Origin of the sequence: Rhodococcus sp. C3V, assembly GCF_029269915.1 — a bacterium.
Taxonomy (GTDB): domain Bacteria; phylum Actinomycetota; class Actinomycetes; order Mycobacteriales; family Mycobacteriaceae; genus Rhodococcus_F; species Rhodococcus_F qingshengii.
In genome coordinates, this window is record NZ_JARJBE010000006.1 from 344935 (window position 1) to 391063 (window position 46129).

Genomic DNA, 46129 nt, shown 5'->3' on the forward strand with positions numbered 1-46129 from the left:
ACGATGCCGACGACCAGTGCTGCGAGTCCGTACAGGGCGGAACCGGCCTTCATCGAACTCCTTCTGTCACTTGGGTTCTGTGGGTTCTGTTGCCACTCGGACGGCGCGAGGCGCCGCAGGCGGCAGAGTCAACGAATCGTCTTCGGCCACCGCGAAACCGACTCCGTACAGTTGCGAGACGCTAGACATTCTCACGTAGGCGTCGCTGACGACGAATTTCCGCTGCAGTGCTCGCGTGTCTCCGATCGCCTCGACGAGGTACGGGGAGAAAACAGGTTGGTTGTCGACGAGCATCGCGCCGCCCGCCTGACGAATGGTCACCGTCGGCCCGATTCGCACGCCGCCGACGGCGATCGCCTCCGCTCCCCCAGCCCACAGGGCGTTTACGACGGTCTGCAGATCGCGATCGAGGACAACTGTCTTACCGCCGACACTCCGTTGCGACGCATCCGAGAGGTTCGGGCGTCCGGCCGGGTCCGTCAACGTCACCACCAGTCCCTCCCCGTGAACAGCTTCGGCTCCTGCGCCGGATTCGACCGCTCGCAGTTGGTCGAGGACGGCGCTGCCGCGTGCATCGCCTTCGAGCGCCACGCCGCGCGCGGCGTCGACGGCTCCGCCGAGTGAATCGCGGGACGCGGCCAGTGAATCGATTCGATCCTCCGCATCACGGACCTTCGCCACCAACTCGCTTCGAACCTCTTCGGTGCCGGTCACCTGCTTCGTCGCCTGAACAGCCGAGACCGTGACGATGAACCCGATCAACAGTGCGCCGAGGGCCAGCCACGGCCCCGTCTTCGAGGATCTGTTCTTGGTGTGCTCGTGCTGGCGTTCGAATGCAGTTGCCTCGTAGCCCGGGTCGAGATGTTCGGTCATGAGTGAGCGAAGCAGCGACGGTACCGGGTTACGACGGACGTCCTCCCCGGTCGACTTCATCGGGGCACGACCTCGTGGGTTCGCGCAACGTCAACGGCCTTGAGCACGTAGATCGCGGCAGTCCACACGTACAGGACGGTTCCCCAGATCAGGAAAGCGAAACCGAAGGCATGGGTGAACGGTCCGATGGCCCAGTCTCCGTGGCCGGCAAGAATCAACGGCAGAGCGAACATCAGTAGGAAGGTCGCAGCCTTGCCGAGATAAACCACCTCGGGCGGTGGCAGGCCACGCCTGCGGTAGATCGGCAGCGTCAACGCAAGCAGAAGATCACGGCCGATGAGTATCGCTGCGACCCACCAGGGAATGAAATCGCGGGCGACGAAGGTGACCAGTGTCGTCACGACGTACAGACGATCGACCAGCGGGTCGAGAAGCGCTCCCAGACGCGAGGTCTGTCCGAGCACTCTGGCCAGCTTGCCGTCGAGCCAGTCGGTGAACCCGCTGAGCATCAGCAGCGCCAATGCCCAGCCGTCCGAGTGCGTGACGAGCAGCAGGTAGGCGAACAGTGGCAGAGCGAGTAGACGCACGATACTGAGCACGTTGGGAACAGTGAGAATCCGGTCCGTGGGGATCGGTTCTTGTTCGCCAGAGTTCACTGCACACACCTCGCGTCGTTCGATTGCCGTGCGGCCAGCTTTCCACAGCACGACGGACTATTCCCCGAGGCGCCGTAGCCTGAACTGTCCCGAGCGTGTCGAGCTGCCCTTATCTCCAGGCGAACACCGGCTGCTCGAGCTTGTCGATGCGCGTGTGCCGTCCGTTCAGCACTTCGCGGAACTGATAGATGACGGCTCCGGTCGGCGCATGGATCAGGCTCGTTCGGAACGGCCATTGGATCACCGGGTTCGGTGACTCCTCGATGGTGACGAAGCGCGAGTCCACGTCGAGCTCGTCCGACGTGACGGCATACACCTGGGCCACCTCGTCGGGATTGGGTACCAGTCCCCCGATGTCCTCGCCCGACCACATGACGAACGGCCGGATCACGAATCCCGAACGAGTGACGTAGTCGTCGAGCCGGCCGATGATCTTCGACTCGGGAACGTCGACACCCAGCTCCTCGGAAAGTTCCCGAACCGCTGCCTGTTCGGACGACTCGCCCGGGTCGACGCTTCCGCCCGGCAACGCGAATTGACCGGGGTGGGCGCGCATCTTGCTCGGCCGCTTCGTCACCGGGAACACTGGTGTTCCGTCCGCAGTCCGCATGACGACGATGACCACCGACGCCGAGCGCCTTCCGTCCAATTCGACCGACCGAGGTTCGAAAGCGGCAAGTGAGGCGACCACGTGGTCCCGATTCAGTAAATCTCCGTTCACCATGGCTCGACAGTAGCGCCACGAGACTGAGACCCTCAGCCAGTCTGGTCCATTTTGGCCGCTTCGCCTGATTATCGGTCTGTATTCCTGTCATGCTGAACAGGCAGAATCCACCGTGCGGCATGGCGAGAAGAGAACCTCGATGGCTGAGCAGTCCCAGACCCCCACCCCGCAGACCGACCAGAGCGCGCCGGGCGCGTCGAATCGGGCCTCTCGCTTTGCTTCCGACACGCTGAGCGTCCTGCGGCGTGTGCCGTTCACCGCGAGCGTCGTGCTCACCATCACCGTCGTCGGGATCGCGACCGGCGCCCTGTGGAATCACGTCCGTACCTACTCGTGGTTCACCGACATCGCCTACGGAGTTCCTGCCTTGCAGGAAGGCAAGTGGTGGACTCTCGTCACGGGGTGGTTCTTCGGATTGACGCCGGGTCAGTATGTTTCGATCATCGTCGTTTTTGCCTTCGCGGTCGGCTGGTGCGAATGGCGCCTGGGAACCAAGAACGCGGCCATCGTCACGATCAGCGGTCAGTTGGCGGGCGAACTCGGTGCATCGCTCCTCCTCTGGGCGGGCAGCCACACCGACTGGGATTGGGCTCGCAACCTCGCCACCCACCGCGACGTCGGCGTGACTACCGCAATCATCGCCGCACTCGCCGCGACCACAGCAACACTCCGCTCGCCCTGGCGAATGCGAGTGCGCGCCATTCTGTGTGCGTACATTGCGATCGCGTTCCTCTTCGAAGGCCGCCTCGCCGACGTGCAGCACCTCATCGCGGTCGCGATATTCCTGCCGGTGGGCGAGAAGTTCTTCGGCGACGGAGAGCGCGGGTTCATCCCCCGAACGCGACGCGAGATCCGCCTGCTCGGATTCATCGGCCTGCTCCTGATCGGCGTGGTCGAGATCGCCGTCTGGCTGTTCCCCGGAAGCGGACCGTTCGGGCCGACGGAAGCCGAAACCGGTTCGGGCTGGACGGCATTGATCGACGTGGTCATCGTTGCCCTGATCGCGGACCAGTTGCGACGAGGTCGCCGCTGGGCCTGGTGGGTTGCCGTGGTGTTCGGTTCACTGACGGTTTTGGCCACCGCCCTCGTCCTCGTTTCGGTCATCTTCTTCGACTACGAGAGCGCCGGCGCCGTCACGGTCGGTACCGCGCTGCTCTGGCTTCTCGAACTCATCTTGTTGATCAAGGGCCGCCACGCTTTTCACGTACCGATGCGGCGCAAGATTCGAGGCGGGCCGTTGTCCGGGAACGATCCGCGCGCCGCCGCTCGGGACCTGCTCAAACGGCACGGCGGCGGAACCATGTCGTGGATGACGACGTGGGACGGCAACAGTTACTACTTCGGCGAGTCGGGTGAGAGCGTCGTTGCATTCCAACGGCATGTCGGTGTCGTCGTGGTCCTGGCCGATCCGATAGCGAACCCCGACCGACTCGCCGCAGCGGTGGACGAATTCACGACGATGTCCGAAGCCAACGGCCTCACTCCCTGCTTGTTCTCCGTGGGGAAGGAGACAGCCGACGCCGCCACCCGGCGTGGCTGGCGCACCGTTCAGGTCGCCGAAGACACGATCGTCGACCTACCAGAACTGCAGTTCACCGGTAAATCCTGGCAGGACATCCGCTCGGCGCTCAACAAGGCCAAGAAGGACGACATCACCTTCCGGATGACAACATTGGCCGACGAGCCGTTCTCCGTATTGGCTCAGGTGCGCGCCATCTCCGAGGAATGGGTGGGCGACAAGGGGCTACCCGAGATGGGGTTCACCCTCGGAAGCGTCGAGGAGGCGCTCGACCGCGACGTCCGGGTCGGCTTGGCCGTCGACCCGACCGGAAGCATTCACGGCGTCACCTCGTGGTTGCCGGTGTACGGCGAAGGCGGCGTGGTTCAGGGTTGGACACTCGATGTCATGCGTCGACGTCCCGACGGGTTCCGTCCGGTGGTCGAGTTCCTCATCGCATCGTCGGCCCTCGAGTTCAAAGAACAAGGTGCCCAATTCGTCTCACTGTCCGGAGCACCGCTCGCACGCAGCGACGACGGCGCCGACGCCGCATCGATGGACCGCCTGCTGGACATGCTCGGAGCCGCGATGGAACCGCTGTACGGCTTCCGGTCTCTTCACGCGTTCAAGAAGAAGTTCAAGCCGAGGTACGAACCCGTTTTCCTGTGTTTCCGCGACGAGGCCGACCTGCCTCGGATCGGAATCGCACTGACGCGTGCATACCTGCCCGACGCAACGGCTCCTCAGCTGATCAAGCTCGCCACCAGCAAGAGTTGACGCCGTGCGGTCCTGGTTCGAGCACACGGTCGTCGACACCGGCAGGCTCCCGCTGTTCTTCCTCCTACTCGCCTTTGTCCTGACGTTCCTGTTCATCCGCTTCAGCGTCCGGATGATCCGGGCCGAGGTCTCGTGGTGGCCAGGCAATGTCACGCCCGGTGGAATGCACATCCACCACATGGTTTTCGGTTTGATGATGATGCTCGTGTCCGGCTTCGCCTTCATCGCTCTGGCCGACTATCACACCCCGATCGCCAATTGTGTTCTCGCGTCGGTGTTCGGTATCGGCAGCGCGTTGGTCCTCGACGAGTACGCACTCGTGTTGCATCTGCGCGATGTCTACTGGGCCGAGGAAGGTCGCTCGTCCATCGACGCAGTGTTCGTTGCCATCGCGATCTCGTTCCTTTTCCTTCTCGGGGTCCACCCGATCGGGTTCGCGGGAGAGTTCGACCCGTACGAGGAGGACCGTAGCCTGGCGACGTTGATCGGCGTTGTCGTCGCGATCGTGATCCAACTCGGACTCGCCGTGATCACGTTGATGAAGGGCAAACTCTGGACCGGCTTGATCGGGCTGTTCTTCACCCCACTTCTGTTGATCGGAGCAATTCGGTTGAGTCGCCCGGGTGCGCCGTGGGCGCGCTCGCGTTACCGCGACAAGCCGGCGAAGATGAGCCGGGCAGTGGCCCGTGAACAGCGTTATCGCGAGCCGATGATCCACGCGAAGATCTACGTGCAGGAAACGGTGTCGGGAAGTTTCGGTTCCGCTCCCCCGCCCCCACCACCGCTCCCCGTCGTCGACACCACAACCCCCACGTCGAAGGTCGGATTGTCGCGGCGGCTCTCGGACAGAATTCGCTGGCGTCGAACTCGCCGACGACTACGAACAGTCCCCGTCTGGCGTCTCCCCGTGATCCTCGTCGTCCTGTCCGTCGTCACCGCGAACATCCTCGTCGGGATCGACGGAGATCTCGTCAGCGACAGCGACGTCGGTACCATTTCCGAGGGCGTGGACGCCGGGGCCACCGCGACGCTGCTCAGCGTCATCGCCGGCGGGATGATCACTCTCACCGGTCTGGTGTTCACCGCCATCACCCTCGCAATGCAGTTCGGCGCATCGCAGATTTCGGTGCGGGTGGTCCCGATGCTTGCGCAGCAGCGGGTGATGCGGTGGTCGATCGGCATGTTTCTGGCCACGTTCGTCTTCTCCTTGATCATTGCGCTCGATCTGGCGCTCGATTCGGAGAATTCCTCACCGACCATCTCCACGGCGATCGCACTGCTTCTGGCATTGGCCAGTGCGATCCTGTTCATCGCGTTGGTGGCGAAGGTCGGGTCGATTCTCAATTCCAGTCGGTTGCTGCGTTGGATAGCGGCCCAGGGCCGGAGCGCGACGATTCGTGCCTATCCGCTGTACGAGGACCTGCCCTCTGGCGCACCGAAACCCAGTCAGCCGCTCCCCCTACCCCAACCGCGCGAGTCCGAGAACTCCGAGAGCGCCGACGCACTGGTGATTCGCCTGCGCCACCTCTCACCAGACGGCCGGATTCTGCTGGCGATCGATCTCGCACGACTGCAGCGGTTGGCCGGCCGCTGGGACGTCTCGGTCGAAGTCGTCCCCAGCATCGGCGAGTTCGTCGCCCAGAACGCGCCCCTCTTCGAGGTACGCGGACCCTCGCTGAAGTTACGCCCGGACACCTTGATGTCGTGCTTGATCTTCGGTGACACGCACAGCCCGGTCGTCAGCCCCGGTGCAGCGCTGCAGTCGATCGTGGACATCGCGCTCAAGGCACTGTCACCCGCCATCAACGACCCGGGCCGAGCCGTCCAGGCTCTCGACCACATCGAAGATCTTCTGGTACTTCTCGCCCCGCGGGTCCGCTTCGACACATCAACCTCGGATCTCACGCTGATCAGAGGGCAGCAACGCACCTGGACCGATTACGTGTCCGTCGCCACCGACGAGATCCGGCACTTCAGTACCAATTCCGCGCAGGTCCAGCGCCGTCTACGCGCGGTATTCGCGACCTTGCTCGAAGCCTGCCCGCCGGACCAGCACCCTCCGCTACTCGAGCGCGTCGACGCACTCGATGCGCAATTGACCCGAGAATGGACCGGCGCACTCGACCTTCGGCTCGCGAGTGTGGCGGATCCGCAGGGATTGGGCTCCGAAGCCGGGGCGACCGGAAGAATTCACCCGCTGATCATCGGGTCTTCGGAACTTCCGGACGATCGTTCATCCGGGCAGGCCGAGTCGCGTTCCCAGCCAACTTAATTGACTCGCCAATCCAGCCGACCACACCTGGAAGCTGTGCCCTCCGTCGACCTCGGCGTACTGGACGTCCATCCCTGCGGCCTTTGCGGCTTCGTAGAGCGTTTGAAGACCTGGGCGGTAGTCGTTGTCCTGTTTGCCGACCACGAACACCCCGGCGCTGTCGGGGAACTTCTTCTCCCGGAGCAGATCCTGCGGATTCACTGCCACGAACGCGGCTTCATTGCCGCCGAACGCTGCATCGACCGTCTGCTTGCGATCGCCGAGTGTGGGTTCGATCTGACCGGACAGATCCAGGAACGTCGGATAGACCGCGGGGAAGTTCGTCGCCATCTGGAACGCGCAGGTGCCGCCGTAGGAAAGTCCCCCGATCGCCCACTTCCTCGGGTCGGGATCCACCTGGAGGTTCCCGCGCACCCAGTCGGGAACATCGCGCGAAAGGTACGTCGCGACGTTCCCGAGTTGGGAATCGACGCAGAGCGGATTCGCCAGTTCCGACCCGGTCCCGTCAGCAACGACGACAACGGGAGCCAAGCCCGAATGCGCAGCGGCGTAGGTGTCCATGGTCTGGACGAGACGTCCGCCCTGTAGCCAGTCCTCGGGCGCGCCTGGTTGGCCGGCTAGCAGGACCAACACGGGCAACTCCGGTCGTGGGTTGGTGAAATACGCGGGCGGTAGGTAGATCTCGGCGTCGCGGGCGCTGAATCCGGAGACCGTCCCCGCAATCGTGACCGTGCTGACCTTGCCCGCCGACGGCATGTCCGTGGGAGCCTTCCATTGCGAAACCGGTACCGCCCCGTCCTTGCCGTCGTCCAGGTCTGCGAGTGAAACCTTCTCCGCGTCCGAGAGTCCCAGCGCTGTTCCCAACGTCGGATACGACTGGAACTGCAGATTCACGTGAGCCGCGCTCGACACGACCACCAGGAGCACGGAGACCACGGTGAGCACGCGACCGTCGATCCGCGTCGCCGCAAATACCCGCGAAACACCCAGCAGCACGCCGAGAATGCCCAACCCGATCCACACGTAGACCGGACGGGCAATCGGATCGGGGAACGGGTGCCACACCTTCTCGATCAGCCAGTACAGCACGAGAGTGATCGCGATTGCCGCGACGATGCAGACCGGAATCGAGATCAGGACGTGACGCCTCGATCTCGAGAAGATCAGCCACAGAAGTGCCAGAATTCCGAGCACCGTCACCACGGGCGGAACCGGGCCCGTGACCAGCGACAGATCCGTGATCGTGTGCACGTCGTCTCCCGTCGCAGCCCTGTTTAGACAATATCCAAGAACAGGACATTTCGGAGCTGATGGCGTCAGATCACCGCGTTCGACGCCTGGGCACGTAGGTCTCGGGCCAGGTGATCCCGACGCTCGAGAACAAGCCTCCGCAGCGACGCGGGCGCCTCCGCATTGGCCTGGATCCAGGAATCGACAGCAGAGGTGTCTTCAGCTGCCGGGAAGAGTCCGTTCACCAACCGTCGGGCGATCTCGATGCTGCGTTCGGACCACCACTTCCCCAGGGACGAGAAGTACTCTGCCGCATATCCCTCGATCAACGACGGGTCCGTGCCCGAACGGAATCCGGCGATCGTCGCATCCAGGCGGTCGTTCGAGAGTGAGCCGTCAGTGGTCGCCGACGCCCAGGCAGCCGCCTTGGTCTCGGCATCGGGAATCGACGCCGCGGCGCGGACGTACGCCGTTCGACCCGCTGACGTGCTGTCCTTGCTCAGCTCACCATCGAAGTCGCTCACACTCGCATGGCCGGTCGCCGACAGGGCGATCCACAATGCCCACCGCAGATCAGGATCGAGAGCCAGTCCGACCGGCCCCGGGCAGGTGCCGTCGAGTATCGACCGCACCTCGTCGGCGCGAGCATCGTTGACCGCTGCAGCGGCCGACAGAGCCCGTGCCCATGCCAGCTGTCTTCCGGACTCCGGTTCGGCTTCGAACACCGCCTTCCAGGTCGTTTCCAACCAGCCTGCACTTACATTGGGCCGCAAGCTTTTCGGAACGTAGTGAAGAACCGCGTATTGGGCATCGGTCAGGATCGAGCTGAGAATCGCAAGATCTGTCTCCGCGGGAGCGAATCGTTCCACCATGTCGAGGTACCGGAACACCGAGAGCTGCGCATCACGCACCGAGTTCCACAGCGACGACCAGATCACCCCGCGCGCAAGCGGATCGCTCACGCGGTCCAGGGATGCCTCGACAGTGGACAGAGATTCCGCGTCCAATCGCACCTTGGCGTAGGTGAGGTCTTCGTCGTTGAGCAGTGTGAGTGCTCCGGGCGGAAGGTCGACCGACGTGCGTGATTCGGTGATGTCGAGTTCGACGCGTTCGGTGCGAACAAGGTCTCCGGACTCGTTGTAGTCGTAGATTCCGACTGCGAGCCGATGCGGCCTCGGGTCCGTCTGGACCAGGTCTGTTCCGTCGAGCGACAGCGTGGACACTCCGGTGGTCTGCAACCAGATTCGGGCCCATTCGCGCACATCACGTCCGGAAGTCTCCGCGAGCACGTCGAGCAGATCAACCAGCGTGGTGTTCCCGAAGGCGTGGGCCTTGAAGTACCGTCGTGCCGCTTCGAAGAACGCGTCACGGCCGACGAACGCCACGAGTTGCTTGAGGACACTGGCGCCCTTGGCGTAGGTGATTCCGTCGAAGTTCAGCTTCGCAGCTTCGAGATCGACGATGTCGGCGACGATAGGATGCGTGGTCGGCAGCTGATCTTGGAGGTACGCCCACGCCTTCCGCTTGATGGCAAATGCTACCCAGGCATCGGTGAAGCGAGTGGCTTCGGCGCTGACCAGCGATCCCATGAAATCGGCAAAAGATTCCTTGAGCCACAGGTCGTCCCACCAGACCATGGTCACGAGATCGCCGAACCACATGTGCGCCATTTCGTGCAGGATCGTGTTGGCGCGGCGCTGATGCTGCTCGTCGGTTGCGGAGCCGCGGAACACGTATGCCTCGGTGAAGGTCACCAGTCCCGGGTTCTCCATGGCGCCGAGGTTGTACTCGGGGACAAAGATCTGGTCGTACTTGCCGAACGGATACGGATAGTCGAAGTACTCGGCGTAGAAGTCCAACCCCTGACGGGTGATGTCGAAAACGTTGTCTGCATCGAGGTGTGGAGCCAACGACGCCCGGCACAGCGCACCCAACTCGACAGTGAGTTCGCCGCGACTCCACGACGACGCCACGCGGTGATACGGCCCGGCCGCGATCGCGGTGATGTAGGTCGAGATCGGCAGCGTCGGGGCGAAAGTGACGCGTTGTGCACCGTCCACGGAGAGAGTCTGGGTCGCGGGCTGATTCGACAGGACTTCCCAGCCGTCAGGTGCTGTCACCTCGAATGTGAAGGGCGCCTTGAGGTCCGGCTGCTCGAAGCAGGCGAAAACACGCCTGGCATCGGCGGGCTCGTATTGCGTGTACAGATACGTCTGATCGTCAGCGTCGTCGACAAATCGGTGCAGCCCTTCACCGGAACGGCTGTAGTTGCCGTGAGCTGCCACCCGAACGACGTTCGATCCGCCGAGTCCGCGCAGCACGATCCGGGATCCGTCGTACTCCACCGGAATCGACGCACCGTCGACGTCCACGGAATCGACTGCAGCACCGATGAAATCGAGCCACGTGGACTCCACCGAGGACGTCAGATCAATTGTCGTGACCGTCGAAAAGGTCTTCACGGCGGAGTCGACCGCCGATCGCAGATCCAACTCCACCCGGTAACCGGCGACGGAGATGGCTCGAGATCGTTCGGCGACTTCGCTTCGATTCAGGTTCGCAGTACTCACGCACTCGATCCTGCCAGGCCGCGCGCGGCGATGTGAGCCGCCGTGCGCCTATCCCTTGAACGCGCCCTGCCAGACGGTGTCGAACGGCGTGTGCGCCGAGACGCGGCCTTCGATGCCCGCCGTGACGAACTTCTTTGCCAGAGCGACGGCTTCTCCCACGTCGGCGCCTTTTGCCAGCTCCGCGGTCACTGCGGCGGCCAGCGTGCAACCGGCACCCGAGACGCGCTCTTCGCCGACCTTGGGGGCGGAGAGAACAGTCACGTCGGTCCCGTCGAACAACACGTCGACGGCGTCGCCACCGGCGAGTTCGACACCGCCCTTTGCGAGCACGTACTTGGGTCCGAGATCATGGATACGACGTGCGGCCTCGATGAGGTCGTCGACGGTTTCGATGCTGTCCATTCCGGCGAGGGTGCGTGCCTCGAACAGGTTGGGTGTGACGACGGTGGCGAGCGGGAGGATCGAATCACGAAGTGCTGTATCAGTATCGAGAGCCGCGCCGGGCTCCTGGCCCTTGCAGATCAGGACCGGGTCGAGGACGACGTGGCGCCAGGACTGCCGACGCAGGCCCTCTGCCACAACCTCGATGGTGGCGGGCGTGCCCAACATGCCGATCTTGACGACGTCCAGATCGTGAGCTGCCGTGGCAGCCTCGATCTGATCAGCGATCACGTCAGGAGCGATCGGTACGAAGCGATGACCCCAGTTGTTCTTGGGATCGAACGAGACGATACATGTGGTGGTCGCTACGCCGTAGACGTCCAATGCCTGGAACGTCTTCAGGTCGACCTGCAGGCCGGCACCGCCAGTCGCTTCGGACCCAGCGATGACATAGGCGAGGTCAACCACAGCACAATCTCCTTCTTCGGACTTTCGAAACGTGCGTGGATGGCCACGAACGCGGGACCCAGTTTATCAACCGTTCCGACGTCTGGTTTTCGGCTATGCGGGCACCGGAGTTCCCCACGCGACGTCGTTGTCCTCGTATCCGAACGGCGGACCGACGAACTCGCCGCCGCAGGTGATCAGCGCGAGGGTTTCGGGTCCGTCGAGGCTGTTCAATCGCTCGACCGGCAGCTCGCCGTCCTTGCTGTAGTGATCGACCGCATCGATACGGTAGTTCCAGGTCTGTCCCCCGGCGCCCGCCACGGTCACGACCGAGCCGATTTCCAGTGTCGAGAACTTCTTTCCGAAACCGTCACCCTGATAGATGTCGTTGATGTGTCCGGTGATCACCACAGTGCCCGCGCCGGAGCCGGGAAATGCCGAATCTGCCCACCATCCGATCTCACTGACATCCTCGGGCGGAATGAGCGAGCCGTCCGTCGTCGTCTTGATCGGCAGGATGTCAGCGGTGCTGTTGCCTGTGCGCAGCGTGGTCGGGACATCCGGACCGTCGACCACCGCGCGAATCTCTGGCGGCAAATCTTGTTGGCCGGTCGCGAGGACGCGGGTCGGCGAGTCACCGTCGTCGGAACATCCGCCGATCAAGAGCATTGTCGCCACTACTGCAGCGGCCCACGTTCGGCTGGCCGTGGATCCAGGTGCCGCTGTCACGGACGAGAAGTCGGGCCGGACGGAATCTGGGCAATTGGTACTCGGTTTCCTACGTCACGACCGGGAAGTGCGTCACCGGAATCCCCACCGTTCCCACCGGAACCGTCACCACCGCTGCCGTTTCCGCCACCGCTTCCATTCCCCCCGCCGCCGGGGCCGGGGCCGGGGCACTCACCTCCCGGATCGGTGGTGTCGCCTGCCAAGACAATCTTGACTGCCGAGAGGTTGACCGTCTGGTTCTGCGCGACTTGTCCAGGAGTTGTGACGTCGAATGCGAGCTTGGCACGTACGGGGATGACCGAACCGTCGTCAGCGTCGGTGACCGTTGACCCTGACCGGCCGAGATCTTGGGTCAACGTCATTCTGGAGATCAAATCCTGATCTCCGGTCAAGCCGGCGCCGTCGATCCGAAGGGTCCCTCGGACGGGACTTCCGTGGGCTCTGATCGTCACCGATGCGCGAAACTCGAGGATGTCTCCCGGCACTGTCCGCCACGCCTCGATCGAGTTGATTTTCGTTCCAGGCGATCCAGTCGAGATGTCGTACCAACCGTCGATCACGGCCGGATCGAGTGACATCGAATTTTCGTTGATTTCCGAGTTGCACGCGCGGGTGAGCGAAACGGAGGCAGCCGATCCCACTGCGGGGAGTGCTGTCGACACAACGGTCGCCAAGACGAAGGCCGTCGCGGTGATGCCCGCGGTACGCCTGCCGAAGATCGTCATTCTCTCGCTACCTTTTTCCGCGGACCGTAGCTTCCGGTCAATTCAGTCAAAATACCAGTACAGCTGGACAAATAGGTCGAATTCCGTGCCGAATTCCTCTTGTTTTCTGTGAACTTCGGTTACGAGCAATTTCTCCGCACACGCGTTCCGGCAAGGGGTACATCGGATCAACAGGGGTCAGAAGTTACATTTCGCCCGCACATCGGAGCAGATCGCACTGATTTCTCACCGCATTGGACAGGTATTTCCGTTTCATAGCGGTCAGCCGGTGGAACAACGATCACTACAACGAGCGTGCCGGGCACGTGTCCGGTCGCCCCCCACCGAATCAAGGGAAACCGTCATGTCGGATACAACATCAGTCAAGCAGGGTTTCGCGGTAGGAACATCGATCGGGGCAGCCGTCATCTTGGTGACGGTCGGCATCGTGCAGTTCTTCCAAGGACTCGCTGCCGTCGCCGAAAACGAAGTGTTCGTAGTCGGGATCGACTACGTCTATCAGTTCGACCTGACGACGTGGGGTTGGATCCATCTCGTGCTGGGCGCGCTCGTCGCTCTCGTCGGGCTTGCACTGTTCACCGGAGCGGCCTGGGCGCGGGTGTCGGCAGTGGTGATCTGCGCGATCTCGATCATCGCGAACTTCTTGTGGCTGCCGTACTACCCCTGGTGGTCGACTCTCATCATCGCGCTGAACATCGTCGTGATCTGGGCTGTGTCGACATGGAAGCCCACCCAGACGACGCACGCCGCTGCGCATGCACCGTCAACGCCGACTCGATCTGCTTGAGTTGAAAGTATGTGTAGGTGGATGGCGTATTCCGGAGAGCCGATACTGGCCCATGACTTGCTGTTCAGGCCACAGCACTCGCTGATCGACCAGAGCCTGCATTCTCAACTCGGGGCCACGACGACAAATGGCGACGGCTTCGGAATCGGCTGGTACGGGGAAGGCCCCCAACCGGCAGTTTTCAAGAGCATCGAACCCGCGTGGAACGACTCGAACCTGCGCGAAGTCACCTCCCAATTGCGCACCCCTCTGCTGTTCGCTCACATCCGCGCCTCGACGGGAACTGCAGTGCAGCGCAGCAACTGTCACCCGTTCCGGCACCGGCAATGGTTGTGGATGCACAACGGTTCACTACACGGATTCCACGACATGAAACGGGAATTGGTGACTGCCATTGATCCGTCGCTCTTTCTGGATCTCGAAGGATCGACGGACTCGGAAACCTTGTTCTTCCTCGCGCTGACGTTCGGCCTGACCGACGATCCGTTCGAAGGTGTCGCGAGGGCCGTCGGATTCGTCGAGCACACGGCCCGCTCGCAGGGAATCGACAATCCGGTTCAGATGACCGTCGCCACGTCGGATGGCATCTCCACCTGGATCTTTCGCTATTCCAGCGAGCACCAGTCGAGGTCGTTGTTCTTCTCCACCGAGATTTCCACGTTGCGCAAGCTCCATCCTGAGGTGGATGCCCTGCACCATCTGAGTGAGGAGACCCGAATCGTCGTCTCCGAGCCTCTACGTGACCTTCCCGGCGCCTGGAACGAGGTTCCCGAATCCGCCGCAGGCATCATCCGGCCCGGACGGGACGAGATGCGGAGCTTTGTGCCGATCCCACCAGCCTGATTGGGTCATACAACCAGGCATAGCTATGAAATAGCTTGCATTCGAAGCGCTTTCACGAAAACTGAGAAAACGGAAACTCGGCACACTAGTCACGCGAGAGGATGAGCCGGAACGCCAAGCGAGCCTTCTCCGTATCCGGAGTGCCACCAGTGAGCAAATCGTTGTAGATGAACGACTCACCCACGCGAACCAGCAGATATGCCATGTCCTCGACGGGCAGGTCTGGCCGAATCTGCTCCGGTATTTCAGCTTCGATCAGCCTTCGCACGGATTCGACCATCGTGCCCTGAATCGGCCCCAGTCCAGTTGTGAGTATGCACAACGCCTTTTGCGGTTCCCGAGTCAAATACGTCCGGAAGAATTCGGTCTCGATTGTCGCCCGTGCATGGTAGGTGAGGACGTCGACAACCCTTGACGCTCCGCTTCCACCGCACTCCTCGAGGCCCATTCGCCACGTTCGGCGCGCCAGCGAATCGAGCACGTCACCGGTAATTGTGTCGCGATTCCCTGCACGCCGGAACAAGGTGGTCCGATCCACCCCCAACTCGGTGGCCAAAGCATTCACATCGAGCGGTTTTCCGGCCGCGAACTGTCGTCGGGCGGCACTCAACGCTTCCGCGCGGATGTCACGTGTCTCGGCCATGGAGTGAATGTATCGCTGACGACGTGCTGGTCGGTAGCCGGAGGCGATCAGACGGCGCCATCGACGGCAATCGTTGCAACATTCATTGACTTTGTTGCAGGTGAGTGTTTATGGTTCCCCGGTACGTGATTCCAGTCACAACAGTTCAGTTGTTTACGGAGGAATGCGATGAACGATCACACGTGGACGACCCGACGATGAGCCCACTTCTGCAAGTACGAGACCTCACGGTTGACATTGGGACAGAATCGATTTCGAACAGACTCCTCGACCGAGTGAGCTTCGAGTTGGGGTCGGGCGAAATCACCGGCCTCGTAGGAGAGAGCGGGAGCGGAAAGACACTGACCGGACTCGCTCTGCTCGGTCTCTTGCCCCGTACGGCAACAACCAGCGGAAGCATCCGTTTGGAAGGACAGGAACTTGTGGGTCGGCCCGCCGCCGAGTTGAGGAAAATACGCGGTCGCGACGTCAGTATGGTCTTCCAGGACCCGAGTTCGGCTCTCAACCCCTCCGTCAGCATCGGTCGCCAGATCGTCGATGTGTTGAAGGCCCACCGCGACATCACGAAAGTCGATGCGGAGGACGTGGCTACAGATCTTCTCCACCAGGTCGGACTGGCCGACCCGAGCAGAACCTTGAAGTCGTACGGGTACGAGCTTTCCGGCGGGATGTGTCAGCGGGTGATGATCGCGATGGCCCTGGCATGCGGTCCGAAGTTGCTGATCGCGGACGAACCGACAACAGCGCTCGACGTCACCATCCAAGCTCAGATTGTCGATCTCCTTCGAGAACTGGCCGAACAGCGCGATCTTGCCGTGTTGTTGATCAGTCACGACCTCGCGGTTGTCGCCGAGGTCGCGGATCGAGTCATCACCATGTTTCGCGGCGAGATCGTCGACGTCGCGCCACGAGACGTGCTGCTTCGGCGGCCCGCGCATCCCTACACGTTCAGCCTTCTCGAGGCGGCACGCTCGACATTCGAAGAAGTCTCCTCCCAATCACCCAAGGCGCGAGGCGATTTCACCAGCAAAGCCCCTGCTGACGGCGTGGGTTGCCGATACGTCGCCCGGTGCAACTACTCCGAGGAGCTCTGCATATCCGATCATCCACTTCTGATCGGATCACCGGAATCGGCAACAAGATGTCACCGCAGCGACGAACTCGAGTTGCTCGGACTGGTGAGCTGATGAGCAACACCGACGTCATCGTCGACGTTCGGAATCTGGCAGTCGAGTACGGACGCGGACGCAGAGCTCTTCGCGCGGTCGACGACGTCAGCTTCTCCGTACAGAGGGGCGAAACCCTTGCGATAATCGGTGAATCAGGATCGGGAAAATCCTCGACGGCTCACGCTCTCGCGGGTCTGGTGGCTACGGCCGCAGGCTCCATCACTATGAATCTCGACGACCCGGCGTTCGGCAAGGGTGGATCTTCCCATCTCATTTTTCAAAACCCTACGTCGGCCTTGAACAATCGGATGTCCTCATGGGCTTGCGTAGCCGAGCCGATGGCGCCAGGGCGTCTGCGCATCCCACAGTCCTTGCGGCCGAAAGCCGTCGAGCTGTTGCGTCGGGTCGGTCTCGGCGCTGAGCTTGCCGACCGCCTCCCGACCCAGCTCTCCGGTGGCCAACGCCAACGCGTGACCATCGCTCGTGCACTTGCCTCCAAGGCGCCACTGATTCTCTGCGACGAACCTGTTGCCTCCCTGGATGTTTCGCTTCAGGAAGAGGTGTTGCAACTTCTTGCCGATCTCCGAGAAGAACATGACCTCACGTACATCTTCATTTCGCACGATTTGGGTTCGGTGGCACGGATCGCCGATCGCGTCGCGGTGATGTACCTCGGCCGAATCGTCGAGATCGGACCGGTTGCCACGGTCCTGAGGACTCCATCGCACCCCTACACGCAGGCGCTTCTCGCCGCGGCCCCGCACATCGAACTCGAGCGGCGCAGTCGTCGGAAAGCATTGGTGCGGGGCGAGTTACCCGACCCACGGAATCCACCCTCGGGCTGTCGATTCCGCACCCGCTGCCCGTTTGCGATGGATCGCTGTGCGTCGGAAGCGCCGTCACTTCGCGCGGCCTCGAATTCCGCACACGGCTCCGCCTGCCATCTATCGTCCCCGGCCACATCGACCGGAATCTCCAACCCGCCGCAGTAAATGCGTGCCGCGCCAGTCTCCCCCCTTCCGAGAAGACCAAAGCGAAAGTCCACCATATGAATCCGCGTCTGTCTTTGCGATCCCGATATCCGATCACACGCTTCCAGAATCATGGGAAAAGTGGCCCACGTGTGCTGGTAGCTGCGTTTGCACTTTCTGCTCTTGTGCTCAGCGGCTGTTCGAGCAGCGCCACCGGTACCGCCGGCGATACCGGACCTGCCGATCCCAACGCCGAACTCAAGGTCGCGACATCGCACGTGCCCGCCTCGCTCGACCCGTGTGCGGGAAACATCGGATACGACATCGACTACTTACAGTTGATGTATGCACCACTGATCGATGCGGAACCTGCCACCCAGAAGTTGCGGCCCGGAATCGCCAGCGAGTGGGGCTTCTCCGGACCGGACAACCTGACGTTCGAGATGACGTTGCAGAACGGCTTGACCTTCCACGACGGTACAGCTGTCGATGCAGCAGCCGTCAAGGCAAGCATGGAACACTGCTTGAGTCTCGGAATCGTTTCCGTCCCGACGATCAAGAGCATCGAAGCAACGTCCCCAGATCACGTCACGATCTCGTTGAGTTCACCTACCTCCGGTTTACCAGGCTGGCTCAACGGCAGATTGGGAATGGTGGTCTCCCCCACTGCGCTGGCAGCAGCAGGGGCAGACTTCGCCAACAAGCCTGTAGGCGCAGGGCCGTACACATTCACCAGCGCAGTCCCGAACAGTTCATACACATTCAGTCGATTCGACGATTACAAACCGGCAGGTCCACCCAGCCCCCAGCTCGCCAAGATCCAGATCCAGGTGATCTCCAATCCCACAGCGCTGACAAATGCCCTGACATCGAACGCTGCGGATTTTGCATACGGGCTCACACCGTCGAGTGCTCCGATCCTCGAACGGAATCCCAACCTGAACGTCAGTCACGACCCGAGACTCGGAGTTGCGCTCGTCGTGATCAACAACAAGAACCCTGTGGTTAACGACGTCCGGGTTCGTCTGGCGATGCAGTATGCGCTCGACCGCAAGGCAATTGCGCGAGCCGCGCTGGACAGCACGGAAGGAACTGCGGCGTTCGGTCAATATCCTCCCGGTTCGCAGTTCTACGACGAGGAAACCGAAGATGCATGGCCGTACGACCCGGAGAAGGCCAAATCGCTGCTAGCGGAGGCGGGGTATCCGAATGGGGTCACCGTGCGCGGACTAGCAGGCAACCTACCGCCGTACTCGACCAACGCTGTCCTTGTCGGAGAACAATGGGAGAAAGTCGGCATCAAGGTCGACTTCGTCGAAATGAGTGGACCTCAGGCGATTACGGAGTTCGTCGCACACAACAGCGCGGACGTCTTCAGCGTGGGATGGCCCACGCGAGCATCCGCACCGCTCAATTTCGAAGCCTCTCTGGGTTCGCGATCGTACTTCCGGCAGAATTCCGTCCCCAACGAGGAGTTGGAGAAGCTGATCGCACTGCTGAACAACACGTATGACGAAACCGCTCAGCTCGACATCGTCAAACAGATCAATCAAGTCGTGATCAAGTCCGCTGAGTACGTACCGTTGTACTTCACTCCCGACGTGGTCGCCTACACGAAGAACGTCCACGGGGCCGTTCCCGCACTGAACGGCTCCCCCAATCTGACGTACCTCTCGAAGTCATGACGACGACCGTTGTATCGCAAGAGAATTCGTTGGCCCCCGAGCCTGAGAGCGTTCCGACCCGAAACCCTCACCGATCGCCGGTGAATCCTTACATACGGATGATCGGCGTCCGGTTCGCACAGATAATTCCTACCGCGATTATCGCTAGTTTCATAACCTTTGCCCTTATCCGGATAATCCCCGGTGGACCAGCCGAGGCACTTCTCGGTCCGAACGGCAGCGATGAAGCCATCGCGGCACTCAACGAGCGCCTCGGATTGAATCAACCTCTGCTGGTCCAGTACTGGAACTGGGTGGTGTCGGCTCTGCACGGAGATCTGGGAACGTCGCTACAGAACAGCGCCCCCGTCGGCCCACAGATCCTTGCGCGCCTGCCGGCGAGCGCCGAGCTCGTTGTACTCGCACTGTTACTGTCCGCCGTCGTCGCCATACCGCTCGGTGTGTGGACCGCGACGCGGCAGGGACGACGCAGCGATGGTCTGACCCGCACGGTTTCGGGGATCGGACTCGCGGTACCGGACTTCTTCCTCGCTATCGTGCTGGTCGATGTCTTCGCCCTCGGTTTGGGAGTTCTACCGGTGCTCGGCTGGGTTCCTCTCGAGAACAGTGTGATCGACAACCTGAGCCATTTGGTCCTACCAGCAACGGCGCTCGCTGCCGGCGCAGCATCGATTGCGGTTCGGCAGACCAGGGCTGCGATGATCGAGACACTGTCAAGTGACTACGTACGAACTGCGCGTGCGATGGGTATCGACGAGCGGAAGATCGTGTGGCGCTACGCGCTACGAAACATCGTTCCCACGATTGTCACTGTCTATGGATTGCTCGCCGTGGCGATGCTGGGTGCGACGGTCATTCTCGAGCAGATCTTCGTGCTGCCGGGCCTCGGGAGCGCTCTCGTCATTGCGATCGACACGCGAGATTATCCGATGCTTCAAGGCATTGTGTTGCTGTTCGTCGTGATCGTGCTTCTCGTGAACATCCTGGTCGACGTCGTCAACAACATGATCAGCCCACAATTGAGGAAGGGAACGATCTCGTGAGCCAACTCGCGCTGACCACCGCAGGCGAGACCCGCTCCAAGTGGGCTCTCCCTCGACTGCACCCCGGATTATGGCTCAGCTACTGCTTTCTCGGAACGCTGATAGCGGCGTCCGTCTTGGCCTCGTTCGTGGCTCCGCACAGTCCGACCGATCAGAACCTGACCAACACGTTCGCCGGTCCGAGTGCACAGCACCTGCTTGGCACTGACGGCTTCGGTCGTGACGTGCTCAGTCGATTGATCTGGGGAGGACGCTCCGCCTTCTTCGGCGTCGCGATCGCTGTCGCTGTCAGTCTGCTGTTGGGAATTCCGTGGGGGTTGATCGCCGGATATTGGCCACGCTGGATCGGCGCGTCACTCCTCCGGGTGGCGGACGCATTGCTGGCATTCCCAGGTTTGGTTCTCGCAGTGGCTATTACCGGTGTTCTGGGGCCGAGCCTGATCACGTCGATGTCAGCGCTCGGAGTCGTCTATGCACCCACAATTGCAAGAATTCTGGCTGCCGGGGTCAGCGAAACGAGGAACCGAGACTTCGTTCTGAGCGCGCGACTCTCAGGATGCCCGCCGCACGTAGTGCTCCTGCGTCATCTTCTTCCGCACGCAATCGGGCCGGTTGTCGTTCAGGTGACCGTGCTCACCGGCCTGACTTTTCTCGCGCAGGCGGCACTCTCATTCCTGGGGTTGGGAATACAGCCCCCCACTCCGAGTTGGGGCGGTGACTTATCCGATGCGTACCTGCACATCTTGAGTGCACCACAACAGATTCTCCCCTCCGGCATTCTGATTTCATTGGTCGTCCTGGCCGTCTACCGAGTGGGTGATGCCGTCCGGGACCGCATGTATGTCAGAGGGAGATAGCCGGCGTAGAACAACCATCCGACTCGACTGTTCGAAGACCACACCACCAGCATGAAGGACTATCGATGACCTCGATCGCACCAGAAACCGCGCGCCGCGTCTTCCGTGGAGCCGAACCGATACACGGCATGATCTACTTCACCCCTTTCGGCGCGGAAGCATATGCCGCACTGGGCTTTACACACCCTCGAATGGGCTACTTCGCTTCGCGGTCTGCGCCCATGGGCGCAGTAGCGGCTGAAGTCACCATCGCTACGTTCTTCAACTTCAACCCCGAACTGGTACACGCGGTGCTGCCGGAAGCCTGGACAATCGCCACCCGCGAACAGATCCTCACCGCTCGACTCGACGCTGTCGACCGTTCGCTGCGCAAGGCCTGGGGAGAACATGTCGACGGCACCGAAGTTCGCGAAGCTGCCGAACTCGCACGTCGAGCCGCGGAACGCGCCTGCAACAGACCACAAGGGCGACCCCTGTTCGGTGGGCACGCATCATTGCCGTGGCCTGAGGAGCCTCATCTCGTGTTGTGGCATGCCCAATCCTTGCTCCGGGAGTTTCGCGGAGATTCTCATGTCGCACTTCTTCACGCCGAGGGACTCAACGGTGTCGAAGCGTTGGTAGTCCACGCCGCAACCGGTGATGTTCCTGCTGCTGCTCTGCAAATGAGCCGGGCATGGGGCAACGATCAGTGGGCGGAAGGCGTCGAAAGTGTGCGGGCGCGTGGATGGCTCGAAGACGGCCCCGAGCTTCACCTGAACGAGGTGGGTCGCGATCGCCGGAAGCGGGTTGAGCATCAGACCGATGTGCTGGGGTCGTACCCGTACGAGGCGATCGGAGAGACCGGATGCAGTCGACTGATCGAAATCTCGGAACGTCTCTCCGGTGAAGTGATCGATGCAGATCTCGGATTTCCGGCAGCACTGGCAGCACGTCGCCGATTGCGTGCGTGACAGCAGGTCGTGAGTGTCGAACGTGGCTGGTGGTGATACGACGAGGGTGTCACCACCAGCCCCTTCACACAATTATCGCCGAAGTCGGCTGCGCCCCCAATCTGCACAGTGAGAAGGCATCCGGACGAGACTGCCGTTGTGCCGAATTCTCCCGCGGGATGGGTCAAGATGGCTAGATGTGGAAACAGGCACTCGGGTTTGCTTTGTTCGGTGCGACCGTTGCCATCGTCACGGCGGCGCTGACACAGGGATCGGCACAGGCGTCCGCCACGATCACCCTCTTTTCGGGTGGCACCACAATCTCGGGCTTCGCGGGTGAATCGCAATGGACCTGGCCCATCGAGGCTGCGGTGATCGGCGCCCTTCTGGGCGCGCTGACCGGGTTCGTGCTCCGCCTCGCGGGCGTGCGAATCTCCGGAGGCCAGGACAATCGAATGGTTCCAACTGTGGTGGCAGGCCTCGCAGGCGTCGCGCTTGGGTTGACGCCCCTGTTGGTCTTGATCGGCATGGCATTCACCGGGTCGGTTGATATCGGATGGTCCCCGCTCCTGGTCTATGCCGTCAGCGGTCTCCTGGCGTATGGCATTTCGGTCGCCGCCGTGTTCGGAGTCCTTCGCGCTGCCGGGGATCGACTTACTGTTCGCACGACGCGAGCGGTGGCGGCGATGCTTCCGGTCGGGGCGTTGGCTGCGACGACTGTAGGTGTCGGTACTGCGTGGAGGCTGGGCTTTTCCACCACCACTCCCACCTGGATCGCGGTCGTACTGCTGGTCGTTCTCGTATTGGCCATGACGTTCGTTGCGGCCCGGGCGTGGGCTCTCCGGACTCAGCCTCAAGACATCCCCGAAGTCGCATAGTCGGTGGAACGGGGATCCAGCCCGCCACCGATCACCTACATATGCTTTGCCATTAGTCCTGCGTTCGTTCCGATCGCGTTCGTTCCGATCGCGGTAATGGTGGCGCGGTTCTGGATCTCGATGGAACTGTTCTTCACCCCCGCCTGATCACCCACTCGTCCGCGTATTGCGAAGCCCACCGCGCGCACGCGCAATGGCGCCCTTGTTGCGCAATGTGATCCCCTGCAGCAACGCAGCAAGTACCAGCACCAGCCAGCACGGCCGCACCGAGGCTCCCCACCATCGAAATCAGAGATGGCATATCAGAGCTGAAAGCGGTAAGGAAACCCCCTACTGCAGCACAAAGCATTGTCGGCGAGACGATCCGCGAAACGAATGGTCGTGGGATCACGGCCGTGATGACGCACAGGGCCACCGCCAATGAAGCACCAAGAAGTGCCCTCGTCCGAAGTAGTCGTGAATCGAGCGGTAACAATCGACGGAACTGAGCAGGCCGAGGTCTATTTCGAAATGGTGATCTCATAGATCGGCCACTGCGCCGTCGTGGATTCCAGAATCCCAGTGGCGACCGCCAATACAGCCCACACGATCCGGATACCAGTCGTACCACGAGGCAATGCCATCCCGCATGTCAATTTCTGGCAGAGATCAGATCAGATGCCATTTAATGCAACATTCGCCATACCACGGCGAAACGCATCTTCACCGTTTTTAGATTGACGCGTCACGATTTGAAGAACCGAATTACTTGGAATTCTCGGGAGAAACTACGCGGGTGAGGCTATCAACCCCGCCAAGCCGATCGTCCCGATTCCAGTGTTCTGTATGGACTAGGGCCCGCGGGGATTCGGGGACATGGGGAAGGCCGACCTACTTCTTCCGCCTGCCACATCCTGCGCAGTTCCCTTCCTACGATGACTTCAAAGATGCACCTGGTAACGAGCGCAAATCCTGGATCAAATCCGATGAGCTGCTGACTAAGCGAGGTACTGCACGGATCGCGACGTGGAACTTGTCGACGATACCGCTCAGATGATGACTTGACCGAGAGCCCGCGGTCCGGACGTGATCCACTTCACGGTATGTTGCTACTTATGGAATGGCGTGTACGCGACTTTAAGGGCATTTCTGCCTGTGAGCTGGACCTCGCACCGGGGACAACAACAATCCTGACTGGTACTAACAGCAGCGGCAAGACTTCGCTGCTACAGTCCCTTCTCCTTCTCCGCCAATCCGGTCAGGCACGAGACGGAATCGTGCTCAATGGCCCCTTGGTCCGGCTAGGGAAGGCGACCGATCTCGTGCGCGACGGAGCTGACCAGTCGACTGCAAAGTTCACGATTAGCGAAGAAGAACGCCAATTTGATTTTCAGATTTCGTCATCTGCGCCGAGCAGTCACGACGCGGCGGAAATAAACGACGCTGATCCGCTTAACTCGGAGATGCACTTAACCGACCTTTCGATACAACGACGAAACAATGCAAATCCAGCTTTACATTTTTCCAAGGATTACGTCACCAAGATAGACGCTGGTATAGTCATGGACTCCCTAGACGGCGCCTCCAATTACTCAATTCTACACCTGAAGACAGACGGCGTACGTCTCACTAGTGGCAAGTACGCCCGGACTTACGTTTCTTTCCGCGGTCTGCGATGCGTACAAATAACCAAGTTTTACCCGCAAGGCACCTTACGAAAGCAGTATACCAAGAGATTGCGCGAGCTAATTAAGGTGTATCTGGATTGGGCAGAAGATGGAAAACGCGTCATCGACACATCTCTAGAGTATCGTCATTCAATACAGTACGTGGTCAGTTCGCTCCATCATGATCTATCTCACCAGCTATCCAACCTGGCCCCCAACCGACGACACAAAGGTAAAAGGCCCCCAAAGGATACCCATCCTATCCACCATAATAGCAATGAAGAAAAGTTGGTTTCGGAACTTATCAGACTGAACGAAAGTCAAATAGAAGAACTAATATTCAATGCGGTAGAAGAACGGTGCAAGGTTCCGTCAGTATCCCTCAAATTTGGACCGTGGCGCTTCCCAAGCAGATTCTCTTCATGGTATTACGAAGAAAACATTGGCATCCTAGAGGCCGAGCTATTCGACATATACAAAGACGTCATTAACGAAATCGATGCATTTACAGAGTCTTGGCAAGACCTAAGCAGAAGGATCAACTATCTCGGACCGCTGCGTGATGAACCCCGGGTGGTTTGGAGTCAATGGAACTCTGTGACGCCCGGACTTCCCGTCGGCAGTCGCGGTGAACTGACTGCAAATTACTACGCAAAGAACAGAGAACGGATTGTTTCCGTCAAAAGCCCTCCGATCGGCCACACTAGCCAGAAGTTGCAGCAAACACTTGCCGTTGCCGTCGAGCAATGGATCGAATATCTTGGAATCGGTTCTTCTATTTCGGCTACGTCTTACGGAAAGATCGGCGTAGGTCTCGAGGTAACTTGGGAAGGCAAAAGGCGCGATTTGACCAGCTTGGGCGTTGGAGTTAGCCAAACTGTTCCTATTGTAATAGCGGGACTGGCAGCGCCGCCAAATTCAATCTTCATCGTGGAACAGCCAGAACTACACTTGCACCCTGACGTCCAGGCCAAATTAGCTGACTTCTTCATATATTCACGACCCGACGTCAACTATGTAATTGAGACGCACAGCGAGTCTCTAATTACACGCGTCCGTCGGCGAATCGCGGAGGGCGAGCTAACGCCGGATAAGGTTCACTTGACTTTCGTTGAGCCCGACGATTGCGGAAAAGAATCGAACATCCCTGCTGGCGCCCGAAGTCGACGCATAGAGTTCACAAGCATGGGCGATCTCAGCGACTGGCCCACCGGATTCATAGGAAGTAGCCTAGAAGACACTCAAGCAATAATGAAGGCGACAATCAAACGCCTAGAATCGGAACATTGAGGGATGAATAGAAAAATACTGTTTGATCCTGATTTGGTGATTCCTCGCGGGCCGAGTTTGACTACTCCAAGTTTCTGGGTGAATCTAATAGATTGGATCGATGCAGCTCCAGGTGCGCGGATGGGAAGCAGTACCTATATTCACTTCATAGATAACTTGAATAGTTGGCTCGAAGACAGCGGATTGCAGCCGAACAGCGTCGGAACGCTTATGAACAGGGTCGCGACGGCAGTGTTTGAGCTCGCAGACGACCCTAGGTTGCATGACGATTGTCGTCATGTATGCGGAGCCTACTCCGTCGATGACAGAAGAGACCTACTTGTCGGCGATCTCTCTAATATGCCGAAGAACGGCATCGATATAGCTACTGTTCAGAAGAATTGGGAGGTGCTTTGCAGTACTGGTAAATCTTGCCGCAGATGCAAAGAAGCCGACATCGCTTTGAAACTGGCGCACGGCGCCCTTCCCACGCGAAACTTGGGTGAGAACGTGGACGGTGAGATAACCAGGTTCCCTATCAGCAACTGCATTGCTTGCTTGCAGGACTCGCGTGGCAACCATTACGCCGAGGACCCAGAAACCAACTTATGGTGGACGCGAGACAATGATTGCCACGGCGGTGTTGTTTTCAAGACCTACACAAAGACAGGCAAGTCTCTAAAATTCGACGCAGATCGAGATGCATCGGGTAAAACTATCGTAGCGAAGCATAAGGGCCCGAAGCGTGCAGTGATTACGCTTGGCAGTCTATCGAAGTGCACCAAACCTAATAGACACTCCCGATCGTGAGCAGAACCTGCTGGTTGTCAAATTGACCATCGGCGATAGTCATTCTATCACTGACCGATGCTTGTTCAATGGCCGGTAGCATTGACATGCACTCGATAAGCGGCGCGCTTTCGCTGCGGATTTCTTAGGCGACTAGTTAATCAATGGTGCGAGGATGCTCCTACACTTATCCACCCAGAGCACCCAACGACAAACCAAACGAAACGGACGCGCTGGTGTCATTGACCGCTGGCACACCCACGAGGATCTTGTCGACGAGAACCGTGAACCGATCCATAGCGCTTGTGAGTGCAGGACAACGAAGAAACCGAGCGCGCGGCATGGCAAGGGTCTGCAGTACCAGGCGCGGTGGGTAGACGACAACGGCAAGGAACAGGGCAAATCGTTCCGAACCAAAGCAGAGGCAAAAGCCTGTGCAGACAGCGAGACAGCCAAGCTGGAAACAGGCCGATACGTCGACCCAGCCAAGAGGGGGACCACGGTCGCTGAGATAGCCGACTCGTGGGCACATCGTGAGTTCAAAGCGGTCGGGACCCGCACGACTTACCTCACGTTGGTGCGCGCCTATATCTTGCCGACATGGGGTTCGACGCCGATAGCGGAGGTGAAACACTCTGCCGTTGCGCGCTGGGTCACGACGCTCGCCGCTACCGGAAGCAAGACAGGAACAACTCTGGCACCTTCCACGGTGCGTCAAGCTCACAAGGTGTTCTCGCAGATTCTCGTCTCCGCAATGCGTGACGGATTTATTCATGCGAACCCCGCCGACCACGTCCCGCTCCCCCGACTGCCGCGCAAGACCCCTAAGTTCCTGACCCCCGTAGAGGTCGAGCGAGTCGCTTGCGCTGCTGACTATCGAGCGGCCACCAAACGGCCGGGTTCGCGTACCGACCTAAAGCCTGTTGCGGAGTTACCGACGGACGACGACGGTGTGCCGGTCATTCCACCGTCAACGCCAACCACGAACGGGTTGATCGTGCGATTACTCGGCGCGACCGGTCTACGTGCTGGAGAACTGTCCGGATTTCGCGTCGGCGAGATCGACCTGGTGAATCGAAAACTTCACGTCGTGGAGGGCGTCGTCGAGGTCCACAAGCTCGGCTTGGTCGTCGGTGAAACCAATCCCCACCAGGAACGCTGGGTGCCGTTCCGCTCGTCGCTGGTGGAGCCTCTGCGCGTTCAGATCGCAGACAAAAGCCAGATGAGTTTCTGTATTTCAGTCAGCAAAGGGTGATGCGGTGCGACTGCGGAACTGGTCCCGTCGCTACTTCTCCCCCGCTGCAGCCTTGGCGGGCGTATCCGACGACGTAACGGTCCACTGGCTACCGCATTCAGCGGCCGCCCAAGCTCTCGCTGAGGGCATGAACCATGTCGATGTCCAGCTCATCCTCGGGCATGCAAGTCCAAGCATCACCATGGATGTCTACGCTCACGTCGACCCAACCAAGCTCAAAGCCATCGGTGATGACTGACTGCGGTCTATTGCGGTCCGGAAAAACTTATGCGGCCCATCTGCGGTCCAGACAGCAGTAGAGGCACTACCCAATGTTCTGGATAGTGCCTCTGATCTGCGTCGGGCTGACAGGATTTGAACCTGCGACCACTTGACCCCCAGTCAAGTGCGCTACCAAGCTGCGCCACAGCCCGTCCCACGCCCTTGTTTCGGGCGCTTGGAAAGATTACATCAGGGACGGGCCGAAGTACCAATCGGCTGGTCAGAGCCGTTTCAGTACCGAATTGGACGCAGAATCAGCGGCCCTTACGGTCACGCTTCTCGCGCACTCGGACGGATACGCGGATCGGGCTGCCGTCGAAGTTGAACTCTTCACGCAGACGCCGCTCGATGAAGCGGCGGTAGCCGGCCTCGAGGAAGCCCGTGGTGAAGAGAACGAATGTCGGCGGGCGCGTGCTTGCCTGCGTCGCGAACATGATGCGCGGAAGGCGACCACCACGCATCGGAGGCGGCGTTGCTGCCACAACTTCCTTGAGCCAGGTGTTCAGGCGACCCGTGGGGACGCGCTTGTCCCAGGACTCCAGAGCCGTGTCGAGAGCCGGCACGAGCTTCGCCACGGCGCGACCGGTGTGGGCGGAGATGTTGACTCGCTGAGCCCACGGAACGCGGACCAGATCGCGGTCCACTTCCTTGTCCAGCATGAGTCGACGGTCCTCGTCCACGAGGTCCCACTTGTTGAATGCGATCACCAATGCACGACCCGTGTCGGCCACCATGCTCAGAACACGCAAGTCCTGCTCGGTGATCGGCTCGTGCGCGTCGATCAGCAGGATCGCAACCTCAGCGGCCTCGATCGCGCTCTTCGTACGCAGCGACGCATAGAACTCCGCCCCGCTGGCATGGCTGACGCGCTTGCGCAGACCAGCCGTGTCGACGAAACGCCAAGGGCGCCCGCCGAGTTCGACAATGGAGTCGACGGGGTCGACGGTGGTGCCGGCAACATTGTGCACGACGGACCGCTCGTCACCGGACAGCTTGTTGAGCAAGCTGGACTTTCCGACATTCGGCTTTCCGACGAGAGCAACACGACGCGGACCGCCGCCGGGGATACCTTCACGCGGGGTTTCCGGCAGCTTCTCGAGAACCTCGTCGAGCAGGTCTCCGGTACCGCGGCCGTGCGTCGCACTCACGGAGTACGGCTGACCGAGGCCCAAGGACCACAGCGCTGCAACCTCGGACTCGGTGCGTCCGTCGTCCACCTTGTTGGCAACGAGGATGACCGGAGTCTTCGAGCGGCGAAGCACGCGAGCAACAGCTTCGTCCGTCGCGGTAGCGCCGACAACAGCGTCGACGACCAGGAGAATGGCGTCAGCCGTTCCCATGGCCAACTCCGCCTGACGTGCGACCGCCTGCTGAAGACCCTTTGCGTCGGGCTCCCATCCGCCGGTGTCCTGGACTAGGAAGCGTCGTCCGGCCCAGTTCGCCTCGTACGAGACGCGGTCACGGGTAACGCCGGGGATGTCTTCGACTACCGCTTCACGACGGCCGATGATGCGGTTGACGAGCGTCGACTTGCCGACGTTCGGTCGACCGACAACAGCCAAGGTCGGGACGGCAATGTGCGCTTCGCCTTCGCCGTCCGCTTCGAGATCGGCGTAATCCCACTCCGATTCCTCGGACCAAGTTCCGTCACCGGCATATTCGGTTACCAGATCGTCGCTCACTGCACTGCTCCAGTTCTGTCGCTGACCACCAACAGCAACTTGGCGATCACATCTTCAATTCCCAATTCGCTCGTATCCACCAGAATGGAGTCGTCGGCAGGGCGCAACGGCGACACTGCCCGAGTCGAATCGAGATGGTCACGGCGCTGCACATCAGCCAGCACCGCTTCGTAATTGTCTTCACGGCCTTGGCCGATGTTCTGCGTATTGCGCCGTGCCGCACGGGTTTCCGCCGATGCGGTCAAGAAGATCTTGACGTCTGCATCGGGGAGTACGACGGTTCCGATGTCGCGACCTTCCACGACGATCCGCTCCGCACCGGCCGCCAACTCACGCTGAGTGGCGACCAGCAGGTCACGAACCTCGGGTACAGCCGACACCGCGGAGACAGCCTTGGTGACCGCGTCGCCGCGGATCTCCTCACTGACGTCCGCGCCGTCGAGATGCACCTGCTCGCTGCTCGGATCGGTACCGATGGACCATGGCAACGCCGCAACGGCGGCCGTGATCGCGGCGGAATCCGCCAGATCGATTCCCTGACGCAGCACGTGCAGGGTCGCGATCCGGTAGATGGCTCCGGTGTCGAGGTAGCGAGCGCCCAAACGCTGCGCCAACGCGCGAGAGACGCTGGACTTGCCGGTTCCGGACGGTCCGTCCATAGCGACTACCAGCGGCATGGACGAATCGGTCACAGGCCGACCGCCTCGTACAGTCCACCGACCTCGCTACGTCCGAGGACGCGCTGCGTTCCCGGACGCTGATCGCCGAGAGCGACAACTCCGACGTTGGTGCGTACCAGGCGGACAACGGGGTGACCGACGGCATCGAGGAGGCGACGCACGATGTGCTTACGGCCCTCGTGCAGAACCAGCTTGACGAGCGTCTTGCCCTCGTTGATCTCGAGCACGGTGAACGCGTCCACCTTGGCCGGACCGTCGTCGAGGGTGACGCCGTCACGCAACTGCTTGCCGGTGCTGCGCTCGACAACGCCGTGAACCGTGGCGAGGTACGTCTTCGGAACCTCGAACGACGGGTGCATCAGGCGGTGAGCCAGGTCGCCGTCGTTGGTGAAGAGAAGCAAGCCTTCGGTGTCGGCGTCGAGACGGCCGACGTGGAAGAGCCGCTGACCCGACTGAACGCGCTCGGAGACGATGTCACCGACGCACGGACGACCGAGATCGTCGGACATGGTGCACTGCCAGCCACGCGGCTTGTTCATCGCGAGGTAGACGAGGTCCTTCTGCACGACGACGCGGACGCCGTCGACACGAACCACTGCGTTCTCGGGGTCGACACGCAGACCCTGTTCGATCACGATGCGGCCGTCGACCTCGACGCGACCCTGATCGATCAGCTCTTCAGCAGCGCGGCGTGATGCGACGCCGGCCTGAGCCAGCACCTTCTGCAAGCGGACGCCGTCGCCCTTCGGCGGGCCGTCGTGCTTGGTGATCTCGGCATGCTGATGACGCGCCGGCTTGGCGTTGGAGACCAACGGGTTCTGAGAGACGACGCGCTGCGGCTTCTCGGTCTTCGGCTTGCCACGCTTGTTGGTCGCCGGCGGTGTCGGGGCTGCCGGGCGCTTGCGCGGAGGTCCGTCGAACTTGGACCCACGAGGTGCGTTCGACCATGCGCCGCCGCGAGGAGCGTCGGGGCGTGCGCCGCGCTGATCGTCACTACGACGGTCACCGCCGCCACGCGGTGCGCGACGGGCGTCGACGTGGGGGGTACGGCGGTCATCGCTGCGGGGTCCGCGGCGGTCGTCAGTGCGCGGTCCGCGACGGTCGTCGTTGTAGCCACCACGACGGTCGTCGGTACGTGCGGGGCGACGGTCATCGCTGCGCGGCGGGCGACGGTCATCATTGAATCCACCGCGACGGTCGTCCGTGCGGGGACGGTCGGATCCGGCGTTGCGGTCGTATCCCGAGGTACTGCGGGAAGTGTTGCTGCGTCCACCACGGGGCGCTTCGCTACGTGCGCCGCGGGGGGCGTCGCTGCGACCACCACGGGGGGCATCGCTGCGTGCGCCGCGGTTGTCGCGGGAGTTGTTACGGTCCGGTGTGCCATCTCGGCGAGCGGGATTGTTCACTTTTTTCCTGTCAGTTTTCTACTGTTTCCCGAGCGTGGTCGGGTCTTTCTCGGTGCTGACGAGCGCCGGGATTCCGGTCAGTCGTCGACTTCGGTGTCCACTACGTCAGCGGGCACGTCTGCCTTGTTCATTCTCGCAAATCGCGGATCGGATTCCAGGCTTTCGCTGATGTCGTCGATGAGATCGACATCAGGCAAGAGCGGGGCCAACTCCGGGAGCTCGCTCAGCGAGGCCAGGCCGAGCCGTTCGAGGAACAGTTCGGTCGTGGAGTACCGTGTCGCGTTGGTGTCCGGGTCAGGCCCGGCTTCCGCGATCAGTCCGCGGGCAAGGAGGGTGCGTACCACCCCGTCCACGTTGACGCCTCGTACCGCACTGATCCGCGCACGAGTCAACGGTTGACGGTATGCGACTACGGCCAAAGTTTCCAATGCCGCCCTGGTCAATTTGGTGCGTGCGCCGTCCAATAGCAGCTTTTCCACGTACGGGGCAAACTCTTGTCGCGTGTACAGACGCCATCCGTCGCCCGCGTAGCGAAGGTCCATTCCGCTGCCGCGAGCGGTCAATGCGGCTGACATCGACGTCAGGCGTTCTTCGACTCGTTCCGGCGCGGTTCCGGTGACAGATGCGAGTTGGTTCACTTCGGCCGGCGAATCCACGACAAGCAGAAGCGACTCCAGCACTGCGTCGAGTTGATCGTCGTCGAGTTCGAAATCGGGGGCGGAATCTTCGGACTCCGAGGCGTGTTCGGTAGGCTCGATCATCTCGTCTAGCTGCGAAGACTCTGATTCCGTCGGCTCGGCGTTCATCCGTAGTCCTCCTCTGTGACCGGCGCGGCAGGGTCGTCTCCGGTCCAACTCACCATCAGCGGTCCGAGTGCTTCGGGTTGCTCGAACACAATGACCTGCCGGCGATACAACTCGAGCAACGCGAGAAATCTTGCGACTATCTCGACGGTGATCTCACACTCGGCAACGAGGTCCCCGAAGGGTGTCCACTCCCCTATGCCTCGCTCGCGCAGCAACTCGAGAATTCGCTCGGCTTGTTCGGGTATCGAGATATTGGACACATGGAGGTGATCGAGGCCCACTGTCGGCACCGGACGCGGTGTGAACACCGTCGCCGCGATCTCCGCAAAACGCTGAGGATCGACGCCCAACAACACCTCGGGCAGGAGTTCGGTGAACTGATCCTCGACGGCAACCGAGCGCGGATAGCGCCGCAGCGCTGCTTCCTCCAACTCACCGAACAGCGCCGCAACTTGTTTGTACGCCCGGTACTGCAGCAGTCGCGCGAAGAGAAGGTCGCGGGCTTCGAGTAGCGCCAGATCCTCCGCGTCCTCGACCTGCCCGGCGGGCAACAGCCTTGCGGCTTTCAGATCCAGAAGCGTGGCCGCGACGACCAGAAACTCTGTTGTCTGATCGAGGCCCATCGCACTGCCGAGTTCCTTGGTGTATGCGATGAAATCGTCCGTGACGGTGTGCAGGGCGACTTCGGTGACATCGAGTTGCCGTTGATTGATCAGGTTCAACAGCAGATCGAACGGGCCTTCGAAGTTCCTGAGAGTGACTCGGAAACCGGCAGCCTTGGCTGCGGTCTGAGCGTCGGTCGGCACGTTCGGGTCGATCGAATCCGGCTCGACTTCGACCGAATCTTCTTGCGATGCAATCAGTTCCACTAACGACCAGACCGGTGAATGACCTCGCGGGCCAATGCTCTATATGCCTCGGCCCCAGCCGATTTCGGCGCCCACGTCGTGATCGGCTCACCGGCGACGCTGGTTTCGGGGAATCGAACGGTGCGGTTGATCACCGTGTCGTAGACGACGTCGCCGAACACCTCGACGACGCGTGCCATCACCTCACGGGCGTGCAGGGTCCGAGCGTCGAACATCGTGACGACGATGCCGGCCAACTCGAGCTTCGGATTGAGACGGTCGTGCACCTTTTCGACGGTGTCGTTGAGCAGTGCCAGGCCGCGCAGGCTGAAGTACTCGCATTCCATCGGAATGATGACCGAATCGGCGCAGGCCAACGCATTCACGGTGAGCAGGCCAAGCGACGGCTGGCAGTCGATGAGCACGTAGTCGTACCGATCGAGAACAGGGTGCAACACGCGTCCCAAGGTCTGCTCACGCCCGACCTCGGTGACCAATTGGATCTCGGCGGCCGAAAGGTCGATATTGCTGGGGAGCAGGTCGAGGCCGTCTACCCGGGTTCGCATCAGCACGTCGTCGATGGACACACGTGGTTCGACCAGAAGGTTATGGACGGTCAGTTCGAGGTCGTGATGCTGAACGCCCAGTCCGGCAGACAACGCGCCTTGCGGATCGAGATCCACCAGGAGCACTCGACGACCGTATTCAGCCAACGATGCACCCAGGTTGATGGTCGACGTCGTCTTGCCGACGCCGCCCTTCTGGTTGCACATCGCGATGATCATCGCGGGTCCGTGGTGCGCCAACGGTGTCGGTTGGGGTACCTCGCGGACCGGTCGACCTGTCGGGCCGAGTTCTTCCACGGAAACGGTGAGGGTTTCCGCAGGTGGAGAGGCTACTGGCGTCGTATCTATTTCGAACATCGCCTCTGGTTCGGAGGGTACAGCTGGTGCTGATTCGTTCACGCGCTCGAAGAGTTGGGCATTGACATGCGGCGGCGCGGACTCCGCCGCTGGTGGCTGCGATGTCGACACGGTCCGATGCTCCCCTACTCTTTCGGCGGTTGCTCTCGGCGCCGGCAAACCCCCGAAACTGCGGTGGAGGCCGCTCGCGCTCCTTGAACGCTACCGCTTACATCACCGAATGGTCTCGCAGACACGCATGAGCCAACCAACCCCTAACGGGCACGCGGGTGTGCCTGAGCCCACACTTCGCGCAACGCGGTGACGGTGACCAGTGTGTAGATCTGCGTCGTGGTTACCGAAGCGTGACCGAGAAGTTCCTGCACGACGCGTACGTCCGCGCCGCCGTCGAGCAGGTGTGTGGCAAACGAGTGCCTGAGCGTGTGGGGTGAGACGTCCGCCTTGATCCCGGCGGACGCCGCCGCATCCTGAAGTATCTGCCACGCGCTTTGACGCGAGAGGCGTCCACCGCGAGCGTTGAGAAACAGGGCAGGAACACCGCGCGTCGCCAAGCTGGGGCGCCCCCGGACGAGATACGCGTCCACCGCGGCGATCGCCGGCCTGCCGACGGGGACGATCCGCTGCTTGCCGCCCTTGCCCTTGAGCAGCACGGAACGAGTTTCGGTATCGATGTCGTCGACGTCCAGATCGATCGCCTCGGTGATTCGCGCTCCGGTCGAGTACAGGAGCTCGAGCAGAGCGCGATCCCGCAGATCGCGGGGCCCGTCACCGGCAGCACCGCCACCCGAAGCGTCGAGCAGGGCGATCACGTCGTCGAGAGGCAGGGCCTTGGGCAGCTTGCGTCCGGGCGTCGGCGGCTTGACCGTTCGGGCCACGTCGACGCTGACCAGACCTTCGGCGGCGGAGAACTTGTGGAATCCGCGAACCGCGATCAGGGTGCGTGCTGCCGAACTGGCCGCCAATGGTACGACGCCGGAATCTTTGTCACCCAGGCGCAGATGTGTCACGAATTCGGTGACGTCGTTCTCCGTCACGCCCGCGACGTCGTCGATGCCGCGTCCGTGCAGGTACTCCGCGTACCGATTCAGGTCGCGGCGATAGGAAAGTAGCGTATTGCGCGCAGATCCTCGCTCGACCGCTAGATGGTCGAGATACGAGTCCACCTGTCGGGCAAGCACTTCAGGCTCGCGACTTGCGTTCTCCGAATGCGCGAGGACGATCGGGCCACGGTGCGTCGGCGGGGCGCAGCGGCTTTCCCGTCGCGCGTGCGGTGGCGATCGCGAGAATGCCCGATACCGCTGTGGCATTGACGATGTCGCCGCGTAGCGCCATGTCGACGGCGTCGGCGAGCGGAACCCGCGAAATCTCGAGATCGGCTTCTTCGTGTTCGGGATCGTCGCGCTCCACCTCGTGCAGCCCCTCGGCGAGGAAGACGCGAACCGCCTCGTCCGTGAACCCGGGTGAGAGAGCGACATCGACCAGCACCGACCATCGATCGGCGCCGAGTCCGGTTTCTTCGCCCAGCTCGCGCGCTGCCGCCTCGACCGGGCTCTCCCCCGGAGCGTCGAGCAGACCGGCAGGGATTTCCCACAACCGGTGCCCGAGCGGGTGACGGTACTGGTGAATCAGCACCAGGTTGTTGTGCTCGTCCAGTGCCACGACGGCAACGGCGCCGTGATGCTCGACGACTTCCCGATCGGCACGCTGACCACCAGGCATCGCAACGGTGTCGACGCGCAACGCGATGATCGCGCCGGTGTAGACCGTCTTGGAGCCGAGGGTGTCGAATTCGTGCCGACCGGGATCGCTCATCTGTGGCTAGACCTTTTCCACGTTCTCGACTGCAGCGTCGAGCGCCGTCTCGGTGGCGGCGGTGTCGATCTTCTCGTCACCGTGGACGTCGACGGGCAGGCGCTCTTCGAGCTTGTACGTCAACGCTGCTTCGACGAAGGCGGCGAACAGCGGGTGCGGGCGTGTCGGGCGACTCTTGAGCTCCGGGTGTGCCTGGGTGGCAACGAAGAACGGATGCTGCTCACGCGGGTACTCGACGAACTCGACCAGGTGGCCGTCCGGTGAAGTTCCGCTGAACTGCAAGCCGGACTTGGCAATCCGGTCGCGGTAGGTGTTGTTGACCTCGTAACGGTGACGGTGACGCTCGGAAACGTCCTCGGTTCCGTAGGCCTGAGCGACGACGGAACCCTTGGTCAGCACGGCCGGGTAAGCACCCAGACGCATGGTGCCACCGAGGTCGGCGTCACCGGCGATGACGTCTTCCTGATCAGCCATCGTCGAGATGACCGGATGCTTGGTGTCCGGCTCGAACTCGGCCGAGTTGGCATCGTCGAGGCCGACGCTACGAGCAGCTTCGATGACGACGCACTGCAGACCCAGGCACAGACCCAGCAGCGGCAGCTTGCGCGAACGTGCGAAACGGATCGCGCCGAGCTTGCCTTCGATGCCGCGGATGCCGAAGCCGCCGGGGATCAGAACACCGTCGACGTCACCGAGAGCGGCCTGCGCTCCGGCTTCGGTCTCACAGGCGTCCGACGGGACCCAGGAGATCTCGACCTTGGACCGGTTCGCGAATCCACCGGCGCGCAGTGCCTCGGTGACGGATAGGTATGCGTCGGGCAGGTCGACGTACTTGCCGACCAACGCGACGCGCACGGTCTCACGCGGCTGGTGAACACGATCGAGGAGGTTGCCCCACACGGTCCAGTCGACGTCGCGGAACGGGAGACCGAGCTGGCGAACGACGTAGGCGTCGAGGCCCTCACGGTGCAGAACCTTCGGGATGTCGTAGATCGAGGGAGCGTCGGGCGTCGAGATGCAGGCGTCGACGTCCACGTCGCACATCAGGGCGATCTTGTTCTTGAGGCCCTGCGGAACGTCACGATCGCAACGAAGGATCAGCGCGTCGGGCTGAATGCCGATGCTGCGCAACGACGCAACCGAGTGCTGCGTGGGCTTGGTCTTGAGTTCTCCGGAGGGGCCGAGGTACGGCACGAGGGAGACGTGCAGGAAGAAGACGTTGTCGCGGCCGACGTCGTGGCGGACCTGGCGAGCGGCTTCGAGGAAGGGCTGCGATTCGATGTCGCCGACGGTGCCACCGATTTCGGTGATCACGACGTCCGGGCGGTGTCCCTGCAGATCCGGACCGCTCATCTCGAGGATGCGACGCTTGATCTCGTCGGTGATGTGCGGGATGACCTGAACGGTGTCGCCGAGGTACTCGCCGCGGCGTTCCTTGGCGATGACCGTCGAGTAGACCTGGCCGGTGGTGACGTTCGCCTGGCCGGAGAGGTCACGGTCGAGGAACCGCTCGTAGTGTCCGACGTCGAGGTCGGTCTCGGCACCGTCTTCGGTGACGAAGACCTCGCCGTGCTGGAAGGGGTTCATGGTGCCCGGATCCACATTGAGATAGGGATCGAGCTTCTGCATGGTCACGCGCATTCCCCGCGCGGTCAACAACTGTCCCAGGCTCGAGGCGGTCAAACCTTTGCCGAGCGAGGAAGCTACACCTCCGCTGACGAAGATGTGCTTGGTGGCGGTACGCGTGTTAGTGCGTGACTGTGGCAAAGGGGCTCCCGTGACGACTGTGCAGGGCTTGGTCTGATGATGCATGCTGGGGCCTGCCGACCCACGGGATTTCACGGTAACACCTATCGGGGGTCGGTGCCTACAACGCGCCGACTTTCCGCCCCCGATGTGACCGGCGTATCAATACCGGGGTGTTCAGTTGGTGGGTGCGCCGACGGTGACCGCCGCCGCTCCCGGTCCCGTGCCGTAGCGGCCGGCGCCGCCGTTCAACTGTTCCTGCAGCGCCAACGGCGTGGTGATCTTGCCCGACTCCCGATCGATGTTGTCGATGGTCGTCAAGCCCGCTGAGAGCGCCGCGTCCGCACGAGCGACGGCAACCGGACCACTGCCCTCGGCCGAGCCAGGCCGGCCCGCGAGAATCGTTCCTGCGCCGCGTCCGTCGAGAGCACCGGCGAACCGGGCGATGACGGCGCCGCGGTTACCGGTGGCTGCGTCGGATTCACTCTTGTTGTCGCCGGTGAGAACCACCGCGAGTTGAGCCGGCTTGACCGCTCCGTCGTCGTAGCTGATGAAACCGGCGCTACGCAGCGAGTCGAGCGCGAGATTCATCTCGTCCGGAGTGCTCTGCGGTTCGCTGTTCTGCCCGTTGAGAAGCAGAACCGAACCGAGCAGATCACCCGCGAGACTGCCCTGATCGACCGCACCGGTCTTGAGGGTGATCCCCGCAGGGATGACATTGGTGACGACGGTCCGCAAGCGGTCACCACCGGTGGCGTCGACAAACGAATCGGTGAGCGAGACGCGTCCGGTCACGGCACCGCCGGCGGCAGTGACGAGTCGGTTGACACCGTCGAGATCACCGGGATCGGCGTCCGGTGCCGTGATGACGACGACGGTGCGACCAGCGAGACTGTCACGCACGACGCGACCGCCGACAGCGGCATCGAAGCCGTCCGCGGAATTGAGTTGCTGCTGAAGCTGATTGGACTGTTGATTGAGGTCTTCGATCTCGTTCTGCAGGTCCGCCTTGTCGTCGCGCAGACCCGAAAGCAATCCACTGGACAGCATTCCGGAACCGAGCACCACGCCGATCGCGAGTGCCAGGAAGATTGCCGCTATGGAAATTGCATGTTGACGCATCGAAATCACTTGAAGAGCCCCTGAACCCACAGCGCGAAGCTGTTCCACGTTGCGATTGCCCAGTCGAGAACTTCACTACCGGCATTGGACACGACCAGGGCGACGATCACTGCCACCAGGGCGGCGAGCACCAGGAGCGCGATCGCGCCGCCGGACACTCGACTTCGATACAGCGTTGCCACAGCCTTGGCGTCGACCAGTTTCGGCCCAACCTTGAGCCGTGTCATGAACGCCGACGGATTGCTTTCACGACGCCCACGGTCGAAGAACTCGTCCAAGGACACCACGTTGCCGACCGTCACGATCAGTGAAGCGCCGTGGTGATCGGCGAGCAGCAACGCAAGGTCGGTCGGTGAGCAGGTCGCCGGGAACGTCATCGCCCCGATGCCGAGATCCTGGATTCGGGAAAGCCCCGCCGCATGACCGTCCTGGTCTGCGGGCAGAACAACTTCCGCGCCGGACTTGAGGGTGGAACTGGTGATCTCTTCCGGGTCGCCCACGATCAGATCGGGGCGGTATCCGGCCTTGCTCAACACGTCCGCACCTGCGCCGACACCGATCAGGATCGGCGAATACTCCTTGATGAAGGGCTTGAGGTTCTTCAGATCGGCCTCGTGTTCGGGTCCGTCGGAGACGACCACGACGTGGCGATCCTTCAAGTCGATGTCGATGTCCGGAACACCGATTCCGTCGATCAGCAAAGGACTTTCGGTGCGGATGAACTCGATGGTGTTACCCGAGAACGCTTCCAGGTGATCGACCAGGCCGGTCTTGGCCTCGATCATCCGATCGGAGATCTCGGCCTCGGTCTGCTCTTCGCCCTTGACGAGGCTCTTCTCGCCGTTGAAGATCTCGCCCTCGTGCAGGCGGATCTTGCTGCCGTCCTTGACGTTCTTGAAGACGTCACCGTCGACGGCATCGATCAGAACGATGTCGTTGGCGACGATCACTTCCGGTCCGAGGTTGGGGTACCGCCCCGAAATCGACGGCGACGCGTTGACCACGGCCATGACTCCGGCTTTCACCAGAGCATCGGCGGTCCGGCGATCGATGTCGACTTCGTCGAGGATCACGATGTCTCCAGGACCGACGCGGCGTAGAAGCTTCGCCGTGTTCCGATCGGCCCTGGCGATGCCACTGATCCCAGGCAAGGATTCGGTGTTACGTGAGAGCAATCCGGGCATCTTCATGGCTTCGATGATGAACCTGAAACCGCGTTGACCGGTGGAGGCGCGCCGACAACTACCACATCAGTCACACCAACACCACAGAACCTTCAATCTGTGACGCGGGCCGCATTCGCGATCTCGAGCAGTTCTTCGGCGTGCGCACGACCGGTCTCGGTGTCGTCCAGCCCTGCCAACATACGGGCCAATTCGACCACCCGATCCGAATCCGACAAGGTCCGCACGCCACTGCTCACCACTCCGCCTTTGTCGTCGACCTTGTCCACCACGAGGTGGGTGTCGGCAAACGCAGCAACCTGCGGAAGGTGGGTGACGACGATAACCTGATGCGTACGAGCAAGTTTCGCCAATCGGCGGCCGATCTCGACAGCAGCGCGACCACCGACCCCCGCGTCCACTTCGTCGAAAACCATCGTCGCGCCGGTGTCGCTACCAGCGAGAACAACCTCGAGCGCCAGCATGACGCGTGACAGCTCGCCACCGGAAGCGCTCTTGCTGATCGGAAGTGACGGTGCCCCGCTGTGCGCAGACAGACGGAATTCCACCTCGTCGACGCCGGCAGACCCGGCATGAAGGTCTACTCCCCCGACGCTGAGCGGCGCCGAGTCCTGCGGGCCGGCAGGCTGCGAACGCACAGTCACCTCGAGACCCGCACGTCCCATCGCCAGACCGGCGAGTTCCGCGCTGACGGCTTTGGCGAGCTTTGCCGCTGCCTTGACTCGCGCGGCGCTCAGCTTTGTGGCGGCTTCCGCGGTGAGGCCAGCCGTCTCCTCGACCTGCTTGGCCAACAGCGACAACGCATCCGAGGACACGTCGAGTTTGGACAGACGAGCGCGAGCGGTATCTGCCCATTCGAGAACCCCGTCGACATCGGCGGCGTACTTGCGAGTCAGAGTCTTCAGTTCCGATTGCCGCGACAGCAAAGAGTCCAGCGCACCCGGGTCTGCGGGCAGCCCGGACAGATAGGTGTTCAGGTCACCGGCAACATCGGTGACGACGGCAATAGCGTCGGCCAACCGGGAACCGAGGCCGTCCAGATCTGCGTCGGTGACCGACTCGATACGCGCCCGCGCTTCGGACATCAGGTCTAGCGCCGGCATGACCCCGACGTCGCCGCTTGCCATGTCGTCACTACCGGCGAGCGCAGCGTGCGCCTCTTCCGCAGCCGAGCGGAGCGAATCGAGTTCACTGAGTCGTCGAACTTCGGCAACTATCGCCGTGTCCTCGCCTGGCTCGGGTGCCACGCCGTCGATTTCGTTGAGCGCGAAGGTCAACTGATCTGCTTCTTGCGCCAGTTCACGAGCCTTCGACGTGCGTTCGATCAACTCCGAACGAGCATCGAGCCATTCACGACGGTGTTTGCGGTACCTCGTCAGCAGCGTTCCGATTGCCTTGTCCCCGAAGCGGTCCAGCGCATTGCGTTGCTGGTCGGGACGAAGCAATCGCAGCTGATCGTTCTGTCCGTGGACAGTCAGAAGTGGGTCCGTGAATTCGGAGAGAACTCCCGCCGGCACGCTTCGTCCGCCGAGATGAGCCCGTGAGCGGCCGTCGCTGCCGACTGTCCGGACGGCGATGATGGTCCCGTCCTCGTCGCGCTCGGCGCCGGACGATTCCAGGATTCGGACGATCTCACGCTCGGTGGCCGGTGAGACGTCGTCGGCGATGAATCGTCCTTCGACGACGGTTCGCGACGCGCCCAACCGCACCCGCCCGGCATCGGCTCGCGCTCCGCTGAGGAGGTGCAAGCTGGTGACGACCATCGTTTTACCTGCGCCGGTTTCACCGGTCAGGACGGTCAGGCCCTCGTGGAACTGGGCGCTGGCCTCGGAGATCACACCAAGACTGTCGATACGGATCTCTGCGAGCACGATTAAGGCTTCCTTCCTCGCCATCCGGTAACCGGAAGCTCGAACTTGCGAACCATCCGATCAGCGAAGGGCGCAGAGTCCAACCGGACCCACTTGACGGGAGTGGCGCCGCGAACGATCTCGACGCGAGCGCCGGCAGGCAGTTCCAACGTACGACGACCGTCGCAGAAGACCAGGCCGTCGTGGCTACCGGCGACGGTCTCCACCGCGATGATCGAATTCGGGCTGGTGACCAACGGCCGCGCGAACAGCGCATGCGCGTTGCTGGGTACGACGAGCAAAGCTTCGAGTTCGGGCCACACGACAGGGCCGCCTGCGGAAAATGCGTAAGCGGTCGAGCCTGTAGGAGTGGACACGAGAACACCGTCGCAACCGAAGGCAGACACCGGTCGGCCGTCGACTTCGAGGACAACTTCGAGAACTCCCAGACGCGAACGATTCTCGATACTGGCCTCGTTGAGCGCCCACCCGCGATCGATGATCTCGTCGTCCACCCGAATCACGACGTCGAGTGTCATACGGGACTCGACGCGATATTCCTTGCGAACTACCTGTGCGAGCGCCTCGTCGAGATGCTCGGCCTCGGTCTCTGCCAGAAATCCGATCCGTCCGAGGTTGATGCCCAGTACCGGAATGGACGCTTCTTGAGCGAGTTCGGCGGCGCGCAGAAATGTGCCGTCACCACCGAGAACCAGAACTAACTCGCATCCGACGGCAGCATCAGGGCCGGGATGAACAACCGTGACGTCGAGACCCGGCGCAGAGAAGCCCGCGGGTTCCGTCATTGCTTCGATGCGCGAGCTGTCTGCTTCGTCGACGAGGACTCGCAGCCCGATTCCCGCCCGTTCGAAAATCTTCCCGACTCGTTTGGCGGTTTCCGTGATGTCACGTCGACCAGGGTGTGCGACAAGAAGGATCTCGCGCGACTCGCCGTTCGTGACCGCGTTCACTGGGGCCCTTCCTCTACAGCCTTGCGAATCATGTCCTCCACCGAAGGAATTCCCTCGGTGTCCGGCTCGTGATCACCGGGCGAACCTGTCTTTCGAAGCCACAGGAAATACTCGACATTTCCCGACGGACCGGGCAATGGGCTGGCCACGACACCTAACGTCCGCAGACCTACCTTTGCAGCAGCCTCCGACACGTCGAGCACAGCCGAGATTCGCAATTCCGGATCTCGTACGACGCCACCGGCACCGACGCGGTCCTTGCCCACCTCGAACTGAGGCTTGACCATCGGAACCAGGTCCGCGCCGTCAGCAGTACAGGCGACAAACGCCCCGAGTACAAGTTTGAGAGAAATGAACGACAAGTCCGCGACAACGAGATCGACAGTTCCGCCGATGGTCTCTGCATCAATTGCACGAACATTGGTTCGGTCGATGACGTGCACCCGGTCATCGGACTGCAGGCGCCACACCAGTTGTCCGTAGCCGACGTCGACTGCGACAACTTCCTTCGCACCACGCGTCAGCAGAACATCGGTGAACCCACCGGTGGATGCGCCGGCGTCGAGGCAACGGCGACCTTCGACCGTCAATCCTTCGGCACCGAAGGCGTCGAGTGCGCCGATCAGTTTGTGAGCACCTCGCGACGCCCACGAAACTTCCTGCTCCACCTCGACGACCCGAAGTGGCGTTCCGGCTTCGATCGCCGTCGCAGGCTTGGTCGCAACGGCTCCCGAGATGAGAACTCGCCCGGCGGAAATCAGTTCTTGCGCATGATCTCGTGACCGTGCGAGTCCGCGACGGACAAGTTCGGCGTCCACCCGTGCTCTACGTGCCACGTCAAGCCCTGTCCACAGAGGCGAGTGCCTGGACGAGCACCTCGTGTGCCTGTTCCAAAATATGTGCCTTCTGCGGAATCACACCTGCTCCGTGCTGATCGTTCGGATCCTGTTCGATGCCGCCCAGGCGCGCCAGCAAACCGTCGACGTCAGAACGTATGCGTTCCGGATCGACGGAAGGGCGTGGCCCGGGCAACGGAGATCCGTTACTCGTGTTTCCGGGGTGCGGTGTCGGCGTGCTCATCGGGCACAACGTTAGTGCATGACTCTCGGTTACGCATACACCCGCACCCCCGCGAGTCGAACACATTTGCGAGAGATCAGACGAGCCAGGATGCAAACAGATCCGCCACGCCGGCATCCGACGCTTCCAGGGTCCGGAACGACGGATTAGCCCATGCGACAGGCGCAACCGCGCGTAGAAGCGACATCTCGTCCCCGACAACCGGGCCGTCGACAACCAGCGCCGACCCGTTCACGGAGACAGACCACTTGGAGTCCGCACCGACCAGCGATTCGACGGCCGGCTGATTGAGCGAATCCAGAGTTGCTGCAATGTAGGTGGGGCGCTGCTCAACCGGAGCCCGCAGTACGTCACCCGGCGTGCTCACACCGGTGAGAACCAACAACGAGTCGATCGAAACAGCTTGTGCGCCTTCGATATCGGTGTCCAAACGATCACCGACCACCAGTGGACGCGAGCACCCGCTGCGAGCGAGCGCGTCCTCCATCAGCGGTGCAGCAGGCTTACCTGCCACCAACGGTTCCTGCTTGGTCGCAGCGCGTAGAGCTGCCACCATCGAGCCGTTGCCCAGCACCAAACCCCGCTCCGACGGCAGTGTTGTGTCCAGGTTTGCCGCTACCCACAGCGCACCGGCCCGGATCGCCAAGCACGCCTCGGCAAGGATCGACCAGTTGGTCTCCGTCGAATGTCCTTGAACGACAGCAACCGGAGAATCCGCGAATTCGCGCACCGGAAGCAACCCGACGCGCGTCACCTCGTCGGCCAATGCGTCGGTACCGACGACGAGCACAGCGGCACCGGGTTCGAGACGCTCCGACAGCAGACGCACTGCCGTCTGAGAACTGGTGACGACACGATCGTCTTCGGAATCGAAACCGAGTTCGGTCAGATGCGCCGACACTGCCGAAGGCGAGCGACTCGCATTGTTGGTCACGTAGTACAAGGCCTGCGTGCCCTGACCGAGAGCGGCCTGGGTGCCGGGAATCGCATGAGCTCCGGCGTACAGAGTGCCATCGAGATCGAGCAAAAGTACGTCGTACTGAGTACGAAGCACGGTCACTGATCTTCTCCGGTCAACTCGGCCACCCGTTCTTCAGCATCCGTGTCACCCTCGAGGTCAGCAGCTGCAGCGTTGAGGAACCATTTCAGTCCGTCTTCGACACGACCAGCTGCAACGAGGGCATCGGCGTAGGCGTAGAACAGCCGAGCCGCAGCTTCACCGGTACGCGCTGCGTCCAGATCCTTGGTCTGCAGTGTGACAACTGCCTGGTCGAACTGACCGAGATCCATGCGGGCGCCCGCGACGACGATCCTCAACTCAGACGCCTCGTCGCCCGAAAGCAGGGCAGCCTCGTCGCTACGGCCGAGCTCGATCGCGCGTTCGGGTCGACCCAAACCGCGTTCGCAGTCGGCCATGACAGCGATCAGACCCGGTCCGCCAGCCATTCGACGGGCAGCACGAAGCTCGGAGAGAGCTTCAGCCCATTCACCGGCGTGGTACGCGGTGATTCCGGCGGCTTCACGAACGACCGCAATTCGGCCGGCGCGCTGACGGGCAGCGCGAGCGTGGAGCAGTGCGAGTTCCGGATCTTCGTCGACGAGCTTGCCCGCCATGACGAGGTGACGCGCAACCGTGTTGGCGTTGTCCTTGTCGAGGCTGAGCAGATCCCGACGAACGGCCGGGTCCAACTCCGTGGGCTCTACGTTGTCGGGCAAATCCGGTTCGTCAGGTCGTGCTTGCTGACGGTTGCGGTCGCCGTCGCGTCCACGAGGGGTGAACCCACCCTCGCCGCCGCGACGCTGTCCGCCGTTGAATCCGCCGCCGCGGTTACTGTTTCCAGCACCGCCACGGTTGTTGTCTCCGGCACCACCGCGGCGGTCTCCGCCTGCAGCGCCGCGTGATCCACGCCCGTCGTTGTCACGACGGGGGCCACCTGATCGAGGCGCTCCTCCCCCACGGAAGGACCGACGCTCGTCGCCATTCTCCGACACAGTCATTCCTCTCATACAACGCACGAAAGGGGACCCAATATGTTGGGTCCCCTTTCGGTTAACGGGTGTTCGGCGGTGTCCTACTCTCCCACACCCTGTCGAGTGCAGTACCATCGGCGC

At 61.8% G+C, this 46129-nt stretch carries 41 protein-coding genes and 1 tRNA gene (1 of these 42 cut by a window edge); 14 read left to right on the forward strand and 28 right to left on the reverse strand.

Annotation, left to right across the window (positions count from 1 at the left end; translation table 11 throughout):
- The 4 genes from P3G66_RS18320 to P3G66_RS18335 all read right to left on the reverse strand — a co-directional run.
- Nucleotides 1–53, reverse strand: partial view of a DUF1290 domain-containing protein gene (locus P3G66_RS18320; protein ID WP_003946178.1) — the beginning only. It extends 298 nt beyond the left edge of the window; only the first 53 of its 351 coding nucleotides appear in the window; it begins with the start codon at nucleotides 51–53; the stop codon falls past the left edge of the window.
- Between the two features lie 13 nt (nucleotides 54–66).
- The gene (locus P3G66_RS18325) at nucleotides 67–933 is read right to left on the reverse strand and encodes a DUF881 domain-containing protein (RefSeq protein ID WP_003946177.1); all 867 of its coding nucleotides are present in this window, start codon (nucleotides 931–933) and stop codon (nucleotides 67–69) included.
- Complete coding sequence (locus tag P3G66_RS18330) at nucleotides 930–1529, reverse strand: CDP-alcohol phosphatidyltransferase family protein (protein ID WP_030537518.1); 600 nt, start codon at nucleotides 1527–1529, stop codon at nucleotides 930–932. Before P3G66_RS18330 ends, P3G66_RS18325 begins: the two co-directional genes overlap by 4 nt.
- Before the next feature lie 109 nt (nucleotides 1530–1638).
- Complete coding sequence (locus P3G66_RS18335; RefSeq protein WP_276116961.1) at nucleotides 1639–2253, reverse strand: CoA pyrophosphatase; 615 nt, start codon at nucleotides 2251–2253, stop codon at nucleotides 1639–1641.
- A gap of 139 nt (nucleotides 2254–2392) precedes the next feature.
- On the opposite strand from P3G66_RS18335, the gene P3G66_RS18340 reads away from it, so the two are divergent.
- Complete coding sequence (locus tag P3G66_RS18340; protein ID WP_270007838.1) at nucleotides 2393–4528, forward strand: DUF2156 domain-containing protein; 2136 nt, start codon at nucleotides 2393–2395, stop codon at nucleotides 4526–4528.
- Nucleotides 4529–4532: 4 nt separating this feature from the next.
- Nucleotides 4533–6800 carry a DUF2254 family protein gene (locus P3G66_RS18345; RefSeq protein ID WP_215515927.1) on the forward strand — a complete coding sequence of 756 codons (2268 nt, stop codon included), beginning with the start codon at nucleotides 4533–4535 and terminating at the stop codon, nucleotides 6798–6800.
- Here P3G66_RS18345 and P3G66_RS18350 read toward each other — a convergent pair.
- The 5 genes from P3G66_RS18350 to P3G66_RS18370 form a co-directional block, all read right to left on the reverse strand.
- On the reverse strand, nucleotides 6762–8051 hold the full coding sequence (locus P3G66_RS18350) for an alpha/beta hydrolase-fold protein (protein ID WP_276116962.1): 1290 nt from the start codon (nucleotides 8049–8051) through the stop codon (nucleotides 6762–6764). The two genes, P3G66_RS18345 and P3G66_RS18350, sit on opposite strands and share 39 nt — an antisense overlap.
- Nucleotides 8052–8116: 65 nt before the next feature.
- Complete coding sequence (pepN, locus tag P3G66_RS18355) at nucleotides 8117–10600, reverse strand: aminopeptidase N (RefSeq protein WP_275231637.1); 2484 nt, start codon at nucleotides 10598–10600, stop codon at nucleotides 8117–8119.
- A 48-nt stretch (nucleotides 10601–10648) separates the two neighbouring features.
- Nucleotides 10649–11449, reverse strand: coding sequence for a bifunctional hydroxymethylpyrimidine kinase/phosphomethylpyrimidine kinase (gene thiD / locus P3G66_RS18360; protein WP_276116964.1), 801 nt, complete (start codon nucleotides 11447–11449; stop codon nucleotides 10649–10651).
- A 93-nt stretch (nucleotides 11450–11542) separates the two neighbouring features.
- Complete coding sequence (locus P3G66_RS18365) at nucleotides 11543–12157, reverse strand: class F sortase (protein ID WP_231783390.1); 615 nt, start codon at nucleotides 12155–12157, stop codon at nucleotides 11543–11545.
- Nucleotides 12154–12882, reverse strand: coding sequence for a hypothetical protein (locus tag P3G66_RS18370; protein ID WP_064074343.1), 729 nt, complete (start codon nucleotides 12880–12882; stop codon nucleotides 12154–12156). The genes P3G66_RS18365 and P3G66_RS18370 overlap by 4 nt, the downstream gene beginning before the upstream one ends.
- A 343-nt stretch (nucleotides 12883–13225) precedes the next feature.
- Here P3G66_RS18370 and P3G66_RS18375 point away from each other — a divergent pair, with 343 nt between their 5' ends.
- Nucleotides 13226–13669 (forward strand): hypothetical protein, encoded by a 444-nt coding sequence (locus P3G66_RS18375; protein ID WP_030537512.1) that lies wholly within the window; start codon nucleotides 13226–13228, stop codon nucleotides 13667–13669.
- 21 nt (nucleotides 13670–13690) lie between these two features.
- Entirely contained in the window at nucleotides 13691–14512 is an 822-nt protein-coding gene (locus P3G66_RS18380; protein ID WP_256519339.1) for a class II glutamine amidotransferase, read from the forward strand.
- A gap of 85 nt (nucleotides 14513–14597) precedes the next feature.
- On the opposite strand, the gene P3G66_RS18385 is transcribed toward P3G66_RS18380, so the two are convergent.
- Complete coding sequence (locus tag P3G66_RS18385) at nucleotides 14598–15155, reverse strand: QsdR family transcriptional regulator (RefSeq protein WP_021333511.1); 558 nt, start codon at nucleotides 15153–15155, stop codon at nucleotides 14598–14600.
- Between the two features lie 275 nt (nucleotides 15156–15430).
- On the opposite strand from P3G66_RS18385, the gene P3G66_RS18390 reads away from it, so the two are divergent.
- The 10 genes from P3G66_RS18390 (at nucleotide 15431) to P3G66_RS18435 (ending at nucleotide 27884) form a co-directional block, all read left to right on the forward strand.
- Nucleotides 15431–16342: an ABC transporter ATP-binding protein gene (locus P3G66_RS18390; RefSeq protein WP_238592730.1), complete on the forward strand. Its 912-nt coding sequence runs from the start codon at nucleotides 15431–15433 to the stop codon at nucleotides 16340–16342.
- Nucleotides 16342–17316 carry an ABC transporter ATP-binding protein gene (locus tag P3G66_RS18395; RefSeq protein WP_276116965.1) on the forward strand — a complete coding sequence of 325 codons (975 nt, stop codon included), beginning with the start codon at nucleotides 16342–16344 and terminating at the stop codon, nucleotides 17314–17316. The genes P3G66_RS18390 and P3G66_RS18395 overlap by 1 nt, the downstream gene beginning before the upstream one ends.
- A gap of 131 nt (nucleotides 17317–17447) precedes the next feature.
- Nucleotides 17448–18980 (forward strand): ABC transporter substrate-binding protein, encoded by a 1533-nt coding sequence (locus P3G66_RS18400; protein WP_162114854.1) that lies wholly within the window; start codon nucleotides 17448–17450, stop codon nucleotides 18978–18980.
- Between the two features lie 80 nt (nucleotides 18981–19060).
- Complete coding sequence (locus tag P3G66_RS18405; RefSeq protein ID WP_158510646.1) at nucleotides 19061–20023, forward strand: ABC transporter permease; 963 nt, start codon at nucleotides 19061–19063, stop codon at nucleotides 20021–20023.
- On the forward strand, nucleotides 20020–20880 hold the full coding sequence (locus P3G66_RS18410) for an ABC transporter permease (RefSeq protein ID WP_020969703.1): 861 nt from the start codon (nucleotides 20020–20022) through the stop codon (nucleotides 20878–20880). The genes P3G66_RS18405 and P3G66_RS18410 overlap by 4 nt, the downstream gene beginning before the upstream one ends.
- A 65-nt stretch (nucleotides 20881–20945) precedes the next feature.
- On the forward strand, nucleotides 20946–21830 hold the full coding sequence (locus P3G66_RS18415) for a hypothetical protein (protein ID WP_276116966.1): 885 nt from the start codon (nucleotides 20946–20948) through the stop codon (nucleotides 21828–21830).
- A 176-nt stretch (nucleotides 21831–22006) separates the two neighbouring features.
- Nucleotides 22007–22687, forward strand: a complete 681-nt coding sequence (locus P3G66_RS18420; RefSeq protein ID WP_276116967.1) for a hypothetical protein — start codon at nucleotides 22007–22009, stop codon at nucleotides 22685–22687.
- A 1094-nt stretch (nucleotides 22688–23781) separates the two neighbouring features.
- A complete protein-coding gene (locus P3G66_RS18425; RefSeq protein WP_276116968.1) occupies nucleotides 23782–25623 on the forward strand; it encodes an AAA family ATPase in 1842 nt (613 codons plus the stop codon).
- Between the two features lie 943 nt (nucleotides 25624–26566).
- Nucleotides 26567–27646 carry a hypothetical protein gene (locus P3G66_RS18430; RefSeq protein WP_276116969.1) on the forward strand — a complete coding sequence of 360 codons (1080 nt, stop codon included), beginning with the start codon at nucleotides 26567–26569 and terminating at the stop codon, nucleotides 27644–27646.
- Between the two features lie 4 nt (nucleotides 27647–27650).
- Nucleotides 27651–27884, forward strand: a complete 234-nt coding sequence (locus P3G66_RS18435) for a tyrosine-type recombinase/integrase (protein WP_276116970.1) — start codon at nucleotides 27651–27653, stop codon at nucleotides 27882–27884.
- A gap of 101 nt (nucleotides 27885–27985) precedes the next feature.
- Here P3G66_RS18435 and P3G66_RS18440 read toward each other — a convergent pair.
- The 18 genes from P3G66_RS18440 to P3G66_RS18525 all read right to left on the reverse strand — a co-directional run bounded on the left by P3G66_RS18440 (nucleotide 27986) and on the right by P3G66_RS18525 (nucleotide 46015).
- Nucleotides 27986–28059: transfer RNA gene (locus tag P3G66_RS18440), tRNA-Pro, on the reverse strand.
- A gap of 102 nt (nucleotides 28060–28161) precedes the next feature.
- Entirely contained in the window at nucleotides 28162–29589 is a 1428-nt protein-coding gene (gene der, locus P3G66_RS18445; RefSeq protein ID WP_042924680.1) for a ribosome biogenesis GTPase Der, read from the reverse strand.
- Nucleotides 29586–30266, reverse strand: coding sequence for a (d)CMP kinase (gene cmk / locus P3G66_RS18450; RefSeq protein WP_170320421.1), 681 nt, complete (start codon nucleotides 30264–30266; stop codon nucleotides 29586–29588). Before cmk ends, der begins: the two co-directional genes overlap by 4 nt.
- A gap of 11 nt (nucleotides 30267–30277) precedes the next feature.
- Nucleotides 30278–31675, reverse strand: a complete 1398-nt coding sequence (locus P3G66_RS18455; protein ID WP_276116971.1) for a pseudouridine synthase — start codon at nucleotides 31673–31675, stop codon at nucleotides 30278–30280.
- A gap of 77 nt (nucleotides 31676–31752) precedes the next feature.
- A complete protein-coding gene (gene scpB / locus P3G66_RS18460) occupies nucleotides 31753–32436 on the reverse strand; it encodes an SMC-Scp complex subunit ScpB (RefSeq protein ID WP_037127047.1) in 684 nt (227 codons plus the stop codon).
- Nucleotides 32437–32477: 41 nt separating this feature from the next.
- A complete protein-coding gene (locus tag P3G66_RS18465; protein WP_046379919.1) occupies nucleotides 32478–33299 on the reverse strand; it encodes a segregation/condensation protein A in 822 nt (273 codons plus the stop codon).
- 50 nt (nucleotides 33300–33349) lie between these two features.
- On the reverse strand, nucleotides 33350–34363 hold the full coding sequence (locus P3G66_RS18470) for a ParA family protein (protein WP_276116972.1): 1014 nt from the start codon (nucleotides 34361–34363) through the stop codon (nucleotides 33350–33352).
- A gap of 143 nt (nucleotides 34364–34506) precedes the next feature.
- Nucleotides 34507–35430: a site-specific tyrosine recombinase XerD gene (gene xerD / locus P3G66_RS18475; protein WP_007731892.1), complete on the reverse strand. Its 924-nt coding sequence runs from the start codon at nucleotides 35428–35430 to the stop codon at nucleotides 34507–34509.
- A gap of 1 nt (nucleotide 35431) precedes the next feature.
- Nucleotides 35432–36064, reverse strand: coding sequence for an NUDIX hydrolase (locus tag P3G66_RS18480; RefSeq protein WP_276116973.1), 633 nt, complete (start codon nucleotides 36062–36064; stop codon nucleotides 35432–35434).
- A gap of 6 nt (nucleotides 36065–36070) precedes the next feature.
- Complete coding sequence (locus tag P3G66_RS18485) at nucleotides 36071–37831, reverse strand: CTP synthase (protein WP_003946139.1); 1761 nt, start codon at nucleotides 37829–37831, stop codon at nucleotides 36071–36073.
- 156 nt (nucleotides 37832–37987) lie between these two features.
- The gene (locus tag P3G66_RS18490; protein ID WP_007731900.1) at nucleotides 37988–38941 is read right to left on the reverse strand and encodes a copper transporter; all 954 of its coding nucleotides are present in this window, start codon (nucleotides 38939–38941) and stop codon (nucleotides 37988–37990) included.
- Entirely contained in the window at nucleotides 38938–40122 is a 1185-nt protein-coding gene (steA, locus tag P3G66_RS18495; RefSeq protein ID WP_007731902.1) for a putative cytokinetic ring protein SteA, read from the reverse strand. Before steA ends, P3G66_RS18490 begins: the two co-directional genes overlap by 4 nt.
- A gap of 86 nt (nucleotides 40123–40208) precedes the next feature.
- The gene (gene recN / locus P3G66_RS18500) at nucleotides 40209–41987 is read right to left on the reverse strand and encodes a DNA repair protein RecN (protein ID WP_211920116.1); all 1779 of its coding nucleotides are present in this window, start codon (nucleotides 41985–41987) and stop codon (nucleotides 40209–40211) included.
- A gap of 2 nt (nucleotides 41988–41989) precedes the next feature.
- The gene (locus tag P3G66_RS18505) at nucleotides 41990–42937 is read right to left on the reverse strand and encodes an NAD kinase (protein WP_003946132.1); all 948 of its coding nucleotides are present in this window, start codon (nucleotides 42935–42937) and stop codon (nucleotides 41990–41992) included.
- Nucleotides 42934–43773: a TlyA family RNA methyltransferase gene (locus P3G66_RS18510; RefSeq protein ID WP_003946142.1), complete on the reverse strand. Its 840-nt coding sequence runs from the start codon at nucleotides 43771–43773 to the stop codon at nucleotides 42934–42936. Before P3G66_RS18510 ends, P3G66_RS18505 begins: the two co-directional genes overlap by 4 nt.
- A gap of 1 nt (nucleotide 43774) precedes the next feature.
- Nucleotides 43775–44017, reverse strand: coding sequence for a hypothetical protein (locus P3G66_RS18515; RefSeq protein ID WP_003946140.1), 243 nt, complete (start codon nucleotides 44015–44017; stop codon nucleotides 43775–43777).
- A gap of 76 nt (nucleotides 44018–44093) precedes the next feature.
- On the reverse strand, nucleotides 44094–45077 hold the full coding sequence (locus tag P3G66_RS18520) for an HAD-IIA family hydrolase (protein ID WP_007731903.1): 984 nt from the start codon (nucleotides 45075–45077) through the stop codon (nucleotides 44094–44096).
- Nucleotides 45074–46015: a hypothetical protein gene (locus P3G66_RS18525; protein ID WP_073513327.1), complete on the reverse strand. Its 942-nt coding sequence runs from the start codon at nucleotides 46013–46015 to the stop codon at nucleotides 45074–45076. Before P3G66_RS18525 ends, P3G66_RS18520 begins: the two co-directional genes overlap by 4 nt.
- Between the last annotated feature and the right edge of the window lie 114 nt (nucleotides 46016–46129).

Bases quoted from the DNA above. Each gene is read 5' to 3' on its own strand.
- P3G66_RS18420 (WP_276116967.1), top strand. From the start codon at position 22,007: ATGTGGAAACAGGCACTCGGGTTTGCTTTGTTCGGTGCGACCGTTGCC.
- P3G66_RS18325 (WP_003946177.1), bottom strand. From the start codon at position 933: ATGAAGTCGACCGGGGAGGACGTCCGTCGTAACCCGGTACCGTCGCTG.
- P3G66_RS18425 (WP_276116968.1), top strand. From the start codon at position 23,782: ATGGAATGGCGTGTACGCGACTTTAAGGGCATTTCTGCCTGTGAGCTG.
- steA (WP_007731902.1), bottom strand. From the start codon at position 40,122: ATGAAGATGCCCGGATTGCTCTCACGTAACACCGAATCCTTGCCTGGG.
- P3G66_RS18375 (WP_030537512.1), top strand. From the start codon at position 13,226: ATGTCGGATACAACATCAGTCAAGCAGGGTTTCGCGGTAGGAACATCG.
- cmk (WP_170320421.1), bottom strand. From the start codon at position 30,266: ATGCCGCTGGTAGTCGCTATGGACGGACCGTCCGGAACCGGCAAGTCC.
- P3G66_RS18340 (WP_270007838.1), top strand. From the start codon at position 2,393: ATGGCTGAGCAGTCCCAGACCCCCACCCCGCAGACCGACCAGAGCGCG.
- P3G66_RS18430 (WP_276116969.1), top strand. From the start codon at position 26,567: ATGCTCCTACACTTATCCACCCAGAGCACCCAACGACAAACCAAACGA.
- scpB (WP_037127047.1), bottom strand. From the start codon at position 32,436: ATGATCGAGCCTACCGAACACGCCTCGGAGTCCGAAGATTCCGCCCCC.
- P3G66_RS18525 (WP_073513327.1), bottom strand. From the start codon at position 46,015: ATGACTGTGTCGGAGAATGGCGACGAGCGTCGGTCCTTCCGTGGGGGA.
- P3G66_RS18515 (WP_003946140.1), bottom strand. From the start codon at position 44,017: ATGAGCACGCCGACACCGCACCCCGGAAACACGAGTAACGGATCTCCG.
- P3G66_RS18335 (WP_276116961.1), bottom strand. From the start codon at position 2,253: ATGGTGAACGGAGATTTACTGAATCGGGACCACGTGGTCGCCTCACTT.
- P3G66_RS18370 (WP_064074343.1), bottom strand. From the start codon at position 12,882: ATGACGATCTTCGGCAGGCGTACCGCGGGCATCACCGCGACGGCCTTC.
- P3G66_RS18480 (WP_276116973.1), bottom strand. From the start codon at position 36,064: ATGAGCGATCCCGGTCGGCACGAATTCGACACCCTCGGCTCCAAGACG.
- P3G66_RS18380 (WP_256519339.1), top strand. From the start codon at position 13,691: ATGGCGTATTCCGGAGAGCCGATACTGGCCCATGACTTGCTGTTCAGG.
- P3G66_RS18415 (WP_276116966.1), top strand. From the start codon at position 20,946: ATGACCTCGATCGCACCAGAAACCGCGCGCCGCGTCTTCCGTGGAGCC.
- P3G66_RS18385 (WP_021333511.1), bottom strand. From the start codon at position 15,155: ATGGCCGAGACACGTGACATCCGCGCGGAAGCGTTGAGTGCCGCCCGA.
- P3G66_RS18395 (WP_276116965.1), top strand. From the start codon at position 16,342: ATGAGCAACACCGACGTCATCGTCGACGTTCGGAATCTGGCAGTCGAG.